This is a genomic window from Arsenicicoccus dermatophilus, from assembly GCF_022568795.1.
Lineage (GTDB): Bacteria > Actinomycetota > Actinomycetes > Actinomycetales > Dermatophilaceae > Arsenicicoccus > Arsenicicoccus dermatophilus.
Genome location: NZ_JAKZHU010000001.1, coordinates 735,412 through 791,490, shown reverse-complemented (window position 1 = coordinate 791,490; position 56,079 = coordinate 735,412). Strand labels below are relative to the sequence as shown.

The 56,079-nt window shown below is 73.1% G+C and carries 53 protein-coding genes, 1 tRNA gene and 1 pseudogene (1 of these 55 only partly in view); 12 read left to right on the top strand and 43 right to left on the bottom strand.

What is annotated here, in order from left to right:
* Window positions 1-175: 175 nt before the first annotated feature.
* Together MM438_RS03795 and MM438_RS16635 are read left to right on the top strand one after the other, a co-directional pair.
* Window positions 176-577, top strand: a complete 402-nt coding sequence (locus MM438_RS03795; protein WP_241451188.1) for a hypothetical protein — start codon at window positions 176-178, stop codon at window positions 575-577.
* Window positions 578-585: 8 nt separating this feature from the next.
* Window positions 586-3,375 carry an MFS transporter gene (locus MM438_RS16635; RefSeq protein ID WP_241451187.1) on the top strand — a complete coding sequence of 930 codons (2,790 nt, stop codon included), beginning with the start codon at window positions 586-588 and terminating at the stop codon, window positions 3,373-3,375.
* On the opposite strand, the gene MM438_RS03785 is transcribed toward MM438_RS16635, so the two are convergent.
* The 10 genes from MM438_RS03785 to glmS form a co-directional block, all read right to left on the bottom strand.
* Complete coding sequence (locus tag MM438_RS03785) at window positions 3,314-4,132, bottom strand: DUF1684 domain-containing protein (protein WP_241451186.1); 819 nt, start codon at window positions 4,130-4,132, stop codon at window positions 3,314-3,316. The two genes, MM438_RS16635 and MM438_RS03785, sit on opposite strands and share 62 nt — an antisense overlap.
* 130 nt (window positions 4,133-4,262) lie before the next feature.
* A complete protein-coding gene (locus tag MM438_RS03780; protein WP_241451185.1) occupies window positions 4,263-5,804 on the bottom strand; it encodes a thioredoxin family protein in 1,542 nt (513 codons plus the stop codon).
* 103 nt (window positions 5,805-5,907) lie between these two features.
* Window positions 5,908-7,293: a purine-cytosine permease family protein gene (locus tag MM438_RS03775; protein ID WP_241451184.1), complete on the bottom strand. Its 1,386-nt coding sequence runs from the start codon at window positions 7,291-7,293 to the stop codon at window positions 5,908-5,910.
* A 67-nt stretch (window positions 7,294-7,360) separates the two neighbouring features.
* Window positions 7,361-7,783, bottom strand: coding sequence for a hypothetical protein (locus MM438_RS03770; protein ID WP_241451183.1), 423 nt, complete (start codon window positions 7,781-7,783; stop codon window positions 7,361-7,363).
* A 236-nt stretch (window positions 7,784-8,019) separates the two neighbouring features.
* A complete protein-coding gene (gene tsaE, locus MM438_RS03765; protein WP_241451182.1) occupies window positions 8,020-8,499 on the bottom strand; it encodes a tRNA (adenosine(37)-N6)-threonylcarbamoyltransferase complex ATPase subunit type 1 TsaE in 480 nt (159 codons plus the stop codon).
* Window positions 8,496-9,779, bottom strand: coding sequence for an alpha/beta fold hydrolase (locus tag MM438_RS03760; protein WP_241451181.1), 1,284 nt, complete (start codon window positions 9,777-9,779; stop codon window positions 8,496-8,498). Before MM438_RS03760 ends, tsaE begins: the two co-directional genes overlap by 4 nt.
* Window positions 9,764-10,930, bottom strand: a complete 1,167-nt coding sequence (alr, locus tag MM438_RS03755) for an alanine racemase (protein ID WP_241451180.1) — start codon at window positions 10,928-10,930, stop codon at window positions 9,764-9,766. The genes MM438_RS03760 and alr overlap by 16 nt, the downstream gene beginning before the upstream one ends.
* A complete protein-coding gene (locus MM438_RS03750) occupies window positions 10,927-12,450 on the bottom strand; it encodes a bifunctional ADP-dependent NAD(P)H-hydrate dehydratase/NAD(P)H-hydrate epimerase (RefSeq protein ID WP_241451178.1) in 1,524 nt (507 codons plus the stop codon). The genes alr and MM438_RS03750 overlap by 4 nt, the downstream gene beginning before the upstream one ends.
* Window positions 12,451-12,483: 33 nt before the next feature.
* Window positions 12,484-12,837: a holo-ACP synthase gene (locus MM438_RS03745; RefSeq protein WP_241451177.1), complete on the bottom strand. Its 354-nt coding sequence runs from the start codon at window positions 12,835-12,837 to the stop codon at window positions 12,484-12,486.
* Window positions 12,834-14,687 carry a glutamine--fructose-6-phosphate transaminase (isomerizing) gene (gene glmS / locus MM438_RS03740; RefSeq protein WP_241451176.1) on the bottom strand — a complete coding sequence of 618 codons (1,854 nt, stop codon included), beginning with the start codon at window positions 14,685-14,687 and terminating at the stop codon, window positions 12,834-12,836. Before glmS ends, MM438_RS03745 begins: the two co-directional genes overlap by 4 nt.
* A 100-nt stretch (window positions 14,688-14,787) precedes the next feature.
* Here glmS and coaA point away from each other — a divergent pair, with 100 nt between their 5' ends.
* Complete coding sequence (gene coaA / locus MM438_RS03735; protein ID WP_241451175.1) at window positions 14,788-15,762, top strand: type I pantothenate kinase; 975 nt, start codon at window positions 14,788-14,790, stop codon at window positions 15,760-15,762.
* 3 nt (window positions 15,763-15,765) lie between these two features.
* Here the strand turns inward: coaA and MM438_RS03730 are convergent, their stop codons facing one another.
* The 7 genes from MM438_RS03730 to mca all read right to left on the bottom strand — a co-directional run bounded on the left by MM438_RS03730 (window position 15,766) and on the right by mca (window position 22,031).
* Window positions 15,766-16,074, bottom strand: coding sequence for a FeoC-like transcriptional regulator (locus tag MM438_RS03730; protein ID WP_241451174.1), 309 nt, complete (start codon window positions 16,072-16,074; stop codon window positions 15,766-15,768).
* A complete protein-coding gene (gene feoB, locus MM438_RS03725; RefSeq protein ID WP_241451173.1) occupies window positions 16,071-18,197 on the bottom strand; it encodes a ferrous iron transport protein B in 2,127 nt (708 codons plus the stop codon). Before feoB ends, MM438_RS03730 begins: the two co-directional genes overlap by 4 nt.
* Window positions 18,194-18,439 (bottom strand): FeoA family protein, encoded by a 246-nt coding sequence (locus tag MM438_RS03720; protein WP_241451172.1) that lies wholly within the window; start codon window positions 18,437-18,439, stop codon window positions 18,194-18,196. The genes feoB and MM438_RS03720 overlap by 4 nt, the downstream gene beginning before the upstream one ends.
* A gap of 85 nt (window positions 18,440-18,524) precedes the next feature.
* Window positions 18,525-19,760, bottom strand: coding sequence for a PhoH family protein (locus tag MM438_RS03715; RefSeq protein ID WP_241453270.1), 1,236 nt, complete (start codon window positions 19,758-19,760; stop codon window positions 18,525-18,527).
* Window positions 19,761-20,047: 287 nt separating this feature from the next.
* Window positions 20,048-20,812: an isoprenyl transferase gene (locus MM438_RS03710; protein ID WP_241451171.1), complete on the bottom strand. Its 765-nt coding sequence runs from the start codon at window positions 20,810-20,812 to the stop codon at window positions 20,048-20,050.
* A gap of 2 nt (window positions 20,813-20,814) precedes the next feature.
* Window positions 20,815-21,063 carry a hypothetical protein gene (locus MM438_RS03705; RefSeq protein ID WP_241451169.1) on the bottom strand — a complete coding sequence of 83 codons (249 nt, stop codon included), beginning with the start codon at window positions 21,061-21,063 and terminating at the stop codon, window positions 20,815-20,817.
* Window positions 21,060-22,031 carry a mycothiol conjugate amidase Mca gene (mca, locus tag MM438_RS03700; protein ID WP_241453268.1) on the bottom strand — a complete coding sequence of 324 codons (972 nt, stop codon included), beginning with the start codon at window positions 22,029-22,031 and terminating at the stop codon, window positions 21,060-21,062. The genes MM438_RS03705 and mca overlap by 4 nt, the downstream gene beginning before the upstream one ends.
* 117 nt (window positions 22,032-22,148) lie before the next feature.
* Between mca and MM438_RS03695 the strand changes: the two genes are divergently transcribed.
* Window positions 22,149-22,583, top strand: a complete 435-nt coding sequence (locus tag MM438_RS03695) for a DUF4307 domain-containing protein (RefSeq protein ID WP_241451168.1) — start codon at window positions 22,149-22,151, stop codon at window positions 22,581-22,583.
* Window positions 22,584-22,764: 181 nt separating this feature from the next.
* Window positions 22,765-23,256: a transcription elongation factor GreA gene (gene greA, locus MM438_RS03690; protein ID WP_241451167.1), complete on the top strand. Its 492-nt coding sequence runs from the start codon at window positions 22,765-22,767 to the stop codon at window positions 23,254-23,256.
* A gap of 80 nt (window positions 23,257-23,336) precedes the next feature.
* On the opposite strand, the gene MM438_RS03685 is transcribed toward greA, so the two are convergent.
* Window positions 23,337-24,692 (bottom strand): glutamate mutase L, encoded by a 1,356-nt coding sequence (locus MM438_RS03685; RefSeq protein WP_241451166.1) that lies wholly within the window; start codon window positions 24,690-24,692, stop codon window positions 23,337-23,339.
* A 105-nt stretch (window positions 24,693-24,797) separates the two neighbouring features.
* Here MM438_RS03685 and msrA point away from each other — a divergent pair, with 105 nt between their 5' ends.
* Together msrA and MM438_RS03675 are read left to right on the top strand one after the other, a co-directional pair.
* Window positions 24,798-25,550, top strand: coding sequence for a peptide-methionine (S)-S-oxide reductase MsrA (gene msrA / locus MM438_RS03680; protein ID WP_241451165.1), 753 nt, complete (start codon window positions 24,798-24,800; stop codon window positions 25,548-25,550).
* Window positions 25,547-26,044 (top strand): GNAT family N-acetyltransferase, encoded by a 498-nt coding sequence (locus MM438_RS03675; protein WP_241451164.1) that lies wholly within the window; start codon window positions 25,547-25,549, stop codon window positions 26,042-26,044. Before msrA ends, MM438_RS03675 begins: the two co-directional genes overlap by 4 nt.
* A 149-nt stretch (window positions 26,045-26,193) precedes the next feature.
* Here MM438_RS03675 and MM438_RS03670 read toward each other — a convergent pair whose 3' ends face one another.
* Together MM438_RS03670 and MM438_RS03665 are read right to left on the bottom strand one after the other, a co-directional pair.
* Complete coding sequence (locus MM438_RS03670) at window positions 26,194-26,490, bottom strand: hypothetical protein (protein ID WP_241451162.1); 297 nt, start codon at window positions 26,488-26,490, stop codon at window positions 26,194-26,196.
* A 617-nt stretch (window positions 26,491-27,107) separates the two neighbouring features.
* Complete coding sequence (locus tag MM438_RS03665) at window positions 27,108-27,620, bottom strand: hypothetical protein (RefSeq protein WP_241451161.1); 513 nt, start codon at window positions 27,618-27,620, stop codon at window positions 27,108-27,110.
* 263 nt (window positions 27,621-27,883) lie between these two features.
* Here MM438_RS03665 and MM438_RS03660 point away from each other — a divergent pair, with 263 nt between their 5' ends.
* Complete coding sequence (locus MM438_RS03660; RefSeq protein WP_241451159.1) at window positions 27,884-28,969, top strand: SGNH/GDSL hydrolase family protein; 1,086 nt, start codon at window positions 27,884-27,886, stop codon at window positions 28,967-28,969.
* 143 nt (window positions 28,970-29,112) lie between these two features.
* Window positions 29,113-29,768, top strand: a pseudogene (locus MM438_RS16905) (acetyl-CoA C-acetyltransferase); the annotation flags it as partial.
* A gap of 73 nt (window positions 29,769-29,841) precedes the next feature.
* Here MM438_RS16905 and MM438_RS16625 read toward each other — a convergent pair.
* The 4 genes from MM438_RS16625 to pgi all read right to left on the bottom strand — a co-directional run bounded on the left by MM438_RS16625 (window position 29,842) and on the right by pgi (window position 32,919).
* Entirely contained in the window at window positions 29,842-30,060 is a 219-nt protein-coding gene (locus MM438_RS16625) for a hypothetical protein (protein WP_241453516.1), read from the bottom strand.
* Window positions 30,061-30,159: 99 nt separating this feature from the next.
* The gene (locus MM438_RS03640; protein ID WP_241451157.1) at window positions 30,160-30,951 is read right to left on the bottom strand and encodes a Bax inhibitor-1/YccA family protein; all 792 of its coding nucleotides are present in this window, start codon (window positions 30,949-30,951) and stop codon (window positions 30,160-30,162) included.
* Between the two features lie 126 nt (window positions 30,952-31,077).
* Window positions 31,078-31,154, bottom strand: a tRNA-Leu gene (locus MM438_RS03635).
* A gap of 85 nt (window positions 31,155-31,239) precedes the next feature.
* Window positions 31,240-32,919, bottom strand: a complete 1,680-nt coding sequence (gene pgi / locus MM438_RS03630) for a glucose-6-phosphate isomerase (RefSeq protein ID WP_241451156.1) — start codon at window positions 32,917-32,919, stop codon at window positions 31,240-31,242.
* Window positions 32,920-33,285: 366 nt separating this feature from the next.
* Between pgi and MM438_RS03625 the strand changes: the two genes are divergently transcribed.
* Complete coding sequence (locus MM438_RS03625; RefSeq protein WP_241451155.1) at window positions 33,286-34,698, top strand: tyrosine phenol-lyase; 1,413 nt, start codon at window positions 33,286-33,288, stop codon at window positions 34,696-34,698.
* A gap of 37 nt (window positions 34,699-34,735) precedes the next feature.
* On the opposite strand, the gene MM438_RS03620 is transcribed toward MM438_RS03625, so the two are convergent.
* Window positions 34,736-35,554: a uracil-DNA glycosylase gene (locus MM438_RS03620; protein WP_241451153.1), complete on the bottom strand. Its 819-nt coding sequence runs from the start codon at window positions 35,552-35,554 to the stop codon at window positions 34,736-34,738.
* Window positions 35,555-36,009: 455 nt separating this feature from the next.
* Between MM438_RS03620 and MM438_RS03615 the strand changes: the two genes are divergently transcribed.
* Window positions 36,010-36,249, top strand: a complete 240-nt coding sequence (locus MM438_RS03615) for a GNAT family N-acetyltransferase (RefSeq protein ID WP_241451152.1) — start codon at window positions 36,010-36,012, stop codon at window positions 36,247-36,249.
* Window positions 36,250-36,317: 68 nt separating this feature from the next.
* Here the strand turns inward: MM438_RS03615 and MM438_RS03610 are convergent, their stop codons facing one another.
* From MM438_RS03610 to MM438_RS03595, 4 genes are all read right to left on the bottom strand, one after another.
* The gene (locus MM438_RS03610; protein WP_241451151.1) at window positions 36,318-37,526 is read right to left on the bottom strand and encodes a hypothetical protein; all 1,209 of its coding nucleotides are present in this window, start codon (window positions 37,524-37,526) and stop codon (window positions 36,318-36,320) included.
* Window positions 37,523-37,855, bottom strand: coding sequence for a PadR family transcriptional regulator (locus tag MM438_RS03605; protein ID WP_241451150.1), 333 nt, complete (start codon window positions 37,853-37,855; stop codon window positions 37,523-37,525). The genes MM438_RS03610 and MM438_RS03605 overlap by 4 nt, the downstream gene beginning before the upstream one ends.
* 137 nt (window positions 37,856-37,992) lie before the next feature.
* Entirely contained in the window at window positions 37,993-38,781 is a 789-nt protein-coding gene (locus MM438_RS03600; protein ID WP_241451149.1) for a hypothetical protein, read from the bottom strand.
* Window position 38,782: 1 nt separating this feature from the next.
* The gene (locus MM438_RS03595) at window positions 38,783-39,394 is read right to left on the bottom strand and encodes a papain-like cysteine protease family protein (RefSeq protein ID WP_241451148.1); all 612 of its coding nucleotides are present in this window, start codon (window positions 39,392-39,394) and stop codon (window positions 38,783-38,785) included.
* A 332-nt stretch (window positions 39,395-39,726) separates the two neighbouring features.
* Here MM438_RS03595 and MM438_RS03590 point away from each other — a divergent pair, with 332 nt between their 5' ends.
* Window positions 39,727-40,620, top strand: coding sequence for a hypothetical protein (locus tag MM438_RS03590; protein ID WP_241451147.1), 894 nt, complete (start codon window positions 39,727-39,729; stop codon window positions 40,618-40,620).
* On the opposite strand, the gene MM438_RS03585 is transcribed toward MM438_RS03590, so the two are convergent.
* The 14 genes from MM438_RS03585 to mfd all read right to left on the bottom strand — a co-directional run.
* A complete protein-coding gene (locus MM438_RS03585) occupies window positions 40,617-41,693 on the bottom strand; it encodes an ABC transporter substrate-binding protein (RefSeq protein WP_241451146.1) in 1,077 nt (358 codons plus the stop codon). The genes MM438_RS03590 and MM438_RS03585 overlap by 4 nt on opposite strands.
* 28 nt (window positions 41,694-41,721) lie before the next feature.
* Window positions 41,722-42,486 carry an ABC transporter permease gene (locus tag MM438_RS03580; protein WP_277627913.1) on the bottom strand — a complete coding sequence of 255 codons (765 nt, stop codon included), beginning with the start codon at window positions 42,484-42,486 and terminating at the stop codon, window positions 41,722-41,724.
* Between the two features lie 36 nt (window positions 42,487-42,522).
* On the bottom strand, window positions 42,523-43,512 hold the full coding sequence (locus MM438_RS03575) for a Ppx/GppA phosphatase family protein (protein ID WP_241451145.1): 990 nt from the start codon (window positions 43,510-43,512) through the stop codon (window positions 42,523-42,525).
* Complete coding sequence (locus MM438_RS03570) at window positions 43,509-44,072, bottom strand: DUF501 domain-containing protein (protein ID WP_241451143.1); 564 nt, start codon at window positions 44,070-44,072, stop codon at window positions 43,509-43,511. The genes MM438_RS03575 and MM438_RS03570 overlap by 4 nt, the downstream gene beginning before the upstream one ends.
* A gap of 101 nt (window positions 44,073-44,173) precedes the next feature.
* Window positions 44,174-44,842, bottom strand: a complete 669-nt coding sequence (locus tag MM438_RS03565; protein ID WP_241451141.1) for an FtsB family cell division protein — start codon at window positions 44,840-44,842, stop codon at window positions 44,174-44,176.
* A 214-nt stretch (window positions 44,843-45,056) separates the two neighbouring features.
* On the bottom strand, window positions 45,057-46,346 hold the full coding sequence (gene eno / locus MM438_RS03560) for a phosphopyruvate hydratase (RefSeq protein WP_241451140.1): 1,290 nt from the start codon (window positions 46,344-46,346) through the stop codon (window positions 45,057-45,059).
* A gap of 39 nt (window positions 46,347-46,385) precedes the next feature.
* Window positions 46,386-47,114, bottom strand: coding sequence for a nucleoside triphosphate pyrophosphohydrolase (locus MM438_RS03555; protein WP_241451139.1), 729 nt, complete (start codon window positions 47,112-47,114; stop codon window positions 46,386-46,388).
* 10 nt (window positions 47,115-47,124) lie between these two features.
* Window positions 47,125-47,652 (bottom strand): hypothetical protein, encoded by a 528-nt coding sequence (locus MM438_RS03550; protein ID WP_241451138.1) that lies wholly within the window; start codon window positions 47,650-47,652, stop codon window positions 47,125-47,127.
* Window positions 47,653-47,718: 66 nt separating this feature from the next.
* Complete coding sequence (locus MM438_RS03545) at window positions 47,719-50,175, bottom strand: glycosyl hydrolase 2 galactose-binding domain-containing protein (RefSeq protein ID WP_241451136.1); 2,457 nt, start codon at window positions 50,173-50,175, stop codon at window positions 47,719-47,721.
* A 9-nt stretch (window positions 50,176-50,184) separates the two neighbouring features.
* On the bottom strand, window positions 50,185-51,162 hold the full coding sequence (locus tag MM438_RS03540) for a DUF1839 family protein (protein WP_241451134.1): 978 nt from the start codon (window positions 51,160-51,162) through the stop codon (window positions 50,185-50,187).
* 2 nt (window positions 51,163-51,164) lie between these two features.
* A complete protein-coding gene (locus MM438_RS03535) occupies window positions 51,165-52,091 on the bottom strand; it encodes a class-II aminoacyl-tRNA synthetase family protein (protein ID WP_241451132.1) in 927 nt (308 codons plus the stop codon).
* Between the two features lie 72 nt (window positions 52,092-52,163).
* On the bottom strand, window positions 52,164-53,321 hold the full coding sequence (locus MM438_RS03530; protein ID WP_241451130.1) for an acyl-CoA dehydrogenase family protein: 1,158 nt from the start codon (window positions 53,319-53,321) through the stop codon (window positions 52,164-52,166).
* Entirely contained in the window at window positions 53,321-53,575 is a 255-nt protein-coding gene (locus MM438_RS03525) for an acyl carrier protein (protein ID WP_241451129.1), read from the bottom strand. Before MM438_RS03525 ends, MM438_RS03530 begins: the two co-directional genes overlap by 1 nt.
* Window positions 53,576-53,764: 189 nt before the next feature.
* Window positions 53,765-56,079 carry the 3' portion of a transcription-repair coupling factor gene (gene mfd / locus MM438_RS03520; protein ID WP_241451127.1) on the bottom strand. Its footprint extends 1,282 nt past the window's final position, so only the last 2,315 of its 3,597 coding nucleotides appear in the window; its start codon lies off the right edge, out of view; its stop codon occupies window positions 53,765-53,767.

The following is a 56,079-nucleotide window of genomic DNA, read 5'->3' as shown; positions in this document are numbered from 1 at the left end:
ACCCCGAGGGTACGACCTTACGCACCATTCGTCACTGACCATCACAAGAAGCACTACTTATAGCATCATATAGGCGCTAAAAGTAATAATATGTCCTCCTGCTGGGGGGAGGGCCATTGCGCCCGCGGACACGGCGGGTAACGATCGACCGACACCCCCAACATGAGGAGGCGCCGTGGAGCCAGCCGCGACCCGCAACACGCACCGCGGCAGGCCTCGCGAGGGGCGGGAGAGCCGGGACGGACGGGATGCACGCGATCCCCAGGACCCTCGGATCGACCCGTCAGGGGCCACCGCCGCCTATGGCGCGACGCGCAGCTACCGCACCACCTCCGTGCCGCTCGACGACGGCCACCGGGGCTCGGTGCACGACACCATGTCGAAGTACCTGCCTCCCGTGGACGAGGACTACTACCTGGCCGGCTCGCCCGACGAGCCGCGCACCGAGCTGATCCCGGTCTACCGCGACCCCGTGCGCCCGGGCACCTCCCCCGGCGGGAGCACCTGCCCCCGACCGGGCGGTCCTACGACGACCGCGACGGGAGCCCGCCCGGTGGCCCCGCTCTCACCGAGCTGATCCGGCCGGTGCCCGACGGCGGGTCCAGGCCCGGAGGGGCGACGTCCTACACCTCGTCGCCCACCTACCGCCCGGACGTCGACCCCGCCGGCAGCTACTCCCCCGACACCTCCTCCGCTCCGTCGTCCTACCGCCGGTCCACGGGGACCTTCGAGTCCCCGTCCGACTACGACTCCCCCGCGTCCTACGAGCCGCCCGCCCGCCACACCTCCCCGAGGGGGAGCTACGACGCGCCCGCGGACTACGACGGCCCCACCTCCGGCGGCTCGCCCACCTCGTACGCCGGTCCGGCGGAGTACACCTCCCGGCACGCGAGCCAGGAGCTCCCGAGGTCGTACGAGACCCCTGCGTCCTACGAGCGACCGGCGTACGAGTCCTCGCGGACCTACGAGTCGCCGGCGTCGTACGACCCCCGCCCGAGCCCTACCTCACCCACGGCCTTCACCTCGCCGACGGACTACACCTCACCCACGGCCTTCACCTCGCCGACGGACTACACCTCCCCCACGGCCTTCAGCCCACCCGCCGGTTATCCCTCCGCCCGGCGGGAGAGCTACGACGCGCCCACGTCCTACGAGTCGCCTTCCTACGGTGGCTCGTCCTCGTACGACGCACCTTCCTACGGCTCGTCCATCGACGACCGGTCGTTCTCCCCCGCGCCCGACGCCGGACCGCCCGCCGAGGACCGCTACCCCGGCGCCCACACCGAGCTGTTCACCCCCGTCCTCGACCGCTCTCGGTATGACGAGGACGACCCCTACGACGAGGACGACGACCTCTACGACGAGGACGACGAGGACTACCTGCCGGAGCAGGGCGCCGACCCGGCTGCCGGGAGCACCTCGTGGACCCGGGGGGCGCACGGCAGCACGGTCCACCACGACCGCAGCTCCTCGTGGACCCCGGACCGGAGCTACCCCGACCGCGGGGCCGCTGCGGTGGACGAGGAACCCCGCACCGAGATCTTCCGCCCTGTCTACGACGATCTCCACGACGACGAGGACGACGACTACCCGCTCGACGCGCCCCGCACCGAGATCTTCCGACCGGTCTACGACGACGACTACCGCCCCGGGAGCCGCGACGACGGACCCCGCACCGAGCACTTCCGCCCGGTCTACGACGACCCCGACGACCTCCACGACGACGAGGACGACGACTACCCGCTCGACGCGCCCCGCACCGAGATCTTCCGGCCGGTCTACGACGACGACTACCGCCCCGGGAGCCGCGACGACGGACCCCGCACCGAGGTCTTCCGCCCGGTCTACGACGACCCCGAGGACCAGGACTACCGGCTCGACGAGCCCGACGACGGACCCCGCACCGAGCACTTCCGCCCCGTCTTCGACGACGAGGACGACGAGCTCGACGACCGGGTGCCGTCGAGGCCCGGTCGCCCGGCGAGGCGGGGCGCACCGCCCACCCGGCAGTCCACCCAGACCCGCACCCGCGCCGAGATGCGCCGCACGTCGGAGACGACCGGCCCGACGAGCCGGGTGGGTCGCAGCCGCGAGGACCAGGAGCCCACGGGTCCCCTGACGCGCGCCGAGACCCGCCGCACCACCGGGTCGCACACGCGGGTGGCTCCCCGCGACCAGGGCGGCTACGTCCCCCGCGAGAAGCCTCCCGTCGGTCAGCTCCTGCTCATGGCCGCGGCCGGCTTCATCACGATGATGACCGAGGCCCTGCCCGTGGCGGTGACCCCGTCCATGAGGGCCGGGCTCGGTTGGACGGACGGGATCATCGGCCAGCTGGTGACGGCCTATGCCGTGGGGTGCGGCCTGGCCGCCATACCCATGACCGCGCTGACCCGGTCCGTGAACCGCAAGACCCTCCTGCTGACGACCCTGCTCGCCTTCGTGGTCACCAACAGCGTGCCCCTCGTGTCATCAGACCTGATGATCCTCACCGTCGCCCGGTTCGCCGCGGGTGCCTGCGCCGGCCTGCTGTGGGCGATGCTGGCGGGTTACGCCACCCGCCTGGTGGTCCCGGGGATCGCAGGCCGTGCCATGGCGATCGCCATGGCCGGCACGCCCATGGCGCTCGCGCTGGGGATCCCCTTCGGCAGCCTCCTCGGCAGCATGCTCGGGTGGCGGCTCTCCTTCGCCGCCGTGTCCGCGCTGGCCGCGCTCGTCCTGCTCCTCGCCATCGCCTCGCTGCCTCGCATCCCCGGAGAGCCGCGCGGTGGGGAGCGGCCCGGACTGGGCAGCGTGCTCACCCTGCCCGGGCTCGGCCGCGTGCTCGCCGTGACCGCGTTCTACTCGACCGCGCACAACGTGGTCTACACCTTCCTGCCCGCTCTGACCCAGGGGCGCAAGGACCTGCGGCTCGACGTCCTGCTCCTGGCCTTCGGGCTGGTGGCCGTCATCGGCCTGGCGCTGGTCGGCAAGCACGTGGACCGGCACCTGCAGCTGCTGGCCACCCTGGTCTGCGCGGGGCTGGTGGCGTGCCTCGCCGCGTGCTTCCTGGTGCCCGCCGGACCGCTCTTCGCCGTGCTCGGGGTCGTGGCGGTGTGGGGCATGGCCTTCGGGGGCGCCCCCACGATCTTCCAGACCGCCTCGGCTCGCATCTGCGGACAGTCCCAGGAGATCGGTCAGGCCCTGGTGGTCACCACCTGGAACCTCTGCGTCGCGGTGGCCGGCGCCCTCGGCGGAGTGCTCGTGGACGCCGGCCAGACCCAGACGCTGCCCTGGGTGGGCACGGCGCTCGCGCTCGTGGCCACCCTCAGCTCGTTCAGGCTTGCTGCTGCTCGCGCCAGATCACACGCCGTTCCCCGCCACGGACGGGCACACTGAGCCGGTTCCCGGCGGGCGGCAGCGGGCAGGAGTAGAAGTCCGAGAACCCGCACGGCGGCACGAAGGCCTGGTTGAAGTCGAGCTCCAGCTCGCCGTCCTGCGGGATGTCGAGCTTGAGGAAGCGACCGGGCGCGTAGGACTCGGGACCCGTGGTGGCATCGGCGAAGACGATGACGAGCACCCGGCCGTCGAGGAAGCCCGCGAGCTCGTGCTCCTCGCCACCCAGGGTGAACCGCACGCTGCCGGGCACCTGCTTGAGCGCGCCGCTGTCGCTGCCACGGCTGAACTCCCACGGCACCGCGTGCACCTCGGCATCGCGGACGAAGCGGGCCGGGACCACCAGCTCGGGGTCGTAGTCGTAGCAGTCGATGCGCTCGAACTCGGCGCGACGAGGGGCGGAGGGGTCGTAGACGCGGACCTCGAAGGCGGAGCCGTCCAGCGAGAAGGCATCGGCGGCGAGGCCCTGCCAGGTCAGGATCGGGGTGCCGTCGGGACGCAGCCGGGCCCAGGCCCGGTCGCCGTCCACGAGCTCCCCGTCGAGGCGGACCTCGTCGGCGGCGTCGGCGGTGACCATGATCCCGTCGGCGTCACCGACGCGCCATACCGTCGCCGGGATCTGCTCGAGCCGCTCCGGCTCCTCGGTGACCTGCAGGAAGCCCACGAGGGCGAGGTTGCCGTGCGGTCCGGTGACGGCGGCGTGACGGGCCTCGCGCCAGCGCTGGTGCTCGGCGGCGGGGGTGCTGTTCTCGGTGGTCATGATGCTCCTCGGTGGTAGTGGTGGATGGCGGTTCAGGGATGGTTGGCGCAGGGAGGACGGGTCCGGCCGGGGCGCGACGTGAGCCGCGCCCCGGCCGGACCGAGGGTGGTGCTGGGGATCAGCCCGCGGCTCAGGCCGGCGGGTAGTGGGTGCTCAGCATGGTGTTGACCCACTCGCGGATCTTGGCCTCGTCGGCGGGGCCGTTCAGCGGGGTGAGCTGGACCTTGCCGTTGTAGAACACGAACATCTGCGGGACCGTGGTCACGCGGACGCCCTTGCGGGCCAGGAGGTAGGCACCGGGACCGGCCATGTCGACGTTGGCCAGGGTCCACTTGCCGCCATCTCCGTTGGCGATCTTCTTGGCGGCCTCACCGCTGCGCTTGGAGCTCTTGAGGTAGCTGTCCAGGTGGGCGCGGATGGCGACCGGGTGGCGCTTGGACATGGAGACGATCGAGTTCCAGTCCTCCTCGGACTTGAGGTCCATGACCAGCGGGTCGACCGCGGGGGCCTTGCCCTCGGCCACGGAGTCGATCCAGGCCTTGACGGCCTCGGCGTCACCCTCGTAGCCGGCGCGACGCGAGATCTCCTTGCCGTCACGCATGGCGACGAGCGTCGGGAACCACGGGTTGTCGAACTTCTTCCACAGCTCCGGGAACTGGGTGCCGTCGAGGCGGGTGTACTGCCACTTCCCCGCGTCCTTGCGGTACTTCTCGTCCAGCAGCGGCGCGATGGCCAGGCACGGCTCGCACTTGTCCTTGGAGAAGTCGATGATCACGGTCCGCTTGGCGGACTCCTTGATCACGGCCTCGTCGAAGTTCTTGTCGGTCAGCTGCACGGCGCCCGGGGGCAGCTCGGGCAGGGTGCCGTCACCGGGGGCGGGCGTGGTCGGGGCGGGGCCGGTGGTGGTGGGAGCCGGGGCCGTCGTGGTCGGGGCAGGCTCGGTGGTGGGCACCGGGACCGGGGCGGTGCTGGTGGGCACCGGGCCCGGCTCGGTGCCGGTCGGCGCGGGCGTGGTCGGCGTCTGGGTGGGCCGCGGCTTCGTGGGCAGCGGGGTGGGCGTCTCGGTCGGACGCGGCGTCTCGGTCGGACGCGGCGTCTGGGTGGGACGCGGCGCGGTGTTGGTCGGCGCCGGGGTGTTGGTCGGCGCCGGGGTGTTGGTCGGCGCCGGGGTGTTGGTCGGGCCGTACTCCTTGAGCATGGCGTCCAGCCACTCGCGGGTGCCGGACTCGCCGGCCCAGCCCTCCATGCGACCGGTGCCCTTCATCTCACCGTTCTTGCCCCACGGGACCATGGTGGGGTAGCCGTCGGCGCCGAACTCCTTCTCGGCGCCACCCGCCTTGTCGACGTCGATGATCGCCAGGACCCACTTGCCCGCGTCGTCGGCGTTGAACTTGCGGATCACCGGGTCGAGCTTCTTGCAGTAGCCGCACCAGGCCGGGGCGGTGACGAGGATGACGACGGGGCGGTCCTTGGACATGGCCTTGACCTCGGCCAGGTTGGACTTGTTGACGTCGATGACGGTGCCACCGGCGGCGACCGCGGCGGCACGGACGGAGGCGGTCGCGGGCGAGGCGACCGCGGCAGAGGCCAGGCTGGGAGCCATCGACGAGGCGACCCCGGTGGCGAGCACGCCCGCGAGGAGCGAGCGACTGGTCTTGCGGGAGAGGTGCATCAGTGGGAGTTCCTTCTCTTCTTGGGGGATGGACCGAGCGGTGCGCCGGATCCGTCGTGCGGCAGAGCAGGTCAGATGGGGACTGCTGGGGTGATCGCCCAGGTCAGTGCGTCTCGTGGATCCCCACGCCGCGGGCCAGACCGAGACGACCGAGGGCGACGTGGACCACGAAGGCGACCAGGACGGAGGTCAGTGCCGGCACGAGCCAGCCGTCGAGGAGCTGCGGGTTGGCCGACGCCCAGCGCCCGGCCAGCCAGCCGACCACCCAGGCGACCAGACCGGCGGGCACCCACCGGGGTGCCGTGGCGGGCAATGCGCCCGATGCCCGGGACGCGTCGAGCTCGCCGCGCCAGGAGCGGCACACGAAGTAGTCGGCGATGAGGATCGCCGCGATGGGCGGGCACAGAACCCCCAGCTCGAGCAGGAAGGGGGTGATGTGCTCCGCCATGCCGATGGCGCTGAGGACCGACCCCAGGACGCCGAGGCCAGCGGCCACGATCCCCCGGTTGATGTGACGACCGGTCAGCACGTGCACCGCGTTGACGATGCCGAGCGAGGAGGGGTAGAGGTTCCAGTCGTTGACCTTGATGATCGACAGCGCCAGCACGAGGACGCCCATCACGCCGGACGTGGACTGGATGATCCCGACGATCACGCCGGCGTCCGCCGGGACGGAGACCTTGAGCGCGTGAGCCAGCAGGACCCCGACCACGCCGACGAAGTACTCCCCGAAGGTCACGCCGACGATGGTCTGCTTGATGACGTCCATCGGGGTGCGGTTGAAGCGCGACATGTCCGGGGTGAAGATCGCACCCACGATGAAGCCACCCGCCACCATGGTGGTGGCCGCTCCCATCGAGATCGGCGTGCCCGAGGGCCCGGAGGACAGCAGCTCGCCCAGCGTGTGGTTGGACAGCTCGGAGTAGATCGCCCACAGGCACAGGCCCAGGAAGGCCGGCACGGCCACCCAGGCCACCCAGTTCATGGCGTTGAAGCCGAAGACCACGATCCCGGTGACAATGAGGCCGCCGAGGATGCACAGCGCCCACAGCGGGATCGCGGGAGCGATCCGGTGCAGGCCCTCGGCGAAGACGGCGTTCTGGATGGCGAACCAGCCGACGAGGCTGAGCGCCATGACCACGCCCACGATGGCGGACCCACCGGTCCCGAAGCCGGACCAGCGGGCCAGCGGCGAGGTGGAGAGGCCCTCGCGCTGGCCGGCGATCCCGACGAGGATGGTGAGGGCCTCCAGGACCACCGAGCCGATGGTGATGGCCAGCATGGCGTCCCAGAAGGACAGGCCGATGCCGATGGAGGCGGCGAGCATGAACTGGGCCAGCGCGGAGAGCATCCCGAAGCGCTGCATGGCCACGGAGAACCAGCCGTAGCGGGCCTCGGGCGGAACCCTTTGGAGGGAGTAGTCGTCCGCGGCCGTGGCCGCCGACTCGTCGTGGCCGGTCGAGGGGGATGGGGACAAGGTGGCGGTCATGATCGGGTCCTGGAGGGGGAAGCGACGGAAGGGAAGGGTCCTGGGGGCGCGGCGAGCGGCACGGATCTCAGGGGCAGAGCAGCTTGCGGGCGACGGGCACGACGGCCTGGGCACCGGCCTGGGCGTTGCCGCCGAGGACCTGCATGTCCTGGGCCACGGCGGCGGGGACCTGGGCGTCCGGCATGCCGGCGAGGTGAGCCGCGCACGCCGCCTTGAGCCAGCCGCGGACCTGGTCGTCGGCAGCCTTGCTCAGCGCGGGGGCCTGGCGGGCCTCTGCCACGGCCTTGTCCAGGACCCCGACCGTGACGGCCTCGTGCGAGGTGGCGGCGGCGGAGGCCGCCGACGTGGCCGCCGGAGCACCGGTGCTGCTCGAGGTGAAGGTCGTCTGACCCCCACCCGAGCAGGCGCTCAGAGCGATCGCGCACAGCAGCGCCGGGGCGGCGAGCGACCGGGCCGCCGGGGTTCGAGCGGACAGGGGGCGGCGATGCATGGGCGACCTCGCTGGAGATGAGTGATCTGGAGCCGGTGCACGGATAGTGACCCGTCTGACCGTAGTTCCTAGCCCGATAGGGCTACCAGACCTGAGTCGTGAACATCTGAGGACAAGAACCTGATTCCACCCGTATGCGACACGTCGAATACTAAAAGTAGCCTTCTATGACGAAATCGGCGCTCATGAGGACACATCCCCTCACATCCGGTCACCCGAGCAGACCGATCTCTTCGCTAGCTTTCCAAGGTGGCACTCAGCCTCGTCAGAAGTTGCACGGCGTGATCAGACCAGCGCTTTCCGTGGGCAGTCAGGCGGACCGTCCGCTCGGTCTCTCCCGTGAGCTCCAGCTCCAGACGGTCGGGGCTCAGCAGCTCCGCGATCCCGTGGCCCCACTCGACCACCGTCACCGCATCCTCGACGGACGCGTCCAGGTCGAGATCGTCCAGGTCGAGGGCTCCGGCGAGACGGTAGGCGTCGACGTGGACCAGCGCGGGCCCCCCCACCAAGGAGGGGTGGACCCGGGCGATGACGAAGGTCGGGCTCGTGACGGGTCCCCGGACGCCCAGGCCCTCGGCGAGCCCCTGCGTGAGGGTGGTCTTGCCCGCCCCCAGGTCACCGGTCAGCAGCACCAGGTCCCCGGCGCGCAGCTCCTCCCCCAGCGCGCGGCCGAGCCGTCGGGTGTCCTCGGCGGTGGGCAGCGAGAGCGTGGTCATGACGGATCCTCCTCGGTCACCCGGGTGCTCCCGGACGCCCGGCGTCCACGGACCACCCGCTGGGCCTGCCGGGCCAGCTCGGCCCGGGTCTGCTCGGTGGCGAGCTCCACCTGCTCACGGGCGCGCCGCCGCTGCTCGCGCCGCTCGGCCTGGTGGCGCCGGGACCGGCTCGTGCGGCGGTGGGCGAGGTCCGTGACCTGCACCCTGGTGCGCTCCCCGAGCGGCTCGTGCCGGGCGGCACGTTCGAGCATCGCCAGGATCTGGTCGCTCACCACCTCGGGGTGCTCGAGCATCAGCAGGTGCCCCGCGTCGCTGACGACGACGTGCTCGGCGCCCGGCAGGCGGCGCACGATCCGCTCGCTGTGGGACGGCGGGAGCATGAGGTCGCAGTCGCCGTTGACGACCAGGGCCTCGATGCCGGCGAACGACGCCAACGCCTCCCGCTCGTCGTGCTCGGACAGCGTCCGCAGGAATCCCTGCATGACCTCCACCGGCGTCGACATGATCATGTCCGAGGCGTAGTGCAGCAGGCTCGGCGGCACCGGCGAGGCGAAGGAGTAGCGATAGGTGAAGAAGTGCTCCAGCTGGCGGGCCACCCGCCGGGCCTGCTCCACGACCGCCTGCCGGCCTGTCAGCGGCGCCAGGGCGTAGGGGCCCAGGCGCTGCGCGGCCCGGCCCAGCAGGTCGCCGAGCGCGACCCGGTCCTCCCCCTGCCCGCCGCTGCTCGTCGCCACGAAGGCCACGGCGACGCAGCGCTCCCGGACCAGCTCGGGAAACTGACGCCCGAAGCCCATCTGCGTCATACCGCCCATGGAGTGCCCGACCAGCGCGAAGGTGCGGCCCGCGCAGGTCTCGTCGACCACGGCCCGCAGGTCGCGGCCGAGCACGTCGATGCGGTAGGAGTCGCGGCTGCCCGCGCCCGAGCGGCCGTGGCCACGCTGGTCCCAGCAGACGACCTCGTAGCCCGCGTCCTTCAGGCGACGACGCACGAAGATCCAGGCCTTGGTCGAGAGGGTGTAGCCGTGGGACAGGACGACGACCGGGCGGGCGGGGTCCAGGTCCGTGGGCAGGTCGACCTCCACGTGCAGGACCGTGCCGTCCTCGGAGACGACCACCCGCTCCTCGTCGCACAGGTGGGCATAGGTCGCCTCGACGTTCTCGACCTCGTCGGCCAGAGACCGGGACCGGGAGGTGATGCCGGTGACCCCGGCCGCGGCGGTGCCGAGCCCGAGACCGAGGCCGGTGACCACGCGGGTGAGGTGGCTCAGGTCAGGGCCCACGACGACTCCCCTGCGACATACCGGCGGGGGATCCGGGGACCCACCCGCGTGATGAGCTCGTAGCCGATGGTCCCGGTGGCGTCTGCCCAGTCCTGGGCGGTGGGCGCGCCGTCCCGGCCGTCCCCGAGGATCACCACCTCGTCGCCCTCGCGGGCGGTCGAGTCGGGGCCGAGGTCGACGACCAGCTGGTCCATGCACACGCGTCCGGCGACCGTATGCCGACGACCGGCGACTTGCAGCGGTCCGACACCGCTGCCGGCCCTCGGGATGCCGTCGGCATACCCCAGTGGGACCACCCCGACGCGGGTGTCCCGCTCGGTGACGTAGGTGTGCCCGTAGGACAGGCCCTGCCCGGCAGGGACGGCCTTGACCTGCGACAGCGGCGCGGTCCAGGTCATCGCGGGGGCCAGCCCGTAGCGCTCGTGGTCGCCGAGGTGCGGGACCGGGGACAGGCCGTAGATCGCGAGGCCGGGCCGCACCAGGTCGTAGGCGAGCGCGGGGTTGGTCAGGGTGGCGGCGGAGTTGGCGAGGTGGCGGACCTCGAGACGGCAGCCCGCGCGCTCGGCCTCGGCGACGGCGGCGTCGAAGCGCTCGACCTGCGCCAGCACCTCGGGGTGCTCCGGGGAGTCGGCGTAGGCGAAGTGCTGCATGAGGCCGACGACCTGCACCGGGCCCTCGGCCTCCAGCTCGCGGGCGCGGGCCAGCAGCGCGGTGTAGTCCGGGCCGTGCAAGACGCCGTTGCGCCCGAGCCCGGTGTCGACCTTGAGGTGCAGCCGGGCGACGCGGTCCTCGGACCGGGCCGCGCCGGCGGCCGCTTCGAGACCCCAGGGGGTGGAGATCGCCAGGTCGACGTCCTCGCGCACCGCGCGAGCGAGGTCGGCGCCGGGGGTGTAGAGCCAGGCCAGGACCCGGGCCGTGATGCCCGCCCCGCGCAGCTCGAAGGCCTCGGCGAGCTGGGCGACGCCGAGCCAGGTGGCTCCGCCGCGCAGGGCCGCCAACGCCGCGGGGACCAGCCCGTGGCCGTACCCGCCCGCCTTGACCACGGCCATGACGCCCGCGGCCCCCGCGAGCTCGTCCAGCCGGCGCGTGTTGGCGCTGATGGCCGCCAGGTCGATGCGCAGCTCGCCGGCGTAGTCGCGGGGCGCGCTCATCGTCGCGCCTCCGGCCGGGCGAGCAGCCGCGCGACGGTCCGCGGCAGCTGCTGGGCGATGGCGAGGGCACGCACCGGGCCGCCGGGGTTGGCGTCGTGGGCCGCGACCCCGTGGACCAGGGCAGCCAGCGAGCCGGCGTCGAGCGGGTCCAGCCCGGCGGCGAGCAGGGCGCCCGCAAGCCCGGCGAGGACGTCCCCGGACCCGGCCGTCCCCGCCCAGGCGGGGGCGTCGGCCTGGGCGCGCACCGGCAGCCCCGAGCCCGGCGGCGGCACGACGTAGGTCGTCCCGCCCTTCAGCAGCACGGTGCAGCGCAGCAGCTGGGCGGCCCGCCGCGCCCAGCGCACCGGCTCGGCGCTGACCTGCTCGCGGGTCAGCTCGGTGACGTCGGGGTCGACGCGGCTGATCAGGCGGGCGAGCTCCCCCGCGTGCGGGGTGAGCAGGGTGCGGGCGCCGGCGTGCTCGCGGGGTCCGTCGAGCAGGTCGAGGGCGCCGGCGTCGACGACGCACGGCAGGTCGCCGTCCAGGGCGCGGCGGGCGGCGGCGACCTGGTCCAGGCCGAGCCGGTCCCAGGACTCGGGGGCGGGGTCGAGGCCGGGGCCGACCACCCAGGCCTGCACGCGCCCGGCGCCGTGGACCGCCTCGGGGACGAGCTGCCGCACGAGGGCGGTGGGTCCGGGCGGTCCGACGTACCGGACCATGCCGGCGCCGGCCTCGACCGCCGCGGTGACGCACAGGGCCGGAGCCCCGGTGTAGCTCTCGCCGCCGGCGACCACGCCGAGCACGCCGCGGGAGTACTTGTCGTCCTGAGGACCGGGCACCGGCCACAGCAGGGCCAGGTCGTCGTGCTCGAGGCGCTGGGCGGCGGGGGTCACCTCGTCCAGGTCGAGCCCGATGTCGACGACGGTGAGCAGGCCGCAGCGGTCGGCCGTACCGAGCACGTGGACCGGCTTGGGGCCGCCGAAGGTCACGGTCTCGTCGGCCCAGACCCCCTCGCCCGTGGGGACCTCGCCGCCGGGGTCGGCCCCGGAGGGGACGTCGACGGCGACGACGTGGGCGTCCTCGGCGATCGTGTCGACGAGGGCGGCGACCAGGTCGGGCAGCCCCGCCCGGCCGCCGATGCCGTAGACCCCGTCGAGCACCACGTCGGCCAGGCCGAGGATCTCCACGGCCGCGTCCCGGCCGGGCTCGGTGGTGGCGTCGTGGACCTCCACGCCCACCTCACGGGCCGCGGCCAGACCGGCCTCGTGGGCCTGCGGTCCGGTGAGCACGGCCACCAGGTCGAGCGGCTCGCCGACGAGGGCGGCCAGGTGGGCAAGGGCGTGCAGCGCGTCGCCGCCGTTGTTGCCGCCGCCGACCAGGGCGACGACGAGGGGCTGCGTGTGCGGGTCGGCGGGCAGCCGCGCCGCGACCACGGCAGCCAGCCCCTGGGCAGCCCGCTGCATCAGCTCGTCGTCGGGCAGCCCCCGGGCGGCACGCTCCTCCGCGGCTCGGACGTCGTCGACGGACCAGGCGTGGATCATGGTGCCTCCTGCGAGAGCGGGCGCGGCCGGGGCTCAGCCCTCGGCGATGACGAAGGCCGACGCCACCCCCGCGTCGTGCGAGAGCGACAGGTGCAGCCTAGCCACCCCGAGGGCGGTCATCCGGCTCTGCACGGTGCCGGTTACCGACCAGTACGGCCGTCCGTGCTCGCCGCGGCAGACCTCGGCGTCGTGCCAGGCCAGGTCCCCGGGAGCACCCAGCGCCTTGGCGAGCGCCTCCTTGGCCGCGAACCTCGCCGCCAGCGACTCCGGGCGCAGCCCCCGCTCCCCCGCGGTGAACAGCCGACCCTCGAGCCCGGGCGTGCGCTCGAGGGTCCGGCCGAACCGGGCGACGTCGACGACGTCGACACCGACACCGACGATGGTCACTCGACCGTGACCGACTTCGCGAGGTTGCGCGGCTGGTCCACGTCCAGGCCCTTGGCCGTCGCCAGCTCGCAGGCGAAGACCTGCAGCGGGATGATCGACAGCAGCGGCATCATCATCGTGGTCGTGCGGGGCACCTCGATCACCTCGTCGGCGAAGGGGCGGACCGCCTCGTCGCCCTCCTCGGTGATGACCAGCGTGCGAGCGCCGCGGGCCCGGATCTCCTGGATGTTGGAGACGACCTTGGCGTGCAGGTCGTACGGGCTGTCCTGCGCCGGCATGACGATGAAGACCGGCTGGCCGGGCTCGATCAGCGCGATCGGGCCGTGCTTGAGCTCGCCGGCGGCGAAGCCCTCCGCGTGGATGTAGGCGATCTCCTTGAGCTTGAGGGCACCCTCGAGCGCGATCGGGTAGCCCACGTGGCGTCCGAGGAAGAGCACCGACCGGGTGTCGGCCATGAAGCGGGCGATCTCGCGGACCCGGTCCATCGAGGCGAGGACCGTCTCGACGTGGCCCGGGATGCCGGCGAGCTCGCGCATGACGGTCTGGGCGTCCTCGGCATACACCCCGCCGCGCAGCTGGGCGAGATAGAGCCCGAGCAGGTAGCACGCGGCGATCTGGGCGGTGAAGGCCTTGGTGGACGCGACGGCGATCTCCGGGCCGGCGTGGGTGTAGAGCGCCGCGTCGGACTCGCGCGGGATGGTGGCGCCGTAGGTGTTGCAGATGGAGATGGTCAGCGCGCCGAGGTCCTTGGCGTGCTTGACCGCCATGAGCGTGTCCATGGTCTCGCCCGACTGGGACATGGAGACGACCAGCGTGTGCTCGTCCACCACCGGGTCGCGGTAGCGGAACTCGTGGGCCAGCTCGACCTCGGTCTGGATCCGGGTCCAGTGCTCGATGGCGTACTTCGCGGACAGGCCGGAGTAGAACGCCGTCCCGCAGGCCACGATGATGATCTTGTCGATGGCGCCGAGCCGCTCGGGGTCGATGTTCATCTCGTCCAGGACGAGTCGGCCGTCCTCGTCGGTGCGCCCCAGCAGGGTGTCCCCGATCGCCTTGGGCTGCTCCAGGATCTCCTTCTCCATGAAGGACGAGTGGCCGCCCTTCTCCGCCGCGGCGGCGTCCCAGGTGACCTCGAAGGTCTTGCCCTGCGCGGGCGTGCCGTCGAAGCCCAGCACCGTGACCTCGTCGGGGGTGATGACGACGAGCTGGTCCTGGTCGACCTCCATGGCCCGCTTGGTGTAGCCGATGAACGCGGCGACGTCGGAGCCGAGGAAGTTCTCGCCCTCGCCGAGGCCGATGACCAGGGGCGAGTTGCGGCGGGCGGCGACGACCGTGCCGGGCTCGTCGGCGTGCACCGCGAGGAGGGTGAAGGCGCCGTCGAGCTGGTTGACGACGCTGAGCATGGCCTGCTTGAGGTCGCCCTGGTAGGCCCGGGCGAGCAGCTGGGCGGCGACCTCGGTGTCGGTCTCGGAGCTGAACTCCACCCCCTCCGCGAGCAGCTGGGTCTTCAGGGCGTGGAAGTTCTCGATGATGCCGTTGTGGACGAGGGCGACCTTGCGGTCGGCGCCGCCGCGGTGGGGGTGGGCGTTCTGGTCGGTCGGGCCGCCGTGGGTGGCCCAGCGGGTGTGACCGATGGCCGTCGCACCCTGGTCCAGCGGGTTGTCCTGCAGCTCGGCGACCAGGTTGGCCAGCTTGCCGGCCTTCTTGGCCGACTGGACCCCGTCGGGGGTCACGACCGCGATGCCGGCCGAGTCGTAGCCGCGGTACTCCAACCGGGCGAGTCCCTCGAGGACGACCTGCTCCGCCTTGCCGTCCACCCGGGGACCGACGTATCCAACGATTCCGCACATGGCGCACACGATAACGGCCCGGCGGTCCCACGTGTCCCAGGGTGGCCCGGGCTCGCCGTCGGGCCACCCCTGCGTGATCGCGGCGGGCCCCATGGTCGCCATGCGTCACAATGAGCCGGTGTCGTCCACCGAAGGCCACGTGTCCACGCCCTACGTCGAGCTGGACCGTGCCGCCTGGGCGCGCCTGCGCGACCGCCACCCGTTGTCCCTGACGGACAAGGACGTCCAGCGGATCACGGGTGCGGGCGTCAGCCTGGACCTGCGCGAGGTCGAGGAGGTCTATCTCCCCCTGTCGCGACTCCTGTCGTTCTACGTCGATGCGACCAGCGGCCTGCACAAGGTCACCAGCGACTTCCTCATGGAGCGCACCCCGCCGGCGACGCCCTTCGTCATCGGGGTCGCCGGGTCGGTCGCCGTGGGCAAGTCGACGACCGCCCGGCTGCTGCGCGACCTGCTCCGGCGGTGGCCGTCCACCCCCAAGGTCGAGCTCGTCACCACCGACGGCTTCCTCTACCCCAACGCGGTGCTCGAGGAGCGAGGGCTGATGCACCGCAAGGGCTTCCCCGAGTCCTACGACCGCCGCGCGCTGCTGCGCTTCGTCGCCGAGGTCAAGGCGGGGGCCGCCCGGGTGGAGGCGCCGGTCTACTCGCACCTGGTCTACGACATCGTCCCGGGCCAGACCATCGCGGTGGAGCGACCGGACGTGCTGATCATCGAGGGGCTCAACGTCCTGCAGGCCCCGCAGCCGCGCCGCGACGGCCGGGTGGGGCTGGCCGTGTCCGACTTCTTCGACTTCTCGGTCTACGTCGACGCCCGGGTCGACCACATCAAGCGGTGGTACGTCGAGCGCTTCCTGGCGCTGCGGGAGACGGCCTTCGCCGACCCGCAGTCCTACTTCCGCCGGTATGCCGAGCTGTCCGACGAGGAGGCGCGCACGACCGCCCTGCGGATCTGGGACGAGATCAACGGCCCCAACCTCGCCGACAACGTGCTGACCACCCGCGGTCGCGCCAGCCTGGTGCTGACCAAGGGCGAGGACCACTCGGTGCGGCGGGTGCTGCTCCGCAAGCTCTGAGGGTCAGCGGGGGCGGCGCACCGACAGCTGCACCAGGACCGGACCCGAGCGACCCCGTGAGGGGCCGTCCGACCCGCACCCGGAGGCGCCGTCGGCGGTGCCGGAAGCACAGCTGCCGCACCCGCCGTCGGGGCACCCGGTCGCCAGCTCCCGGGCGTCCACCCGCCCCATCCGCACCAGGTGGTCGACGGCGGCGTCCACGGAGGACCGGGGCAGGCCGGTGCTGCGGGCGACCTGGTCGAGGGACCCGGCCCCGGACTGCAGCGCGGCGAGCACCTGCCGCAGCGGACCGGCCGTCGCGGGCGCGGTCACAGGACCAGCCTCGCGACCTGGAAGACGAGGACCGACAGCACCCAGGCCGCGGCGAGCTGCATGACCACGCCGAAGACCGTCCACCGCAGGCCGATCTCGCGGTGCTGGGCGGCGAGCGTGGCCACGCAGGGGGTGTAGGCCAGCAGGAAGACCATGAAGGCCAGCGCCGCCGCCTGCCCGTGCCCGCCCGAGGAGCGCTCGACGTCGGCCCGCACCACGTCCCCGAGTTGCCCCGGGGCACGTTCGCTCTCCGGCTCGGACACGGCATAGGTCTGCGCCCACGAGGAGATCACGGCCTCCTTGGCCACGAAGCCCACGACCAGGGCCGAGGAGGTCCGCCATTCGCCGTAGCCCGCGGGCGTGAAGACCGGGGCGACGGCCTTGGCGCCCGCGGCATACACCGAGTCGGCCGTCTCGACGTGACCGAAGGTGCCCTTGCCGGGCATGGGCGTGGACTGCAGGAGCCAGATCGCCACCACGGTCGCGACGATGATGCCCGAGGCCGTGCGCAGGAAGCCCTTGAGCCGCAGCCAGGTCTGGTCCGCCATGAGGCGGGGGTGGGGCAGCTGGTAGGGCGGCAGGTCCAGGATCAGCGGCTCCTGCCCCACCTGCCGCCACAAGGTGGTGCGCAGCGCGAGGCCGAAGGCCACGACGAGCAGGATCGAGACGAGGTACATCGCGAAGACGACGGTGCCCGCCTGCCGGGGGAAGAAGGTGGTCGCCAGCAGCACGTAGACCGTCAGCCGGGCGGAGCACGAGGTGAGCGGCACGAGCAGCGCCGTCATCAGCCGGTGCCGGGCGTTGGGCAGGGTGCGGGTCGCGGCGATCGCGGGGACGTTGCAGCCGAAGCCGACCACCAGCGGCAGGAAGGCCCGCCCGGGCAGCCCGATGGTCCGCATCAGCCGGTCCGTGACCACGGCCGCGCGAGCCATGTAGCCCGTGTCCTCCAGGAGCGAGAGCAGCAGGAACATCAGGGCCATCAGCGGGACGAAGGTCAGCAGCATCCCCACACCGGCGACCAGACCGTCGACGACGAGGCCCTCGACCGGTCCGCCGCCCAGCCCCAGGCGGGCGCACCCGGAGCGCGCGGCCTCGCTGACGGGGCCCTTGAAGAACGCGTCGAGCCCGCCCTGCAGCGGCTTCGCGACGGTCGTGGTGACCTGGAAGACACCCCACATCGCGGCCAGGAAGACCAGCGGTCCCCACAGCGGTGAGGTCACGACGGCGTCGAGCCGGTCGGTCCATCCGGTGCGGGTGCGCTCGTCGGCGTGGACCGCGCGGGCGAGCGCCGCCTCCACCCAGGCGAAGCGCTCGTCGGCGCGGGCCAGCTCGGCGTCGACGGGGTCGACGGTGACGACCAGGTCGGCGCCGTCCGGGTGGTCCGGCGGGAGGCCGCAGGACGGCCCGGGGGCCGCCGCCCGCGGGGCCGGCACGGGGCGCGCCAGCGTGGCGGCGACGGCCCCGGCCAGGTCCCCGGTCCCGGTGCGACGCCTGGGGTCGACGGTGACGACGGGCAGGTCGAGCGCCTGGCCGAGGGTGGTGGGGTCGACCGCGATCCCGCGGCGGGCGGCGACGTCGGACATGGTCAGGGCCACCACGACGCGCAGGGCGTGCTCGCGGACCTGGGCGACGAGGTAGAGGCTGCGGGCCAGGTGGGCGGCATCCACGACGACGACGACCAGGTCCGGTCGCTCGGCCTGGGGCTTGTCGACGAGCAGCGCCCGGGTGAGCTCCTCGTCGGGCGAGGCCGGGTCGAGGGAGTAGGCGCCGGGCAGGTCGACCAGGTCGACCTCAGCCAGCTCCGGCACGGGGGTGCGCCAGGCGCCGCGGCCGACCTCGACGGAGGTGCCGGGCCAGTTGCCGACCTGGCGGCGGGCCCCGGTGAGGGCGTTGAAGAGGGTGGACTTGCCGACGTTGGGCGAGCCGGCGAGCGCGACCACCGGCGAGCCTGCGGCGGCGGCCGGGCCGCCCGCGTCGCTGTGGCAGGAGGGGACGGTGCTGCCGGTGATGGCGTGGCTGGACGTGGCGCCGGGGGCTGCCGCGCCGAGCGGCGACCCGGTGACGCCCGCGACGACGACGGCCTCGGCCCGCTCGGACGTGGTCGCCTCGGAGGGGGCGGTCATGCGTGCTCCCCCGCGACGACGACCTGGATGCCCTGCGCGGTCCGGCGGTCGAGGGCGATGCGGGCCCCGGCGACCGCCACGACCCGCCCACCGCCGGCCGTGCGGTGCACGACCTCCACGGTGGCTCCGGTCCGCAGCCCCAGCTCCGCGAGCCGCCGACGCGGGGCGAGCGGCAGGTCGACCGGTCCCAGCCGCACGGGGCGGTGCTCCGGGACCGACTGCAGCGTCGTGGCAGGACTCATGTCACGAGTCTAGCCCCGAGTTAGGTAGACCTCACCGAGGCCTGCCTCACACGGTCCGCCCGTCCGCAGCCGGTCCCGGCCGCCCTCAGATCTCCAAGCCCTCCAGCAGGTCCGTGACCAGCGCCGCGATCGGGCTGCGCTCGGACCGGGTCAGCGTGACGTGGGCGAAGAGCGGGTGCCCCTTGAGCGTCTCGATGACCGCGGCCACGCCGTCGTGGCGACCGACCCGCAGGTTGTCCCGCTGGGCGACGTCGTGGGTGAGGACCACCCGCGAGTTCTGCCCGATGCGCGACAGCACGGTGAGCAGGACGTTGCGCTCCAGCGACTGGGCCTCGTCGACGATGACGAAGGCGTCGTGCAGGGACCGCCCGCGGATGTGGGTGAGCGGAAGCACCTCGATCAGCCCACGGTCGATGATCTCCTCGACCACCTCGGCGGACACGACCGCACCGAGGGTGTCGAAGACCGCCTGCGCCCAGGGCCCCATCTTGTCGTTCTCGGTGCCGGGCAGGTAGCCGAGCTCCTGCCCGCCGACGGCATACAGCGGACGGAAGACGATCACCTTGCGGTGCTGGCGCCGCTCCATCACCGCCTCCAGGCCCGCGCACAACGCCAGGGCGGACTTGCCGGTGCCGGCGCTGCCGCCGAGCGAGACGATCCCGATGTCGGGGTCCAGGAGCAGGTCCAGCGCGATCCGCTGCTCGGCCGAGCGACCGTGCAGCCCGAAGGCGTCGCGGTCGCCGCGCACGTGCCGCACCGCGCCGTCCGCGCCGACCCGGCCCAGTCCGCTGCCGCGCGGAGAGGACAGCAGCAGCCCGGTGTGGACCGGGAGCTCCTTGGCCTCGGGCACCTCGACCCGGCCGCTCTCGTAGAGCCCGTCAAGCTGCTCGGCGGTGAGGGCGAGCTCGGCGGTGCCGGTCCAACCGGAGTCGACCTTCCACTCGTGGCGGTACTCCTCGGCGTCCAGGCCGACCGCCGCCGCCTTGACCCGCATCGGCAGGTCCTTGCTCACCACGGTGACCTCACGGCCCTCGTCGGCGAGGCTCTTGGCGACCGACAGGATGCGGGTGTCGTTGTCACCCAGGCGGAAGCCATCCGGCAGGACACGCGGGTCGGAGTGGTTGAGCTCCACCCGCAGGGTGCCGCCGGCGTCACCGACGGGGACCTCGTCGTCCAGCCGGCCCTCCTTGACGCGCAGGTCGTCCAGGAGCCGCAACGCCTGGCGGGCGAAGTAGCCGAGCTCGGGATGGTGACGCTTGGCCTCGAGCTCGGTCACCACCACGACCGGGAGCACCACCTCGTGCTCCGCGAACCGCGTCATCGCCTTGGGATCGGACAGCAGCACGGACGTGTCGACGACATAGGTCCGGCGCTGCTGAGAGCTGCTCTGATCCACGATGCCTCCTTCTCCCGGCGCCCGTGCGCCGGATGGCCCTCACGCTAGGGCTGGGCAGGCGGGTGCGCCCGGTCAGGGCACCGGGATGTCCTGGCATTCAGCAGATGTTCACCGACCACGTCCCGAGGACACCCGGCGCTCCCCCGCGCCCGGGCGCGTCCGGCAGCCGTATGCCGAGCCCCGAACGTCCTCGTGGGCCAGGCTCCGTGGCGTCACGACCCGAAGCGCCGCTCCCGGTCCGCGTAGGACCGCAGCGCGCGCAGGAAGTCGACGCGGCGGAAGTCCGGCCAGTAGGCCTCGCAGAAGTAGAACTCGCTGTGGATCGACTGCCACAGCAGGAAGCCGCCGATCCGCTGCTCCCCGCTCGTGCGGATCACCAGGTCGGGGTCGGGCTGCCCCTTGGTGTAGAGGTGGTCGGCGATCTGGTCCACGTCCAGGGACTCGACGATCTCGTCCAGGGAGCGGCCCCGGGCCGCCTCGGCGCGCAGCAGGTCCTTGACCGCGTCCGCGATCTCGCGCCGCCCGCCATACCCGACCGCGATGTTGCACACGAGCCCCTCGAGGCCGGCCGTGGCCGCCTCCGCCGCCCGCAGCCGGACCGCCGTCTCCGGGGGCAGCAGGTCCAGGGCCCCCACCAGCCGGATCCGCCAGCGCTGCTGCTCGGCCAGCGACGCCACCGCCGACTCGATGATCCCCAGCAGCGGGGCCAGCTCGGCCTCCGGGCGGGTGAGGTTGTCGGTGGACAGCAGCCACAGGGTGACGAACTCGATGCCCACCTCGTCGCACCAGGTGAGCAGGTGCTCGATGCGGTCGGCGCCGGCCTGGTGCCCCTCGGCCGTGCCCGCGCCCTTGGCCCGGGCCCACCGGCGGTTGCCGTCGAGCATCACCCCGACGTGCCGCGGCAGCCGGTCGGCGGGCAGCTGCCCGAGCAGCCGGCGCTCGTAGGCGGAGTAGAGCGGATTGGCGCTGGTGCGCACGACTAGGCCTTCTGACCGGAGGTGCCGGTCGCGCCGGCCGGACCGTCCCCGGGCCGGTCCCCCACCGACGGCGCGGCCTCCTGCTCCCGCTGCTGCTCCAGCGCCTCGGCGTAGCGCACGGTCCGCAGGTGCTTGGTCATGCTGCGCCCGAGGAACCACACCGCCAGGGCCAGCGCGAAGACCACCACGAAGGCCGCGAAGCCCGGCCCGATCTGGTTGTAGATGTCGTTGGTGCTGCCACCGGGGTTCATCGTCGCTCCTGCTCGTCGTCGTCGGCGTCGTCCGGGCGGGCGCCGGCGGCGTGTGCGTCGTCGACGGGTCGCCCGTCGTAGGCCAGCACGAGGTCGGGGCGGCGGGCCATCGCGTCGGCCTCCGCGAGCGTACCGAGCCCCGCGAACAGGTCGTCCTCGCCCTCCACGATCGGGACGTACGACACGCCGCACTCGTAGTCGTCGTAGGGCCAGACCCGGGCCTGCACCTCCAGCGGCACGGCGAAGAAGAAGCCGTCCGGGTCGATCTGGGTGGCGTGGGCGAGCAGGGCGGCGTCGCGCACCGGGAACCACTCGTCGCAGCGCACCCGTGTGGTCACGGTGCGGACCGGCCGGTCGTCGTAGCGGTGGAGCCAGTCGGCGTAGGGGCTCTCCAGCCCCTCGGCCAGCATGGCCTCGTGCAGCGCCAGGACCCGCGTCTTGGAGAAGGTCTGGTTGTAGTAGACCTTGAGCGGCTGCCACGGCTCGCCCGCGTGCGGGTAGCGGTCGGGGTCGCCCGCCGCCTCCCACGCGGCCATGGTGACGGTGTGCGTCATCACGTGGTCCGGGTGGGGATAGCCGCCGTTCTCGTCGTACGTCGTCAGGACGTGCGGCCGGAACTCGCGGATCACCCGCACCAGGGCCTCGGTCGTGCACTCCAGCGGCTCCAGGGCGAAGCAGCCGTGCGGCAGCGGCGGCAAGGGGTCCCCCTCGGGCAGACCGGAGTCCACGAAGCCCAGCCACACCTGCTGGACGTCCAGGATCTCCCGGGCCCGGGCCATCTCCTGGCGCCGCACCTCGGCCAGGTCCCGCAGGACGTGCGCGTCGTTCTTGAGGTGGGGGTTGAGCACGTCGCCGCGCTCGCCGCCCGTGCAGGTCACCACCATCACCTCGTGGCCCTCGGCGCGGTAGCGCGCCATGGCTGCGGCACCCTTGCTCGACTCGTCGTCGGGGTGCGCGTGCACGCACATCAGGCGCAGCGGGCCGCGGGCGGTGTCGGTCACGAGGGGTCCTTCCGGGCGACTACGGTGGGGGCGAGCACCATTGTGCCCCCCGCAGACGCCCCAGCAGACGGCAAGGAGTCCGACGTGTCCGACCTCGGCACCACGGGAGACCGCCCGCCGGTCGCCGACGAGAGCGCGTACGACGAGGAGCTCACCCAGCCCACCGTGCCCCGGCTCGGCACCCGCCGCTGGTGGCTGGTGGCCGCGCTGCTGCTCGTGCCGCTCACCGCCCTGCTCGTGTGGATCGGGGTCGAGAACGCCTCCGGCGCGATCACCCCGCGCGTGCTGGGCTACCAGGTCGTGGACGACCGCACCGTCACCGTGACCTTCGACGTCGACCGCCCTGCCGAGTGGACCGTCACCTGCGAGGTCCAGGCCCTCGACGGGTCCTTCGGGCGGGTCGGGACGCTGCAGGCGACCCTCCCCCCGGACGGCCACGCCGTCACCCGCAAGCAGGTGACCGTCCGCACCACCTCCCGCGCCGTCACCGGCACCATCAAGAGGTGCACCCGCGCCTGACCCCTCCTCGGAGCCAGGGGTGGACGCTGCGTCACAACGGCTCGGGGTCCGACCTTCGCGCGGGTCCAGTTGGTACCATCGGGGCTTCATGTGCCGGGTCGCCGCAGAGCGCGCCCCGGCTCCTTCGTTGAACGAGAGCTTTCGGGGCCGCCGCCGCGGCCCCGAAGACCAGGAGACCACCGTGACCGAGACCACCGCTCCGCAGAGCTTCCTGACCCAGGAGGCCTACGACCGCCTCAAGGGCGAGCTCGAGCAGCTGTCCGGCCCCGGGCGCACCGAGATCGCCAAGCGCATCGAGGCCGCCCGCGACGAGGGCGACCTCAAGGAGAACGGCGGCTACCACGCGGCCAAGGAGGAGCAGGGCAAGATGGAGGCCCGCATCCGCCAGCTGACCCAGCTCCTGCAGACCGCGAAGGTGGGGGAGGCGCCCAAGGACGACGGCATCGTCGAGCCGGGCATGGTCGTGACCGTCGACCTCTTCGGCGACGACCTGACCTTCCTGCTGGGGTCGCGCGAGATGGCCGGCGACGAGGACCTCGAGGTCTACTCCGAGAAGTCGCCGCTCGGCGCCGCGATCAACGGCAAGAAGCGCGGCGACAAGGCGTCCTACGAGGCGCCCAACGGCAAGATCATCGAGGTCACCATCAAGGAGGCCAAGCCCTACCCGGCGTGACCTGACCGCACCGACGACGGGCCCGTCTGCAGCGCGCAGGCGGGCCCGTCGTCGTCCGCCGAGAGGCTGCGGCGCGTCGCTCAGGGGTGCCACAGGAGGCGGTCGGCCACCCGGCCCGCCGCCTCGCGATCCACCTCGGCGAGCAGCCCGACGGCGCACAGCAGGTAGTCCCGGTCCACGGCCACCCGTGCCCGGTCCGGCACCCGCCAGCCGCCCGCCCAGTCCGAGGTCACCGCGCCCAGCACGTCGGCGGCCACGCTGCGGCCGCCCGCCCGCACGCCCCCGCTCAGCAGGTCGCCGTGTCGCAGCACCCCGCCGGACCCGAGCACCAGCCTGACGTCGCCGGTGGGGCGGTCGGGGCGCGCGTGGCGGCGGACGGCGATCACGGCGGCGAGCCGGGCCAGCGTGGCGTCGTGCTCGTGCTCGCCCGGGTCCTGGGGCAGGTGCCCGGTGGCTTCGCCCACCCGCTCGGCATACGCCTCGAGCTCGGGGGTGACCGGCAGTCCCTCGGCGCCGGCCGCCTCGACCACGGTGGGGGCGTTCCACCGCATGCCGAGGTCGCCCTCCACGGTCCGCATCGCCCACATCGTCGCCACCACGTGCCGACGCAGCGTGGCGTCCTCGCCCTGCGGCTCGATCACGGAGTAGACGTCGGTCGTCGCGCCGCCCACGTCCACCACCAGCACATCCCCGCTGTGCCGGGCGGCCAGGACCTCGACCCCGGCGAGCACCGCGTCGGGGGTGGCCGCCCGCACCAGGTGGGCGAAGGTCCGGCCCCGGGACAGGCCCTTGCCCCCGATGACGTGCTCCAGGAACACCTCGCGGATCGCGCGGCGGGCGCCCGCAGGCTCGATCACGCCGATGCGGGGCAGGACGTTGTCCGTGACGACGTACCGCCTGCCGGTGGAGGCGAGCACCTCGGCCACCTGGTCGCGCACCTCGACGTTGCCCGCGACCACGATCGGGGTCTTCACGCGCATCCGGGCCAGGCGGGTGGCGTTGTGCAGCAGCACGTCGGCGTTGCCGCCGTCGGTCCCGCCGACCAGCAGCACCACGTCGGGGCGGGCGGCCCGCAGCTCGCGCACGTCCAGCCCCGACAGCTCGCCCGCCGCGACGTGGACCACCTTGGCGCCGGCGCTCAGACCCACCCGGTGCCCGGCCTCCGCGGTCACCCGCCGCTCGTACCCCACGACCGCCAGCCGCAACCCGCCGCCCGCGCTGGAGCTGACGAGCACCTCGTCCACGACGCGCGGGTCGCCGTCGGTGGTGATCGGCTGGGCGGCGATCAGCTGCCGCAGCGTGCGATAGCCGTCGAGCACGTCGGTCTGCACGGTGGTGGGGGTCTCGGCCCGCGCGACGAGGGCGCCCGTCGTGGTGTCGACGAGCACCCCCTTGGTGAACGTCGAGCCCACGTCCACGCAGAGGATCTGTGACATGGCGGACAGGCTATCCAGCGCTGCCGACAGGCCGACCCCGGGTCGGACGTCTCGGTGGTATGCCGAGATCCACGGCGCCCCAGCAGCCGTGGGACACTCGGCGCCATGATCTTCGGACGCCCCGAGCCCGTGATGGTGACCGCCGACCAGGCCCTGCCGGGTCGGCCGGACCCGATGCCGGGGCTCGCCGCCCGGCATGCCCTCCTGGACGCGCCGCTGACCGGCCCCTGGACGACCCCGTCGGGGCAGCCGGCCGAGGTCGTCCACCTCGCGGGCGGGTGCTTCTGGGGGCTGGAGCGGATCCTGTGGCAGGTCCCCGGCGTGGTCGGCACGGCGGTGGGTTACATGGGCGGGTTCACCCCGCACCCGACCTACGAGGAGACGTGCACGGGACGGACCGGGCACACCGAGACGGTGCTGGTGGCCTACGACCCCGCCGTGGTCGGGGCGGACCGGCTCGTCGCGACGCTCCTGGAGAACCACGACCCGACGACCGCCAACCGCCAGGGCAACGACGTCGGCACGCAGTACCGCTCCGCGATCTACTGGACCACCGACCTGCAGGGCGCCCAGGCGCGGGCGGCGTGCGAGGCCTTCGACCGGCTGCTCACCTCCCGCGGGCACGGGCACGTCACCACCGAGCTGCGACCGGCCGCCGAGGCGGGCCCCTTCTACTTCGCCGAGGACTACCACCAGCAGTACCTCCACAAGAACCCCGGTGGTTACTGCAACCACGGGCCCAACGGCTACTCCTGCCCGGTCGGCCTGGTGTCGGCCGCCGACCTGCCGGCGCAGACCGACGTGGCGCCGCCGGCCCAGACGGACCCGGTCCGGACCGACGTCCGACCCCCGCGATGAGCCTGCTCGACACCCTGGAGTGGCGGGACGCCACGGCCGACGACGAAGAGCTGCTGGAGGTCGCCACCTGGGTGTGCGCGAGCTGGCTGCGGGTGCGCCACACCCGCGAGGAGATCCGCGAGATCCCCGAGCTGGCGCACCTGTTCGTCGACTTCGGGCGGCGGCGCGGCGACGTCGGGGTGGTCGCCCAGGACGACCACGAGACGGTGGGCGTGGCCTGGGCGCGGAGGTTCTCGGGCACCGAGCCCGGCTATGGGTATGTCGCGGACGACATCCCCGAGCTGAGCATGTGCGTCTTCGAGCCGCACCGCCGGCAGGGGGTCGGCCGCGAGCTGCTGCTGCGCCTGGTCGACCGGCTGCGGGCCGAGGGCACCCAGGGCGTCAGCCTGTCCGTGGAGGACGGCAACGGCGCGGCGGAGCTCTACGAGCAGCTGGGCTTCCGCGCGGTCGGGCGCTGCGGCGAGGCCGACACCATGCTCCTCGACCTGCGCTGACGGTCGGGCCCACCGCGAGGCGGATCGGCGCCGGCCACCGCGAGGCGGATCGGCGCCGGCGCAGGGCGGCGTCCGCGTGGCTGGCCTCGACCACGATCCGGTTCACCAGGGCGCGGGAGTTGGCCTGGACCTGGCCCGGCGCCAGGGAATCAAGGGCGGGGCATCCGGTGGGCGTTGGCCGCGACCTTGTCCACGGCAGGGCCTGTCGAACCGGTGCAGATGCGGCGCGCCGCCTCGGCAAGGGTGCTTGTGGCCAGTGGCGTGTCGGGGTCAAGGATCAGCCGCTGCAGCTCGTCCAGGGCTTCTGAGCCAGCTTCATGCGAGGAAAGCACGCCGGCGAACCACGAGTCGATGACGGCGAAAGCCATCTCCTCGTCGTTGCTCGGTGGTCCGGCCCCGGCCGGGACCCTGCCCCACAGGTTCTCCAGGGCCTGCACCTGGCCCATCGTGAGCAGGGGACACGGTGTCGTGCACACCGTCCCGCTGTCTCGTCGGTCGTGGTCCGCCTCGACGCCACACTCGTGACACCCGTCGAGCAGGCCGGGCCACGCGCCTGGGTGGTCCGCCCAGGTATGCCGGCACCGAGAGCATGATCCGAGGCGTTGCAGCACGCGCGAGCGTTCGTGACGGGCGCATCGACGAGACATCCATGACATACGCGCATTATCGCGCCAGACCTGTCCACGGCCATGCCCGCTCGTGCCGCCGGGGGCACGAGCGGAGCCGCGATCGAGACGTCCCACCGCGATGTCTTCGTCGGCGTGTGCGTCGACACGTCGTCCTCCCTGGGACTCTGCGCCGGGCACGCCGCTGCCGCGGCGATGCTCACGGCAGGCCAGGGCGTGATCCGCGAGCTGGTGGCGGTCGGCCGACGCCATACGTCCTGGCTCCGTGCGGGCGCTGCCGTGAGCTCATCTCGCAGCTGGCCCCGAGGACCTGTCGGCCGAGGTGCCGGTGACCGACACCGACGTCGTTCGTCTCGGCGACCTGATGCCCTCCAGGTGGCTGGTGGGCTGACCCGGGTGCCGGGCGATCACCAGGCCGGTGTCGGAAGGGCCCAGGCTCAGAGGCGACCGACGCGCGCCGTCCGTCGCTTCTCGAAGGGCTGGAACTGCCCCGAGCCCGTCGGGCGCAGGGTCAGCACCACCGCGCCCTGGCGGAACACGGGCCGGACGAAGTCCAGGCCCTCGATCCGGGCGTCGCCCTCGATCGGCCAGGGGTGCCCGGGGACCACGAGCTCGTCGATGACGGTGCGCTCCAGCAGCTCCGTGGCGGTCATCGCGCCGCCGAGCTCGGACTGCCCGGGGAACACGAACAGCCTTCCGCCGTAGTGCGCCTCGTGGTCGGCGACGGCGTCCTGGGCCATGAGGGCCCAGCGGTGCTGGGTGCCGGGCAGGCGGGGGGCGGCGCCCGTCACGGCGGCGGTGACCAGCGCGATGCCGTCCACCACGTGGGTGCACGCGGTGACGACGTCGAGGTCGGCCAGCCTGGGGGCGGCCTGGCGCTCCGCGTCGGAGATGGTGCTCCACCATCCGGGCATCGCGACGACGGTGGTGGTGGCCGCGGCAGCCGTCATGTCGCCTCCTGCAACAGATGGGGTGAAGATGCACGACATTTGACGCGCTGCGGACGACCCGACGGCCACCACGACATGAACGAGAGCCGAACTCGGGGGATCTATGTGGGCTGATCGGGACGAACCGGACCCGGCTGGGATTGTGTTGCGCCAGTTGGGACCTCGCAACGGGCCTCGATCGTTACCCTCGACAGGAGGTTCTCGCAGGACAGGGGTGCGGGACCGCATCGGCACGACAGATCGGGGTGAGGACGCTGGGCCTCGTGGCACAGGTGGGCAAGGGTGGGGCCGTCGGCCTCGCGGGGGCGGCCGGGCTCGGCGCCGCCGGCGTCGGGCTGCTCGCGGTCGAGGCGCGGATGGTGCGCCAGGTCGTCGGCACCCCCTTCGAGACGGCCCCGGAGGACTCCGGGGTGTATGGCGCGGGCCTGGGCGAGCCGCTCGAGCTGGTCATGCTCGGCGACTCCCTCGCGGCGGGCCTGGGCGTCGACCACCGCCGGGAGACCATCGGGGCCACCGTGGCCCAGGGCATCGCCGCCATCGCCGGGCGCGCGACCCGGCTCACCAACGTCGCCGTCGTCGGCGCCGAGTCGCAGGACCTCGACGGGCAGGTCGACACCCTCCTGGAGCGGGTGCCGTCGCCGCTCGTCGCCATGGTCGTGATCGGCGGCAACGACGTCACCCACCGCAAGGACGTGCGGGAGTGCGTCGCGCACCTGGCCGGGGCCATCGGACGGCTCCGGGAGGCCGGGGCCACCGTGATCGTGGGCACCTGCCCCGACCTCGGCACCGTCGAGCCGCTCCCCCAGCCGCTGCGGTGGCTGGTCAGCCGGTGGTCGCGCGAGCTCGCCGCCGCCCAGACCGTCGCGGCCGTGGAGGCCGGCGCTCGCACGGTCTCCCTCGGGGACCTGCTCGGGCCGGACTTTCTCGCCGAGCCGGGCCTGATGTTCTCCAAGGATCGTTTCCACCCGTCGGCTGCGGGCTACGGCCGGGCGGCGTCGGCGATCCTGCCCTCCGTGGCCTCGGCCCTGGGGCTGTGGCCGGAGGCCGATCGTCCGCTGGAGCCGCGCCGGGGCGAGGGCGTGGGCCCGCTGCACGTGGCCGCCGTGCACGCCGTCGACCACCCGGGCACCGAGGTGAGCCCGGACCCGCAGGACGAGCCGCCCGGCGGCGGCCGCGCCGGGGCCCTCGCGGCACGCACCCGCCGCACCCGCCAGGTCGTCCTGCGCCGGCTGCGCCGGGCCGAGCCGCCCGCAGCCTCGGCGGACGGACCCTCGGAGGACGCCATCCCGGCTTCCACGGACCCGGTCGTCTCGACCCCTGGCGGTGCGTCCCCGGGACCGGCGGTCTAGGGCTCGGCGCTCGTCGTCGGAGCGGTCCGCCCCGACGACGCAGCCCGGCCCCCAGACAGCGGTGGCCGCCCCCTCCACGGGCGGCCGGCCTCCCGGCACACCGGCTGGTGGCCCGCAGGGGCACCCCCACCTCAGGAGAGCTCGTGCAGGACGCCGTCATCGTGTCGACCGCCCGCACACCGATCGGGAGGGCCGTCCAGGGGCTCGCTCGAGGACGTGCGCCCGGACGACCTGGCCGCGCTCGCGGTGCGCGCCGCCCTCGACACGGTGCCCGGGATCGACGACGCGCTCGCCGCCACGATCAACCGCTTCGGCGCCAGCTCGGTGCAGACCATGCGGATGGCCGTCCACGCGATCCGCGCCGGCCAGGCGAGGTCTTCGTCTCCGGCGGGATCGAGTGCGTGACGAGTGGGGGGTCACCTCCCAGAACCGCACCGAGGCCGCGATCGCACGGGGCTTCGTCGCCGAGGAGATCCCCCGGTCACCCTCCGGGACAGCACGGTCGTCAGCACCGAGGACGGCCCTCGGGCTGACCTCGCTCGCCCGCGTCGTCAGCACGGGCGTCAGCGCCCTCTCCCCCAAGATCGCCCTCTCCCCCGAGGTCATGGGCCTGGGCCCGGTCGAGGCCTTGCGGCAGGCGCTCGCGCGAGCGGGCGTGTCCATCAAGGACATCGACCTCTACGAGATCAACGAGGCCCTCGCCGCGCGGGTGCTCCCCAGCGCCGACGACCTGGGAATGGACCTGGATCGGCTCGACGTCGACGGGGCCAGGGCATGGCCGGGATCTACGAGCGGCTCGCCTGATCGGACCCGTGCGACGGGGGCCTGGCCCGGGACGGGCCAGGCCCCCGTCGCACGGGTGAGGTGGGGGTTCAGGCGATCTGGCGGCGCAGCTGCCCGAGGCGTTCCGCGAGGTCCGGTATGCCGGCCGCGGCGGCGTCCCAGGTGCACACCTGCAGCTGGTGCAGCAGGGTGCCCGGCCCCAGGTCCGGCAGCTCCTGGCGGGGTCGCCCCGCCGCGTCGGCGGTCTCGTCGGCCAGCGCCTGCGCCAGGGCACGCACCGTCCCGGACGCGTCGAGCGCGCGGTCCACGGGCAGCTCCTGCCACCTGCGGCTCACGCGCTCGAGCTCGGTCCGGGCCGCGCCCGACCGGGGATCGGTCCCGGTATCCACGGGTCCTGGCACCGGCGATCAGTCGCGGAAGCGACCGATGAGGCGGAGCAGCTCGATGTAGAGCCAGACCACGGTCACGACCAGGCCGTGAGCGAGCAGCCAGGAGTACTTCTCCGGCATGCCGGAGCGCACGGCGTTGTCGATCGAGTCGAAGTCCAGCGCCAGGGTGAAGGCCGCCAGGCCGGTCGCGAACAGCGAGATCCCGATGCCGAGGGCACCGCTGCCGCCGAAGCCCCAGCCGGCGCCGACGCCCATGAGCGCCGCGACCAGGTTGACCAGCGCGAAGATCGCGTAGCCGAGCAGGGCCATGCCCATCATCCGGCGGAACTTGTCGGTGACCTTGATGAAGCCGAGCTTCCAGCCGGCGAACATCGCACCGAAGACGCACAGGGTGGCCACGATCGCGCTCGGCACCGCGCCGTCGTACATCCGCTCGAAGGCCTGGCTGACGGCCCCGACGAAGATGCCCTCGAGGACCGCGTAGCCCACGATCAGCGGGACGCTGACGGCCTTCTTGAAGGCGATGACCAGACCGAGGACCAGGGTGCCGATCATGCCGGCGAGCCACAGGGTGCCGCCCACGCCGGGCACGGTGGCCGAGGCGAACCAGCTGACGGCGCCCACGACCACGACGATGCCGAGGAGCAGCAGCGCCTTCATCAGCACGTCGTCGAGGGTCAGGCGGCGCTCGTGGGGTGGGGTGACCGAGGGGGCGGCATACATGTCCTGCAGCTGACCGGCGCTCAGGTCTCGCTGGGGGTAGCCGCCGCGCGACTCCCGGTCGACGCGGTCGAAGATCGGGTTGCTCATCTGCTGTCTCCACTGGGTCGGGCCGCAGCACCGTGCGCGGCGGTCACACCAGGATCAGCGTGCCGGACCACGCGGATGTTCCCGCCCACGTCCGGGTCACGCCATCGTGACCTTCTCGTGCTGTGGTGGTGCCCTCGACGGGAGTCGAACCCGCACCTGGAGCCATTTTAAGTGGCCTGCCTCTGCCGTTGGGCCACGAGGGCAGGCCCAGCGTATGCCGGACGGCGGGTCGAGCTGCGCGCTCGACCCGCCGTCCGCGTCCTTGGCCCGGGGACCAGGGGTGCCCGCTCAGCGCGTGCGCTGCGAGCGGTAGTACCCGATCAGCTCGCGGGTCGAGGGGTCCTGCTGCGCGAGGGCGTCCGCGTCGCCCTCGATGGCCGGACCGACCTCCTGGGCGAGCTTCTTGCCGAGCTCGACGCCCCACTGGTCGAAGGAGTCGATGCCCCACACGACGCCCTGGACGAAGGTGATGTGCTCGTAGAGCGCGATCAGCTGGCCCAGGGTGGAGGGGGTCAGCCGCGGCGCCATGATCGAGGTGCTGGGTCGATTGCCCTCGAAGACGCGGGCGCTGACCAGCGTCTCCTCGGTGCCCTCGGCGCGCACCTCGTCGGCGGTCTTGCCGAAGGCCAGCGCCGCGGTCTGGGCGAAGAAGTTGGCGAGGAAGAGCTCGTGGACGTCCTGGCCGCCGTCCTGCAGCGCGTGGCAGGGGTTGGCGAAGGCGATGAAGTCGGCCGGCACCAGGCGGGTGCCCTGGTGGATCAGCTGGTAGAACGCGTGCTGGCCGTTGGTGCCGGGCTCGCCCCAGAAGACCTCGCCGGTCTCGGTGGTGACGGGCGCGCCGTCATACCGCACCGACTTGCCGTTGGACTCCATCGTCAGCTGCTGCAGGTAGGCCGGGAAGCGGTGGAGGTACTGCGCGTAGGGCAGCACCGCGTGGGTCTCGGCGCCGAGGAAGTTGACGTTCCAGACGTTGATCAGACCCATGAGCGCGGGGACGTTGCGCTCCAGGGGCGCGGTCCGGAAGTGCTCGTCCATGGCGCGCATGCCGCCGAGGAACTCCTCGAAGCGCTCCGGGCCGATGGCGACGACCAGCGAGGTGCCGATGGCCGAGTCGACGGAGTAGCGACCGCCCACCCAGTCCCAGAAGCCGAAGGCGTTAGCCGGGTCGATGCCGAACTCCGCGACCTTGTCCAGGGCCGTGGACACCGCGACGAAGTGCCTGGCGATGGCGTTGAGCGCCTGGTCGGAGTCACCCTCGTGGATCGCGCCGTGCTTGATCAGGCCGTCCAGCAGCCACTTCTTGGCCAGGCGCGCGTTGGTCAGCGTCTCCAGCGTGGTGAAGGTCTTGGACGCGACGATGAACAGCGTCTGCTCGGGGTCGAGGTAGGCGGTCTTCTCGTGCACGTCGGTGGGGTCGATGTTGGAGATGAAGCGCAGCTCCAGCCCCTCCTGGCCGTACGGCTTGAGCGCCTCGTAGGCCATGACCGGGCCGAGGTCGGACCCGCCGATGCCGATGTTGACGACCGTCTTGATCGGCTTGCCCGTCACGCCGGTCCACTCCCCCGAGCGGATCTTGGTGGCGAAGTCGTAGACCTGGTGCAGGACCTCGCGGACCTCGGGGACGACGTCCTTGCCGTCGACCTCGACGTGGGCGCCCTCGGCGGCGCGCAGCGCGGTGTGCAGCACGGCCCGGCGCTCGGTGACGTTGATCCGCTCCCCGGTGAACATCGACTCGCGACGCTCCTCCAGACCGACCTGCCCTGCGAGCTCGAGCAGGTGGCGCAGGACCTGGTCGTCGAGCAGGTTCTTGGACAGGTCGACGTGCAGGTCGGCGGCGTCGAAGGTGAGGCGACGGGCCCGGTCGGCGTCCGCGGCGAACCACCCTCGCAGGTCTGGCTCGAAGGTCTCCTGGACCCTGTCGAGGGCCTGCCAGGCCGAGGTGGTGGTCGGGTCGACAGGGTGTGCCATCGGACTCTCCTCGCGGTGATTCGGACGTCGGTGCAGCTGCGCGAGGACGCCGTTGTCATCGCCGAGCGTGGCAGGTGCCACGACGACGATCTAACCACTCGCCGGTATGTCGAGAGGCGCGGGCCGGTCCGATGACCGTTCAAACGGCGGAGGGCCGATCCGGAGCGCAACGCTTGATCGGTCAAACCACCACGAGGGCGCCATCTGCGGGCAGATTGCCCAGCAAGCCCCCGTATCACTCGGACAGATTGAGCACATTGCCCCCGGATCTACCGTCGAGTTGCGCAACCCCGAGGCCAGGAGCAGGGTGAGAAGCGCCCGCATACCCACGGGCCGACACACACTTCCGGAATCAGGTGACGAGAGATGGTCCAGGCCGAGCCGTACCGCATCAAGATGGTCGAGCCGTTGCACATGACGACGCGCGAGGAGCGCGAGCGGGCGATCAAGGAGGCGGGGTACAACACCTTCTTGCTCAAGAGCAAGGACTGCTACATCGACCTGCTGACCGACTCGGGCACCTCCGCCATGAGCGACGCCCAGTGGAGCGCCATGATGATGGGCGACGAGGCCTATGCCGGCGCCCGCTCCTTCGACAACCTGTGGAACGCCGTCGAGGAGTACTACGGCTTCCCGTACACCTGCCCCACCCACCAGGGCCGTGGCGCCGAGCACCTGATCTCCCAGATCCTGATCACCCCCGGCCAGCACGTGCCGGGCAACATGTACTTCACCACCACCCGCGCCCACCAGGAGATGGCCGGCGCGACCTTCCACGACGTGATCATCGACGAGGCGCACGACCCGAGCGCCCAGCACCCCTTCAAGGGCAACGTCGACATCGACAAGCTCACGGCCCTCATCGACGAGGTCGGCGCCGACCAGATCGCCTACATCAACGTCGCCCTCACCGTGAACATGGCCGGCGGCCAGCCCGTCTCGATGGCCAACATCAAGGCCGTGCGCGAGGTCTGCGACAAGCACCAGATCATCATGTGGTCCGACGCCACCCGCCTCGCGGAGAACGCCTACTTCATCCAGCAGCGCGAGGAGGGCTACGCCGACAAGTCCTGCGCCGAGATCGCCAAGGAGATGCTGTCGCACTTCGACGGCCTCACCATGTCGGGCAAGAAGGACTGCCTGGTCAACATCGGCGGCTTCCTCGCGATGCGCGACGAGAACATCCTGATCAAGGCCCGCGAGCTGGTCGTCGTCTTCGAGGGCATGCCGACGTACGGCGGTCTGGCCGGGCGCGACCTGGAGGCCATGGCCCAGGGCCTCAAGGAGGCCCTCGACGACGACTACCTCGCCCACCGCATCGGCCAGGTCGACTACCTCGGTCAGCGCCTCATCGACGCCGGTATCCCGGTCGTGCAGCCCATCGGCGGCCACGCCGTGTTCCTCGACGCCCGCGCCTTCCTGCCGCACGTCCCCCAGGAGGAGCTGCCCGCCCAGTCGCTGGCGGCCGAGCTGTTCATCGAGTCCGGCGTGCGCAGCATGGAGCGCGGCATCGTCTCCTCCGGCCGCAACAAGGCCGGCGAGCACAACATGCCCAAGCTCGAGCTGGTGCGCCTGACGATCCCGCGCCGCGTCTACACCAACGCCCACATGGACGTGGTGGCCGACGCCGTCATCAAGGTGTGGGAGCGCCGCGAGAGCATCACGGGGCTGAAGTTCGTCTACGAGCCGCCCACGCTGCGCTTCTTCACCTCGCGCTTCGAGCCGCTCCAGGCGTCGTCGAGCACCACCGGCAAGGCCGACCACGAGCTGACCGCCTGAGCGGCCCGCTCCCGGACCGAGGTGGTGGGGCGGCTGGTCACAGCCGCCCCACCACCTCGTCCAGCATCTGCTCGGTGAGCCGGCCGGTGAAGGTGTTCTGCTGGCTCACGTGATAGCTGCCGACCAGCCGCACCGGCCGGTCGGCGCCGTTGACCAGCACCGCCTCCGCACCGTGGCCGAAGCGCGGCAGCGGACGCGGCACCGCCCAGCCCACCCGGCGGGCGGCCGCCAGGGCCTGGGTCCAGGCGATCCCGCCGAGCGCGAGCATGCTCTCCACGTCCCGCTCCACCAGGCGCAGCTCCTGGTCCAGCCAGGGCGCACAGGTGGCCTTCTCCTCGGTCGAGGGGGCGTTGTCCGGCGGCGCGCAGTGCACCGGAGCGGTGATGCGCAGGCCGGTCAGGGCGAGCCCGTCGCCCGCGTGCACGCTGGTGGGCTGGTTCGCGAAGCCCGCGCGGTGCAGCGCGGCATACAGCCAGTCCCCGCTGCGGTCCCCGGTGAAGATCCGCCCGGTGCGGTTGCCACCGTGGGCCGCCGGCGCCAGCCCGACGACGAGGACCCGCGGGTGCGGGTCGCCCCACCCGGTGACCGGTCGGCCCCAGTAGGGCTGGTCCGCGAACGCCGCCCGCCGGGTCGCCGCCACCTGCTCCCGCCAGGCCACGAGCCTGGGGCAGGCGCGGCACACGCCCACCCGGGCGTCGAGCTGCTCCAGGGTGCGGGCCGACGCGGCGAGCCGGGCGACGTCCTCCGGCCGGTGGGCCCGCGGGGTGCGCGGCGCGGCCGGGTCGCCCGGCCAGCCCGTGCCGGGCGGGACCGGCGACGCGAAAGGTTGTCCGGTGAGCGGGTGCGGCAAGGTCATGCCCGGCAGCATCCCACCCGCGCCACCACGGTCCCGCGCTCCCCGGCTCGGACCCCGTCCCTTCTCGCGCTCCCAGCTCGCCTCCGGCACGTCCTGATCCCCAGGACGTGACTCGACCGAGCGGCGAGCGCGCCGGGCACACGGGCGCGGGGCTTGCGGGCATCGCGAGCGCGGGCGGGCGGTGGGGTGGCGTCCCGCCGGGGCGAGGAGGATGGGGGCATGAGCGCGAGCGAGCGGGTGGTGCGTCCGGCCCAGGCCCAGGACGTGGTGGCCCTGGTGGACCTGCGGCGGGTGATGTTCGAGGCGATGGGGGTGGCGGGCACCGACCGGGCGCCGTGGCAGAAGGCCGCGGGCGGCTGGTTCCGAGCAGCCCTGGACGACGCGGACGTGCTGGCCGTGGTCGCGGACCTGGACGGCGAGGTCGTCGCCTCGGCGCTCGGCCAGCTGCGTCGAGGGTGCCCGGACCGTCGACCCCCACGGGCGTCGACGTGCTCCTCAGCTCGGTCGCCACGGCCCCGGGCCGCCGCCGCCAGGGCCACGCCCGGGCCTGCGTGGAGGCGGTGCTGGCCTGGGCGCGTGAGCGTGGCGCGGACCGCGTCGAGCTGTTCGCCACCGCCGAGGCGGTCGGGCTCTACGAGGAGCTGGGCTTCCGCCGTGCCGATCACCCGGCGCTGCGCGCCGCTCTCGTCCTCTAGCCGGCATCGCCATGTGGCCTGCCCCCGCCGCCCAGGGTGCGGACGGTGGGGGCAGGCGGAGGAGCAGGTCAGCGTGGGGCCGGTAGGCCGGTCGCGGCCGAGACGGTGGCGGCGGACGGGACGGTCGGGGCGGTCGGGGCCCCCGTCACCGGGGTCGACGCCGCCGCCGGGCCCGTCGTGGCGCCCGGCAGCGCGGACGGGCGGGTGGCGCCGGGCGAGACCGGCGGGACGACCGTCGCGGACGCGGACGCGGACGCAGTGGCGGTGGGCGACGGCGTGACCGTGGCCGACGGGGTGGCACCGACCGCCGGGGTCGCTGCGGCCAGCGGCGCCACCTGGGTCGGCGGGACCCAGGACGGGGTCGATCGGTCCGGGCCGTTCCCGTGGCGCCAGGGATCCTGCCCCGCCTGGGCCACCGGGAAGACGTTGGTATAGCTGCGGCCGTAGATGTCCACCACCCGCGGCTGGTCCACCCCGACGACCGGGGGCTGTCCGGTGAGCTCCTTGCCCGTGTCCGTCACGAGCCGGGCTCGCGGCACCCGGCGGCCCTGCTCGTCATACACGAAGAGGTTGGCGACGTGCTCGCCGTCGTGGACCAACCCCTCGACCTGCTGGTCGACATAGACCACCCGCTCCTCGGAGATGGGCCCCGTGACCAGGAAGCGGTCCACCAGCTTGGCCCCGAAGACGAGTGCCGCCGCCACGGCCACGACGTTGCCGGCGAGCAGTGCCCGGCGAGCCGACGGCTGCGACCCCGCACCCCGCGCCCCCAGCCACACGCTGCCGACGATCGCGGGCCCGAGCGCGAGCACCGCGATCGGGCCGTCCCACGTCAGCCCGGCCCCGAGGACCCAGACCGCGAGGAACCCCCGTAGCAGCCACCACGCCGGCCGCAGCGTGCGCACGTAGTCCGCGCACGGCCGCAGCCAGGGATGATCGACGACGGCGCGCTCCCAGTGACGCCGGGTGCGCTCGCGTCCTGACGCGATCCGGGCCGTGGCCCCCCGCATCCCCCTGGCGCGGGGAGCCACGGCAGCTCGTGGGGGCAGGTCGGCGGCGGCGCGCAGCTCGTCGGCGCAGCGCTCCGGGACGCCGAGCCGCTCGACGAGCGACCCTGCCTCGGCGCGGATCTCGGCGAGGTCGGCCTCCATCCCGAGGGTCAGCTCGCCGACGACCTCGGCGTCCAGGTCGTCCAGGGCACGACGCACCCGGGCGACGTAGTCGACCACGTCGAGGTCCTGATCGGGGGCGAGCCCCTGGGTCGTCGTCGCACTCATGCCACTGCCTCCGCGTCCTCGAGCAGGTCCTCCATGGTCCCGGCGAAGGTGCGCCAGGTCTTGCCCTGGCGCTCGAGGGTCGCGCGGCCCTCCCGGGTGATGCCGTAGTACTTGCGGTGCGGTCCCTCGTCGCTCGGCACGACGTAGGACGTCAGGGCCCCGGCCGCGAAGAGGCGGCGCAGCGTGCCGTAGACGCTCGCCTCCCCCACGTCGACGAGACCGGCCGATCGCAGCCGCCTGACCACGTCGTAGCCGTAGCCGTCCTCGCGCGCCACGACCGCCAGCACGGCGAGGTCGAGCACGCCCTTGATGAGCTGTGTGGTCTCCATGGCCACCCCCTGTCTCCGGCTGCAGAGTACCGCGGATTAAGCACTAGTGTCCAGAGTGACATAGCGGAAGTCGGGCATGCGGAAGGGCCCGCCCCACCGAGGTGGAACGGGCCCGTGCCGTCAGCGCTGGAGCCGGATCAGACCGTCCGGCGACGCCGCGCGACCACGGCGCCGAGGCCTGCGAGGGCCATCGCCCCGAGGCCGCCCCCGACCAGCCCCCACGAGGCTCCCTGGGTGGCGGTCGTCGACGGGGCGCCGGCCACGGCGGCAGCAGGGTCGCCGAAGCCCCCGGCCATGCCCGCCCGGTCGTAGGCGCTGCCCGACTGCTTGTCGGCATACTTGCCGTGGACGATGCGCTGATAGGCCGCGACCGTGGTCCCGGCCGGACCCACCGCCTTGCGGGCCTCGTCGTTCAGCGGCACGACACGGTTGTCCTTGACGGCGTACCAGGCATTGATCTGCGGCTCCCGGAACAAGGTGCCACCCGCGGCCTGACGCGCCAGCTGCGCCTCCAGGTCGCCCGCGGCGGCGTTGATCGCCTTCCAGCCCGAGCCGTCCTGCGCCTTCACCGACCACACCGACACGGTCTGGTCACCGACCTGGACGGTGTTCGAGACATACCCGAGGCGGGCGACCGGTCCCGCGCCCCTGGCCACGAAGTCCTTGCTCAGGACGTTGACCTCCGTCGCGCCCCCGGCGACGAGGGAGGGGGTGGCGGTGGGCGCGATCCCCTGGGTGCTCCCGGTCCGGGCGGCAACCTTGCGGGCCAGGTCCAGCGCAGCGGGGCTGGTGGCGGCAGCCTCCGCCGCGGAGCGCTCCGGGGCAGGCAGCGGCGTCGGGGAGACCTCGGCGGCGTGAGCGGCCGCGCCGGGACCGAGAGCCACGGCGCCGGCGAGGGCCACGATACGGACGATGCGTGCGGTCATGTCAGGCTCCGATCCCGTAGAGCGAGTGCGTCCAGGCGAAGTCGGAGTTCTCGACGTAGTAGTCGTAGCTCGCGACGTTGATACGACGGTCGCTCGGCCAGGGGTTGTACCACTCGACCCGACCTCCCTGGGGGTCCACGCCGACGATCGCCATCATGTGGCCACCGCCCGAGGACCACTGGATCCGGGTGAGGATCGGTCGGTCGGCGTTGATCTCGCGCGACACCACGTCGAAGCCGAGGGCGTCGTAGACGTAGCGGCCCGGGTTCATGCCCAGCGCCCGGTAGGCCTGCTGGTCGTGGGCCAGGCTCGCCTGGTCGTTGGGACAGCTCCCCCGGGAGCGGCGGAAGGCCAGGTTGCAGAAGTCGTTCTGCGACACCGACTTCCCCTTGTAGGTCGCGATGCTCGAGCCGGTGGCGGCCCAGCACCAGTTGGTCTGCTGCTGGGCTCGGTTGTCGAGACGGAGCTCGGCCGACCCGTCACGGTAGCGCTCGACACCGGCGGACGCGCGCGTCGGGGCGTCGGCGTGGGCAGTGACCGCAGGGGCCAGGCCCAGGGCGACCGCAGCGGCACCGACGGACGCCAGCGCCTTCAGCGGGGACAGGGACAACAACGTTTCCTCCTGGGAGAGTGCGTGGGCTGCACAGGTGAGCGAACCGTAGATCCGCCCGCGCCAGGAGGGAAGGCACCGTGGGTCATGCCTGGTGACGTGAACCCCGTTCACGCCTGCTACCAGCCCGGACGTGGCGAGAGGTCCTGTGGCCCGTGAATGTTCACGCTGCAGCGGAGCCGCCCCGACGCTGCTCCGGGCGCCATGACGATCCCGTTGCGTGCCCGGGGCATCACGCAGCGGTGGCGTGACCCTCACCGGTGCGAGGCCCGACGAGACCTGCCCCGCTGCGCGCCTATCCTCGTCCCAGCGCACAGACCAGCCTGGGAGGATCCATGAGGGACGGCTCCGCGTCGACGGAGTTCGCCGAAGCACTGCACGAGGCCGTGCACCGGCGCGGTCTGCCCCTCTCCCGGGTGCAGGCCCGGTTGGCCGCCATGGGTCATCCGGTCGCCGTGAGCACCATCAGCCAGTGGCAGCGGGGGCACCGCCGTCCTCGCTCGGAGCGCTCGCTGGCGGTCCTGGACGCCCTCGAGCAGGTCCTGGAGGCACCTCGCGGCTCGCTGCGTGCCCTCGCGCTCGCGCATCCGTGCGCGCCCTCGGTCTTGGCCCCGCGCCACCCGCTCACCTGTGACGGTGAGGCCTTCCGTCTCCTGGTCGGCAGGATGGGCCTGAGCTCCTCCCAGGCCCTGGTGGAGACCCTGGGCGTCCACGACCACCTCACCCTCACCGCCGACCGGACCGTGCGGCGCCGCACCACCCTGGTGCTGCGGGCGACCGGAGCCACCGACCGGCACGCCGTCGCGCACGAGGTCGACCCGGGCGGGGACGTCCACCAGGTGACCGTCCGGGCGCGCAGCGGCTGCCGTCTCGGGCGCGTCCTGCGCGATCCCGGGGCCGGGATGGTGGTGGCCGAGCTCCACTTCGACCGATGGCTGGGCGCCGGCGACACCGCGGTGCTGGAGACCCAGGTCGACGACACCAACCGCCTCCCTCGCACCGAGTTCCACCGAGCGTCGACGCGGCAGGTGCCTCTGCTCGTCATGGAGGCGGCCTTCGACCGGTCCCGGGTGCCTTCGACGGTCCAGGCCTTCTCCCGCCCGCGCTCCGGGTCGCTCGGTCCGAGCAGCCTGGAGCTGCCCATCATCGGCGGCGACCGGGTGCACCTCGTGCGTCAGCCGGCCGAGCCGGGCAACCACGGCCTGCGCTGGACCTGGCCCGATCCCTAGCGGGTGACGAGATCGGTGCGCACCACCTGGGCGGCGGAGACGTCCTTGGCGATCAGCCCCTGTGCCCGCATGAACGTCGACATCGCCGTCCACTCAGCCGGCACGAGCCGGCCCGACGCGCGGCCCGCGGCGTCCAGCAGCAGCGGCGTCGTCGCGTCCAGGGTGGCCCGTGCGGCGGCCGCGGCCCGGGGCTCGGCCAGGGTGGGGACGTAGGCCTTCGTGTCCTGCAGGGCCCGGGCCGGGTCGGTCTTGACCTGACCGATCGCCTCGACCATCGCGTCCGCGACGGCCCGGACGGTCTGCGGGTGCGCGGCGGCGTAGGCCGACGTCGTCACCAGCGACACCGAGACGAGCGGTGGCTCGCCGCCGCGGGTGAGCGGGAGCTCACGGATCGCCACGCCGGCCTGCCGCAGCTGCACGGCGTCGTTGTTGCGGTAGCCCATGACCGCGTCGACCTTGCCGGTCGCCAGCGCAGCCTGGGAGGTGTAGCCGATCTCGGTGACCGAGACCTCGCCCAGGGGGACGCCGGCGTCCTTGAGCATCGCCAGCGCGCCGAGCCAGGAGGCGCCATACCGCCCGGGGACGCCGAGAGACCGGCCGCGCAGGTCGGCGGCGGAGCGGATCGGCGACCGGTCCGGCACGATCAGCACCACCGGCAGCCGGCGGTAGTAGGAGGCGACGGCCACCAGGTCCAGGCCCTTGTCGCGGGCCTGCAGCACCTCGTCCCCGGACGCGATGACGAGGTGCTCCTGCCCGGCGGCGAGGGCGGTGAACAGGCCCTCCTGCACACCGTGGTGGCGGACCTCGACCTGCACCCCGTGCCGGGCGAAGGTCCCCTGCGCGATCCCGACGTAGAACGGCGCGAACTGGACGTTGGGGATGTAGGTCAGCCCCACGACGGCTCGTCCGGCGCCACCGGCGCTCCCGGAGGTCCCGCCTGCCGCGCCGGTGGCCCCGGCCGAGCCCGCTGCGGCCGCCTCGGTGGTGCGACGCACCACCGCCTCTCCGTCGCCGCAGGAGGTGAGCACGGCGCTGCCGGCGGCGGCGAGCAGGAGGCGGCGGGAGATGTTCACGGAGCAGGCCTTTCGAGGGACTCGGCGATCAGGGACGGACGTCGGCGACCAGCGGCGAGCGACGCTCGACGTGCTGCAGCAGCAGGTATGCCGAGCCGGCGATGGCGCACAGCAGCACGATGACGGCCACCATCCCGGCGGTGTCGACGGCGTCCCGCTGCAGGGTGAGGAGCATGCCGAGCCCCTCGCCGCCCATGACCATCTCGCCGACGACCGCGCCGGTGACCGACAGCGTGAAGCCGTTGCGCAGGCCGGCCAGGACGTTGGGCAGCGCCAGGGGCGCCTCGACGTGCCGGAGCAGCTGCCCCGGCGACGCGCCGTCGATGCGGGCGGCGTCGATCACCCCCGCGGGGGCCGCAGCGAGCCCGACGACGGTCGAGATGAGGATGGGGAAGAACACCATCACCGAGCACAGCACCACGATCGGCACGAGCCCGTAGCCCACCCACAGCACGAGCAGCGGGGCCAGCGCGATGGCCGGAATCGCCTGGGAGGCGGCGAGGTAGGGGGCGACGGCGGCGCCGACCCACCCCGAGCGGTGCACCAGCACGGCGAGGGGCACGGCCACGATCGTCCCCAGCACGCAGCCGCCCGCCGACTCCAGCAGGGTGCGTCCGACGTAGGGCCAGATCATCGTCCCGGTCAGCATCGAGACCAGCCGACCGGCGACCTCGACCGGCCCCGGCAGCAGGAACCGCGGCAGACCGGCCAGGCTCGCGACGGCCTGCCAGACGGCCAGCAGGAGGGCGCCGAGCAGCAGCGGGGGCACCGCGCGACGGGCCGTGCGTGCCATCCTCACCTCCTGGTCGACCCCCGAGTATCCCACCGTTCAGCGCCCGGCGAGGTCGAGGGCGAGGCCGTCGAGGATGTCCCGCTCGGAGGTGATGACGAGGTCGTCTGCGCCGGCGGCGGCCACCCGCTCGACGACGCGTCGCCAGATCAGCGCGCCGGCGCCGATCACGTCGACCCGGCCGGGGTGCAGGAAGCCCAGCGCCGCGAGGTCCTCCCCCGGCATCGCCAGGAGCTCCGTGCAGGCCTGCAGCACCACGGCGGCAGGGGTGCTGGCCAGGTGGATGCGGTCCGGGTCGTAGGCCGGCAGGCGCAGCGCCTGGGCCGTCAGCGTGGTCACGGTCCCGGCCACCCCCACGAGCGTGCGGACCCCGTCGAGCGGCACCGCGGCGCAGGCGAGGTCGAGCCCGGCGTCGACGTCGGCCAGGGCGGCCGCGACCTGCGCCGGGGTGGGTGGCTGGTCGAGGTGGTGCCGCTCGCGCAGCCGCACGCACCCCACGTCGACGGACCGGGCGGCCGACACCCGCGCCGCGCCGTCGACCACGTCCCCGCGGACCAGCTCGGTGGAGCCACCACCGATGTCCACGACGAGGAAGGGGCCGGGGACGCCGCGGGCCACCAGGTCGCCGGTCGCGCCGCGGAAGGACAACGACGCCTCCTCCGCACCGCTGATCACCTCCGGCTCGACGGCATACCCCACCTGCGCGAAGGCCGCCCGCACCCCGGCCACGACGTCGCCCGCGTTGCGGGCGTCCCGCGAGGCCGAGGTCGCCACGAACCGCACCGCGTCGGCGTCCAGCTCGCGGCACCGCTCGGCATACTCCCGGCTGCGTCCCAGGGCCCGCGCCACGGCCGCCTCGCCGATCCGCCCCGTCGCGTCCACGCCCTCCCCCAGCCGGACGACGTCCATGCGACGGTCGACGTCGACGAGCGTGCCGCGCGCAGGGTCGACGTCGGCGACGAGCAGCCGGATGGAGTTGGTGCCGCAGTCGACGACCCCGACCCGGCGGATGCCGTCTGCGCGAGTCATGCGCGTTCCCAGCCGTTCTCGCCCTCCACCACGCAGCAGCCGGGGGCCCACCACTGCCCGACCGCGGTCAGGGCCTCGTCGCCCAGGGGGTTGACGCCGGGGCCCGCCGCCAGGGCGTGACCGGCGAGGACGTGCAGGCACTTGACGCGGGTGGGCATCCCGCCGGCGGAGATGCCCTCGATCTCGGGGACCGAGCCGAGCTCGGCTCGGTCGGCGAGGTAGGCCTCGTGCGCCCGGCGGTAGGCCGCCGCCAGCTCCTCGTCGTCCTGCAGGCGCTGGGTCATCTCCCGCATCGTCCCGTTGGCCTCGAGCGTGGACAGGGCGCCCGTGAGCCGAGGACACGTGGCGTAGTAGGTCGTCGGGAAGGGGGTCCCGTCGGGCAGCCGCGGCAGGGTCCGCAGCACGTCCGGCCGCCCGCAGGGGCAGCGGTGCGCGACCTCGACGACCCCGCGGGCGGCCCGTCCCAGCTGGGCCTGCACGGCGGCGGCGTCCCCGGCGGACAGCCCGGCGCCCGGCGGGGTGGGCTCGCCGGAGACGGTGGGGGTGGGCTCGGAGGTCATGACGGGCCTTTCGGGACAGGGTGGTTCGGTGGGGCGGGTGGCTCGGCGGATCCAGGACGGCGGCGGATCGGGGGTGACGGTGACGTATGCCGAGAAGGCGGTCAGCGGCTCGGCGGCGCGGTCTCGGCCGCAGCCCGAGGAGGTGCTCCCTTCGCGCCCGTGACGGGGGCACCGTCCGTCGCGGCAGGGCCGTCCGTCGCCGCGCTGCCGCCCGACGGGCTCGGCGCGGGGGTGCGCACAGTGGCGGTCGCCCCGGGCGGCGTGGCGTCGCGGCGTCCCCGGGTGCTCGTCTCGGACGGGGTCGGGCCCGGCAGGGTGTTGATGATCCGTGGCGCCTGGCCGCCCCCGGGACCACCGGAGGGCGTCGTCGCGGTCGGGTCCGCCCCGAGGGTGTCGGCGACCTGCAGGGAGCCCCACACCTGGCCGTACCACGGCCTTTCCCTGGCGTCCGGGTCCACGCCGACGACCTTGGCGTCCACCTCGGAGCGCTGCCCGGTCCGGGGGTCGAGGACGACGTAGGACGTCTCCCCCGGCTTGACGAAGTGGAGCCGGGTGCGGATCTGCTGCTCGACGTAGGCCGGGTCGTCCCAGCGGGCCCGGTCCTGGGCGAGCTGGTCCACCTGCCGCTGCTGCTCCACGATCGAGCGCTCCAGCGCGGCGATCTCGTCGCGCTGCGCGAGGTATCGGCGGATGGTGGGCACGAGCATGATCGACAGCAGCACGACGATCGCCGCCAGGCCGACCAGGCGCCGCATGGTCGCCGGACGCACCCGGGGCCTCGGGACGGCCGGCCGGGTCGCCGGTCGGGCCCGTTCGCCGGGGCGGGCCGACCCTCCCCGCCCACCGGCGGCGGCCGCCGTGGTCCCGCCTCCGGAGCCGGACGGTCGCGTCGAGCCGCCCGCCCGCGTGGCAGCACCGGTGGAGGGGCGCCTCGCGTTGCGAGGCGCCCCTCCACGAGAGGTGCTGTCCGGCATGCGGCCCAGACTAGGCGCCGGCGCCCTTGAAGCGCGGGAAGGCGCCCGCGCCGGCGTAGACGGCGGCGTCGTCGAGCTCCTCCTCGATGCGCAGGAGCTGGTTGTACTTCGCGACGCGCTCGGACCGGGCCGGGGCGCCGGTCTTGATCTGGCCGCAGTTGGTGGCGACGGCCAGGTCGGCGATGGTGACGTCCTCGGTCTCGCCGGAGCGGTGGGACATCATGCAGCGGTAGCCGTTGCGGTGGGCCAGGTCGACCGCGTCGAGCGTCTCGGTGAGCGAGCCGATCTGGTTGACCTTGACCAGCAGGGCGTTGGCGGTGTCGTTGCTGATGCCGCGCTGGAGCCGCTCGGGGTTGGTGACGAACAGGTCGTCGCCGACGAGCTGGACCTTGTCGCCGAGCTGCTCGGTGATGGACTTCCAGCCGTCCCAGTCGTCCTCGTTCAGCGGGTCCTCGATGGAGACCAGCGGGTAGCGCTCGACGAGGTCCTTGTAGTAGGCGATCATCTCGTCCGCGGACTTCTGGCCGCCCTCGAAGGTGTAGGAGCCGTTGTCGAAGAACTCCGAGGCCGCGACGTCCAGGGCCAGCGCGATGTCCTTGCCGGGCTCGTAGCCGGCCGCGCGGATGGCCTCGAGGATGAGGTCGAGGGCGGCGGCGTTGGACTCGAGGTTGGGGGCGAAGCCACCCTCGTCGCCGAGGCCGGTGGCCAGGCCGCGGTCGTGCAGGACCTTCTTGAGCGAGTGGTAGACCTCGGCGCCCCAGCGCAGGGCCTCCTTGAAGGAGGGCGCGCCGATGGGGGCGATCATGAACTCCTGGATGTCGACGTTGGAGTCCGCGTGGGAGCCACCGTTGAGGATGTTCATCATCGGGACGGGCAGGATGTGCGCGTTGGGCCCGCCGACGTAGCGGAACAGCTGCAGGCTCGCGGACTCGGCAGCGGCCTTGGCCACGGCCAGGGAGACGCCGAGGATGGCGTTGGCGCCCAGCGAGCCCTTGTTGTCCGTGCCGTCCAGGGCGATCATCTCGGCGTCCACGGCGCGCTGCTCGCTCGCCTCGTAGCCCAGGATCCGGGGGGCGATCTCGTCGAGGACGGCGTTGACGGCGTCCTCGACGCCCTTGCCGAGGTAGCGACCCTTGTCGCCGTCGCGACGCTCGACGGCCTCGAACGCGCCGGTGGACGCGCCGGAGGGGACGGCCGCGCGGGCGATGGTGCCGTCCTCGAGTGCGATCTCGACCTCGACGGTCGGGTTGCCGCGCGAGTCGAGGATCTCACGTGCGCCTACTGCTTCGATGTTGGCCACAAGAACTCTCCTGGTCGATGTCGTCAGTGCGTTTCGAGCCTAGCCCCTGGGTCTGGGAGCGACCCCATCCGGGCCGAGGGCAAGCGTGCCCGGTGCCACCTGGTGGACACTCTCGTCCGCGGACCGGGCGATCCGGTCCACGACCCCCCGCAGCGCGAGCTCGGGGTCCACCCCCTGGGCCCGGGCCTCGAGCACCAGGGCCCACAGCCGGGCCCCCACGTCGTCCCCGGGATCCGCAGGTGCGGCAGCCGCGAGCAGGTCGGCGCGTCCCTGGCGCTCCAGGCGGGTGGCGAGCTTGGTCGCCCGGGCCAGGGCGGGCAGCGACGCCGGCACCCCGTCCAGCACGCCGGAGCGCTCGGGCTTCTCCTGCGCCTTGATCGCCTCCCAGCTCGCCTCGACGTCGGCCGGGCCGCCGACCACGGCGTCCCCGAAGACGTGCGGGTGGCGGCGCCGCAGCTTGGCGACGATCCCGGCGGCCACGTCGTCCACGTCGAACGGCGCGGTCGGGTGCTCCTGGCCCACGCGGGCGTGGAAGGCCACCTGGAGCAGCACGTCACCGAGCTCCTCGACCAGGTGGTCCCGGTCGCCGGAGGCGATGGCGTCGGCGAGCTCGTGGGCCTCCTCCACGGCATAAGGCGCCAGCGACTCGTGGGTCTGCTGGGCGTCCCAGGGGCAGCCCCCGGGCGAGCGGAGCCGGTCCATGACGGCCACGAGGTCGAGCAGCCGCTCGCCGGTGCGGGGCCGCTCGACCTCGTGGTCGGTGCTCATGGGACGGGGCTCAGGGGTTCTTGGGGGCCGAGGCGGAGTCCAGCGTCATCCAGTTGCGGGCCTCGGGCCTGATGCTCAGCCGCTCGCGGTCGAAGGCCCCGTAGCGCGGGTTGACCCTGATGTCGGCGGCCTTGAGCTGCTGGACGACCTTGGCCTCGACCGCGGGGTCGAGCTTGCCGAGCGCCAGCGCGGAGCGGACGAACTCGATGGTCGTCGGGCTCGGGTCGTCGACCTTGTCCAGGACCTGGCGGGCGACGTCGTCGGAGACCGCCTGCCCCGCCTGCTGGACGGCCGGGAGCACGAACTGCCCGTAGGCCAGGGCCGTGACCACGTCGGTGGGCGACATCGGCTGGGTGGCCTTGCTGGAGCCGCCGTTGAACTCCCGCGTCGCCTGCTGGACGTCGGACTCCAGGATGGTCCGGCCGTTCACCACGACCGCCGCTCGGGACTCCTCCCGCTCCAGGCAGCCGGAGAGGAGGCCGGAGGCGGCCACCACCACGGCGAGCGTGGCGGGCAGCGTGCGCTTGGTAGGCACCATCAGGTCCTTTCGCCAGGGTCTGTCAGGTCCCGTCGGCAGCGACGCCGGGCAGGGACGCACGACAGCCTAGTGGGTGTGGGGGCGGCCCTCGACCGGCACTGTCACCGACGGGCCCGTCAGCGTCGAGACCGTGACGTATGCCGGCAGCCTCGCGGCCTCTCCCGCCACGTCCGGCGGACGCAGGTGCAGGTCGCGCGAGTCGCCCGCGGCCAACGGCCACCACCCGGTGTCGGCGATCCACCCGGGGGCGGTGGCGTGCACGCCGACGACGGGGCGGTCCGGCGCGGTCACGGTGACGCGCACCACGCCATACCGGGTGATCGCCTGCGCGGTCACGTCCGGCTCGGGTCGGCGCGGGGCGAGGGGCACCAGGGCGCGGGTGGCTCGCACGTCTCCTCCGCCGGTGCGCCAGCGGGCGGACACGCAGGCGTAGCCGGGCTCCTCGCCGAAGCGCCAGGCCCACCCGAGGTCGCGGAAGCCGCCGAGCAGCTCCTCGACCTCGACGGTGGCACGGCCGTGCGGCGGCACCGTCAGCGTGGTCTCGGCGTCCAGGACGGTGTTGCCCGCCCGGTCCTGGGCTGCGACGAGGAGGCTGCCGGTGGCCTCGGCCGGCTGGTCGTTGACCGCCTCCAGCAGCAGCCCGTCCAGGCCCCGGTCGACGAGCAGGAGCGCCACGGGGGCGAGCACGTCGCGCAGGGCGAGCAGCGGGGCCTTGGCGGCCCCGGAGGCGTCCAGCAGCCCCCAGCCGGGCCCGGGAGCGAGGTCGCGGTGGGCGAGGACGATCCCGCCGGCGGTGGGGGTCAGCCCGGACCTCCACGCGGCGAAGGTCTCGGTGATCGCCGCGGTCGCCGCGGCCCGCTGCAGGTCCTCCCAGGACCCGGTGTCGGTGACGTCCTCGGCGATCCGCTCGGCGTCGGCCACCGCGGCGACGTAGTGGTCGGTCACGTCGACGAAGTCCCACGTGGTGCCCCGGTCGTGGGGCGCGGCGTCCCGCCAGGGTGACCCGGCACCGCGCTCGGCCGGGGCGTCGGTCATCGAGGAGGTCTCCGGCGGCGTGGCGAAGGCGAGGGCCTCGGAGGCGAAGGAGACCTGGGCGGTCCGGGCGTCCTCGAGAGGTCGCAGGTAGGCCCCCACCCCGAAGTAGTGGCTCACCCCGTGCGCGATGCTGACCGGTCGCGGCCCGCCCGAGGGGCTGGAGGTGACGTGCACGGCGCCGGGCACCAGCTCGGCGGCCAGGCGCGGGAGCAGCTCGTGGAGGGCGGTCATCCGGCGGCGGTCGGCGGGCAGCCCCATCAAGGTGGGCTGCTGCTCGGTCTCGGTGCCGCCGCACACCACGGCCAGGTGCGGCCACCCCTGCCAGGCGGTGAGCTGGTCGCGCAGCTCGGCCTCGAGCTCGGCGAGCCAGCCCTCGTCCTCCGGCGGGTCGACGGTCGCGAGCATCGCGTCCTGCCACACGAGCAGCCCTCGCTCGGCGGCGAGCTCGCGGAGCACCTCGTCGGCGTAGGTGCCGGTGCCCGGCACCCGGACCAGGTTGAGGCCGGCCGCGACGAGGGCGTCCAGGTCCCGGGCCACCGCCTGGGGGTCCGCGGTCCAGCCACGAGGGTCGGTGTGCGCCCAGACCACGCCGCGGACGAAGACGTCGACGCCGCCCACGACCAGGCCGAAGCGCCCGTCGTCGCGGCGCGCGGTGATGCGGGAGAAGCCGATCCGCCGCCGCAGCGACTCGACCCCGGGGCTGTGGACGAGGAGCTCGTGCAGGATCGGCTCGCCGTGGGTGTGCGGCCACCACGTCGCCGGGGCCGCGGGCGCGAGCCGGACCGTGGCGAGCCAGGCACCGTGCGCGGTCTGCTCGGCCACCGCCCGCGCGACCTCGCCCGCCGCCTGCACCGTCACCTCGCGGGGACCGTCGCAGCGGAGCTCGACGTCGACCGTGCCCCGGCCCGAGTCGTCGAGCCGGGTCCGGCACGAGGCGATCTCGAGCGCGGGCCGGGTCTCGACCCGGGCCGCCCCGAGCACGCCCACGGGGGGCAGCGCACCCACCCAGATGGGGATCCGGCCCAGGATCGGGGTGCGGCGCCAGCGGATGGTGGCGTCCGGGACCAGGGCGCTGCGCCAGCGGGCCCGCGGCGTGCGCGGCGTCGCCGTCTCGTCCCACGAGGCGAGGCGTATGCCGACGGCGTGCGGGCCTGCGGCCAGCGCGCCGAGATCGACCACGTGGCGGCGAAAGGCGTTGTCGCTGCGCAGGACCCGGGACCCGTCGAGGTACACGTCGGCGTGGGTGGCCAGGCGGTCCACCACGAGCCGGGCCGCGTCCAGGGGGGCGGCCAGGTCGAAGGAGCCCCGCCACCACACGCGGTGGTCGGCGTCGGCGAGGGCCTGCTCGCCATACCGCTCGACGACGGCGGGCGAGGCGGCGAGCGACCCGGGCACCGTCGCCGGCACCCAGCCGGTCCCGGGCAGATCAGCCGGACAGGCCGCCTCCCCTGCCGCGAATCCCTGCAGCTCCCACCGGATCTCGACCACGATGCTCCGTCAGGCCAGGGCGGCCGCGACCCGGTCGACGGCCGAGCCCCAGCGGTCGGTGGCGCGGACCAGGGTCGGCTCGACGTCGCGGGTGCGGCCACCGGTGATCCGGGCCAGCGCGAACTGGAGGTTCTTCATCTCCTGGGACACCACGTCGAAGTCGTCCGCGGCAGAGCACAGCTCGGCCGCGGCTGCCCCCGGACCGGCGGCCAGCCAGCGGGTCGCGTCGGCCGCGGCCTGTGCCGTCAGCCCCAGCTGCCGGGTCGCCGTGAAGGAGTAGCGATGGAAGAAGTCCATCCCCCGCTGGGGCAGCGAGGGGACGAGCTCCCGCACGGCACCGGCGAGCTCGGCCACCGGGTTGCCGTCGGGCCGCCGGGCGAGGTGGGCCGCCGCGAGCCGCAGCGCCGCCTCCCGCACCGCCGTCTCGTCACGCCGCCCGCCCACGAGACGCACCCGCTCGAGATAGGGCTGCGGGGCGCAGCAGTCGACCCCCTCGCGGGCGAGCGCGCCGTCGTAGTCATCACCCGCCAGCTCGTAGAGCCCCGAGTTGTGGAAGTAGGTCAGCGTGCGCGCGCCCGGGTCGATCGCCACCGGCACGATCGTGGTCTTGACGTGGTCGAGCCGGTAGGACACGCCCTCGGTGTCCGGGAGGTACCACGCGTCGGACTCGACCGTCAGCAGCTCACCGGCGGCCAGGTGGTCCACGACGTGCTGCTCCACCGAGCGCCACAGCGCGATCTCGCCGACCTCCAGGCCGTAGAGCTCGCGCAGGTCGTCGGTCTGGGGCTTGAGGAAGGCCCACGCCCCCGGCACCGTGCCCGCGCTGAGAGCGCACACGCCGAGCGGCTCGGGCGACAGCCCCAGGGCCGCCGTGATCTCGATCCAGATGTCCAGGTAGCAGTTCGTCTGGGTCCAGACCCGGTCGTCCCGGTGCAGGCGGTGCGGGACGAACGACTCCTGGGTCAACCCCCCGAGCTCCAGGCGCATGATCAGGCCGCGGGGTCCAGGCCCAGCCGCTGACGGACGGCGGCGGGCCAGGACGGGACGTCCATGCCGTGGGTGGCGAACAGCGCCACGGTCACCCGCTCCAGGCCGAAGCCGATGCAGGAGGAGTGGGCGAGCTCGCCGTCGGCGGTCCTGATGTCGAAGTCCAGGCCGAAGTGGTCGTTGTGGTAGTTCGACGAGCCCAGCGCGGTGCCGGGGTGCTCCTCGCCGTACACCTTGACCTCGAACTCCACCTTGAGCCCGGCGTCACGCTGACCGGCGGCGAAGATCTTGGCGGCGCGGCCGAAGAAGGGGTCGTTGGCCGGCACCTCCTCGACGTGCAGACCGATCGACGTCAGCAGCTCCGGGCCGACACGACGGCCGATCTCGCGGTGCGCCTGGGCCTGCTCGGGCGTGCCGATGCAGACCTTCTCGCGCATCCGGAAGGACACCAGGCGCATCGGGTCGTCGGACGGCTCGTGGCGGAAGCAGCGATTGCCGGTCTCGTAGGTGTAGGCCTGGTCGATCGTGGTGCCCGCGTGCAGCGGGTAGGTCTGGTGGCACGGAGCGGACAGCAGGTCCAGCCGGGCCGGCTCCAGGTGGGTGGTCCAGTCCTCGCCGGCCTTCTTGGCGGAGATCATCTCCTTGTGCGCCTTGGCATCACCGGTGAAGACGTCCACCGAGCCGATCAGCTGCGGGAAGGAGTCGAGGTAGCCCGTGCGCTCGAACACCGGCTGGGTGAGCAGCGGCGGGAAGGACATCACCTGGACGCCCTCCACGGGCTCCATCTCGTGCACGAGACGCTCGACACCGGCCAGCACCGCCTCGAACTCCCCGGTGAAGGCCGACAGGCCGCGCAGCGGCAGCTCGACCAGGTGGCCGGCGTCGATCAGGTCCTGACGGAGGGCGAGCTCGCGGTCGTGACGGGACATGTGATGGGTCCTTCCGGTATGGCGATGGGGGCGTCCGGGTGGGGGGGCGGCAACGTTCGCCATACCCCGCGATCAACCCTTGTAGATCAGCTCGAGCTGGGCGGTGTTGCCGAGGATGCGGTCGTTGTTGACCATCAGCTGGGCGCCGTAGGCGTCCCGGAGCTGACGCTCCAGGCTCAGGGCACCGCTACGACGATAGCCCGCGATGCCCACGACGAGCAGTGCCTTGGCGACCACGTCGACCACCGTCTCGGCCGCGTAGACCTTGAGGGTGTTGAAGGCGATCGCCCGACCGAGCAGCGTGGCCTCCTGGGAGGTGGGGTCCACCTCGAGGTAGGAGCGCGTCGCGGCGTGGACCCGGGCCCGGAAGGTCTCCAGGACCACCTCGAGCTCGGCCATCCGCAGCCCGGTGACCGGCTGCAGGGCTCCCGAGCGGCGGGCCGCCTGCCGGACGACGCCGCGGGCGACCGCCGTGGCGCCCTCGGCCAGCCCGAGCCAGCACGAGGACCACAGCGAGTGGGCCACGGGCAGCATGGTGCGGGCGGACAGCTCGGCATAGTCGTCCGGGAAGATGTGGTCGCCGTGGGAGCGCGCGGTCAGCACGAAGCCCGGGCTGCAGGTGCCCCGGAAGCCCATGGTGTCCCACTCGCCGAGCGGCTCCAGGCTCAGGTCCGAGCGCTCGCAGACCACGAGCACCTGGTCGCTCTCGGGTGCGTCGTCGCGGCGCCGCGCGGTGACGAAGATCAGGTCGGCCTCGTTGCCGTAGGAGATGACCGGTGCCTTCTTGACCAGCTCGAAGGTGCCGTCCTCGGACCGGTCGACGTGGCACAGGCTGCGACGTACGTCGCCGCCGATCCCCATCTCGGTCGTCGCGGACCCCACCAGGAGCTGCTCCTGCGCGATGCGCCGCATCAGGTCCTGGAAGTACGCCGTCCGGCCGTGGTGCACGAGGCAGGCCACCTGGCACTGGTGCATCGCGTAGATCATCGCGGTGGAGGCGCAGCCCTTGGCGAGCTCCTCGCAGGCCAGACCGATCTGCACGACGTCGGCTCCGGCGCCGCCCACCTCGGTGGGGATCCAGGCGGAGAGCAGCCCGGCCTCGGCGATCGCCTGCATCGCCTCCCGGGGATAGCGGCCGCCGCGGTCGACCTCGGAGGCGTGCGGGGCGGCCACCTCGGTGGCGATCCGCCGGGCCTCGGCGACGACGTCGTCGCGATCCAGGGCGGCCATCAGGCGTCCAGCAGCGGGGTGAGCGCCGACTCGAGGGCGGCCACGGAGGCGAAGGTGGACTTGACCAGGAGACTGTCGGGGATCTCGACGTCGAGCGCGTCCTCGAGCTCGAGGACCACGTTGACGGTGGCGTGCGACGTGAGTCCCGCGGCATAGAGATCGGCGTCGGCGGGTATGCCGTGCGCGTCGACGCGCAGGCGGCCGGCCTCGGCCAGGGCGGAGCGGATGGCGGTGGTGACGGTGTCTGCAGACATGGATCGACCCTTGTTCATCGGTACCTCGTACGGGCCGGGCGCAGCCGTTGTCTCCCCCACCGGCGGCCCGTGCCGTGACTCTAGCGGCGACGGAGGGTGATCCGTGGGGGAATCTGCGTCACTGCCCCGAACCTGGTCACCACTTCATACCATCCGACTACACAGGGTTATGAATGGTGACGGATATGGTCAGGACCTGGCCGCGCTCGCGGCCGCCGCGATGTCGTCCAGCATGACGGCCTGCACCAGGTCCGCCGCCCAGCGCAGCACCGCCACGTCCCGCAGCACCGTGCCGCCCACCCGGGCGGTCGTCGGGGCCGGGACGAGGAGCTGGTGCTGCTGGTCCTTGACCACGGTGCCCGGGTAGAGGCGGTTCAGGCGCAGCAGCTGGCTCTCGCGCAGCTCCACCGGGCCGAAGCGCACGAACTTGCCCTGCACGCCGATGTCGTTGACCTTGGCCCGGCGGGCCACCGTGCGCAGGCGGGCGACCTCGATGAGGTTCTCCACGGGCGCCGGCGGCGTGCCGTAGCGGTCGGTCAGCTCCGCGACGATGTCCGCGAGCGCCGCCTCGTCCTCGACCACGGCGAGCTTCTTGTAGGCCTCGAGGCGCAGCCGCTCCCCCGGCACGTACTCGTGCGGCAGGTGGGCGTCGACGGGCAGCTCGATCTTGATCTCCAGCGGCTGCGCGGCCGAGTCGTCCCCGCGGAAATCCGCGACGGCCTCGCCGACCATCCGCACGTAGAGGTCGAAGCCGACCCCGGCGATGTGGCCGGACTGCTCGCCTCCGAGCAGGTTGCCCGCGCCCCGGATCTCCAGGTCCTTCATGGCGACCTGCATGCCGGCGCCGAGGTCGGTGTGGCTGGCGATGGTCTGCAGCCGGTCGTGGGCGGTCTCGGTGAGCGGTTTCTCGGGCGGGTAGAGGAAGTACGCGTAGGCCCGCTCGCGCCCACGGCCGACCCGCCCGCGCAGCTGGTGCAGCTGGGACAGGCCGAGCATGTCCGCGCGCTCGACGATGAGGGTGTTGGCGCTGGAGATGTCCAGCCCGGTCTCCACGATCGTGGTGCACACGAGGACGTCGAACTTCTTCTCCCAGAAGTCCAGCACCACCTGCTCCAGGCGGTGCTCGCCCATCTGCCCGTGGGCGGTCTCGACACGCGCCTCGGGCACCAGCTCCCGCAGCCGCGCGGCCGCCCGCTCGATCGTCGACACCTTGTTGTGGACGAGGAAGACCTGCCCCTCGCGCAGCAGCTCGCGGCGCACCGCGGCGACGACCTGCTTCTCGTCGTACGCCCCGACGTAGGTCAGGACCGGGTGACGCTCCTCCGGCGGCGTCGCCAGCGTGGACATCTCGCGGATCCCGGTGATCGCCATCTCCAGGGTGCGCGGGATCGGGGTGGCGCTCATCGCCAGGACGTCGACGGCCGTGCGCAGCGCCTTGAGCTGCTCCTTGTGCTCGACGCCGAAGCGCTGCTCCTCGTCGATGATCACCAGGCCCAGGTCCTGGAACTCGATCTCCTTGGACAGCAGGCGATGGGTGCCGATGACCAGGTCGACCGAACCGTCCTTGAGGCCGGCGACGACCTCGCGCGCCTCGCGGTCGGACTGGAAGCGCGACAGGCTGCGGATCGTCACCGGGAACTGCGCGTAGCGCTCGGAGAAGGTGTTGTAGTGCTGCTGCACGAGCAGCGTCGTCGGCACCAGGACGGCGACCTGCTTGCCCTCCTGGATCGCCTTGAACGCCGCGCGAACCGCGATCTCGGTCTTGCCGTAGCCCACGTCGCCGCAGATCAACCGGTCCATCGGGACGGCCTTCTCCATGTCGGCCTTGACCTCGTCGATGGAGCTGAGCTGGTCGGGAGTCTCGACGTACGCGAAGGCGTCCTCGAGCTCGCGCTGCCAGGGGGTGTCCGGCCCGAAGGCATGGCCGGGCGTCGCCATCCGGGCGCTGTACAGCCGGATCAGCTCGCCGGCGATCTGCTTGACGAACTTCTTCGCCCGGGACTTGGTCTTCTGCCAGTCCGAGCCGCCCATCTTGGACAGCGTGGGCTGCTCGCCGCCGACGTAGCGGGTGACCTGGTCGAGCTGGTCGGTCGGGACGAAGAGCTGGTCGCCGGGCTGGCCGCGCCGGGAGGAGGCGTACTCCAGGACGAGGTACTCGCGGGTGGCGCCGCCGACCGTGCGCTGCATCATCTCCACGAAGCGCCCCACGCCGTGCTGCTCGTGCACCACGAAGTCGCCCGGCTTGAGCTGCAGCGGATCCACCTGGTTGCGGCGTCGCGAGGGCAGCTTGCGCATGTCCTTGGTCGAGGCGGCGCGCCCGCCGGAGCCGGTGAGGTCGGCCTCGGTGAGGACCACGAGATCCACGCTGTCGCAGACGAACCCGCGTCCCAGGGTGCCGGTGGCCAGGCTGGCGACCCCCGGCTCCAGCGCCCCGTCGTCGGCGAGGAGGCGGGCCGCGAGACCGCTCTGGCCGAGCAGCTCGACGAGCCGCTTGGCCAGGCCCG

What these genes read in the sequence shown, in the direction of transcription:
- MM438_RS03785 (WP_241451186.1), bottom strand. Translation starts at nt 4,132, where the DNA reads ATGACCACCGAGAACAGCACCCCCGCCGCCGAGCACCAGCGCTGGCGC.
- MM438_RS03780 (WP_241451185.1), bottom strand. Translation starts at nt 5,804, where the DNA reads ATGCACCTCTCCCGCAAGACCAGTCGCTCGCTCCTCGCGGGCGTGCTC.
- MM438_RS03775 (WP_241451184.1), bottom strand. Translation starts at nt 7,293, where the DNA reads ATGACCGCCACCTTGTCCCCATCCCCCTCGACCGGCCACGACGAGTCG.
- MM438_RS03770 (WP_241451183.1), bottom strand. Translation starts at nt 7,783, where the DNA reads ATGCATCGCCGCCCCCTGTCCGCTCGAACCCCGGCGGCCCGGTCGCTC.
- tsaE (WP_241451182.1), bottom strand. Translation starts at nt 8,499, where the DNA reads ATGACCACGCTCTCGCTGCCCACCGCCGAGGACACCCGACGGCTCGGC.
- alr (WP_241451180.1), bottom strand. Translation starts at nt 10,930, where the DNA reads ATGAGCGCGCCCCGCGACTACGCCGGCGAGCTGCGCATCGACCTGGCG.
- MM438_RS03750 (WP_241451178.1), bottom strand. Translation starts at nt 12,450, where the DNA reads ATGATCCACGCCTGGTCCGTCGACGACGTCCGAGCCGCGGAGGAGCGT.
- glmS (WP_241451176.1), bottom strand. Translation starts at nt 14,687, where the DNA reads ATGTGCGGAATCGTTGGATACGTCGGTCCCCGGGTGGACGGCAAGGCG.
- coaA (WP_241451175.1), top strand. Translation starts at nt 14,788, where the DNA reads ATGCGTCACAATGAGCCGGTGTCGTCCACCGAAGGCCACGTGTCCACG.
- feoB (WP_241451173.1), bottom strand. Translation starts at nt 18,197, where the DNA reads ATGACCGCCCCCTCCGAGGCGACCACGTCCGAGCGGGCCGAGGCCGTC.
- MM438_RS03720 (WP_241451172.1), bottom strand. Translation starts at nt 18,439, where the DNA reads ATGAGTCCTGCCACGACGCTGCAGTCGGTCCCGGAGCACCGCCCCGTG.
- MM438_RS03715 (WP_241453270.1), bottom strand. Translation starts at nt 19,760, where the DNA reads ATGACGCGGTTCGCGGAGCACGAGGTGGTGCTCCCGGTCGTGGTGGTG.
- MM438_RS03705 (WP_241451169.1), bottom strand. Translation starts at nt 21,063, where the DNA reads ATGAACCCCGGTGGCAGCACCAACGACATCTACAACCAGATCGGGCCG.
- mca (WP_241453268.1), bottom strand. Translation starts at nt 22,031, where the DNA reads ATGTGCGTGCACGCGCACCCCGACGACGAGTCGAGCAAGGGTGCCGCA.
- MM438_RS03685 (WP_241451166.1), bottom strand. Translation starts at nt 24,692, where the DNA reads ATGTCACAGATCCTCTGCGTGGACGTGGGCTCGACGTTCACCAAGGGG.
- msrA (WP_241451165.1), top strand. Translation starts at nt 24,798, where the DNA reads ATGATCTTCGGACGCCCCGAGCCCGTGATGGTGACCGCCGACCAGGCC.
- MM438_RS03675 (WP_241451164.1), top strand. Translation starts at nt 25,547, where the DNA reads ATGAGCCTGCTCGACACCCTGGAGTGGCGGGACGCCACGGCCGACGAC.
- MM438_RS03670 (WP_241451162.1), bottom strand. Translation starts at nt 26,490, where the DNA reads ATGGGCCAGGTGCAGGCCCTGGAGAACCTGTGGGGCAGGGTCCCGGCC.
- MM438_RS03665 (WP_241451161.1), bottom strand. Translation starts at nt 27,620, where the DNA reads ATGACGGCTGCCGCGGCCACCACCACCGTCGTCGCGATGCCCGGATGG.
- MM438_RS03640 (WP_241451157.1), bottom strand. Translation starts at nt 30,951, where the DNA reads ATGAGCAACCCGATCTTCGACCGCGTCGACCGGGAGTCGCGCGGCGGC.
- pgi (WP_241451156.1), bottom strand. Translation starts at nt 32,919, where the DNA reads ATGGCACACCCTGTCGACCCGACCACCACCTCGGCCTGGCAGGCCCTC.
- MM438_RS03625 (WP_241451155.1), top strand. Translation starts at nt 33,286, where the DNA reads ATGGTCCAGGCCGAGCCGTACCGCATCAAGATGGTCGAGCCGTTGCAC.
- MM438_RS03620 (WP_241451153.1), bottom strand. Translation starts at nt 35,554, where the DNA reads ATGACCTTGCCGCACCCGCTCACCGGACAACCTTTCGCGTCGCCGGTC.
- MM438_RS03610 (WP_241451151.1), bottom strand. Translation starts at nt 37,526, where the DNA reads ATGAGTGCGACGACGACCCAGGGGCTCGCCCCCGATCAGGACCTCGAC.
- MM438_RS03605 (WP_241451150.1), bottom strand. Translation starts at nt 37,855, where the DNA reads ATGGAGACCACACAGCTCATCAAGGGCGTGCTCGACCTCGCCGTGCTG.
- MM438_RS03600 (WP_241451149.1), bottom strand. Translation starts at nt 38,781, where the DNA reads ATGACCGCACGCATCGTCCGTATCGTGGCCCTCGCCGGCGCCGTGGCT.
- MM438_RS03590 (WP_241451147.1), top strand. Translation starts at nt 39,727, where the DNA reads ATGAGGGACGGCTCCGCGTCGACGGAGTTCGCCGAAGCACTGCACGAG.
- MM438_RS03580 (WP_277627913.1), bottom strand. Translation starts at nt 42,486, where the DNA reads ATGGCACGCACGGCCCGTCGCGCGGTGCCCCCGCTGCTGCTCGGCGCC.
- MM438_RS03575 (WP_241451145.1), bottom strand. Translation starts at nt 43,512, where the DNA reads ATGACTCGCGCAGACGGCATCCGCCGGGTCGGGGTCGTCGACTGCGGC.
- MM438_RS03570 (WP_241451143.1), bottom strand. Translation starts at nt 44,072, where the DNA reads ATGACCTCCGAGCCCACCCCCACCGTCTCCGGCGAGCCCACCCCGCCG.
- MM438_RS03555 (WP_241451139.1), bottom strand. Translation starts at nt 47,114, where the DNA reads ATGAGCACCGACCACGAGGTCGAGCGGCCCCGCACCGGCGAGCGGCTG.
- MM438_RS03550 (WP_241451138.1), bottom strand. Translation starts at nt 47,652, where the DNA reads ATGGTGCCTACCAAGCGCACGCTGCCCGCCACGCTCGCCGTGGTGGTG.
- MM438_RS03540 (WP_241451134.1), bottom strand. Translation starts at nt 51,162, where the DNA reads ATGCGCCTGGAGCTCGGGGGGTTGACCCAGGAGTCGTTCGTCCCGCAC.
- MM438_RS03535 (WP_241451132.1), bottom strand. Translation starts at nt 52,091, where the DNA reads ATGTCCCGTCACGACCGCGAGCTCGCCCTCCGTCAGGACCTGATCGAC.
- MM438_RS03530 (WP_241451130.1), bottom strand. Translation starts at nt 53,321, where the DNA reads ATGGCCGCCCTGGATCGCGACGACGTCGTCGCCGAGGCCCGGCGGATC.
- MM438_RS03525 (WP_241451129.1), bottom strand. Translation starts at nt 53,575, where the DNA reads ATGTCTGCAGACACCGTCACCACCGCCATCCGCTCCGCCCTGGCCGAG.